At 30.5% G+C, this 57,671-nt stretch carries 51 protein-coding genes and 1 other RNA gene (1 of these 52 cut by a window edge); 32 read left to right on the forward strand and 20 right to left on the reverse strand.

What is annotated here, in order from left to right; all coding sequences use genetic code 11:
• The 8 genes from MPF19_RS10635 to MPF19_RS10670 all read left to right on the forward strand — a co-directional run.
• Window positions 1–1,609, forward strand: the 3' portion of a protein-coding gene (locus tag MPF19_RS10635; RefSeq protein ID WP_249988214.1) for an ATP-dependent helicase. It extends 713 nt beyond the left edge of the window; 1,609 of the gene's 2,322 nt are visible here — the last part of the coding sequence; its start codon lies beyond the left edge, outside the window; the stop codon is at window positions 1,607–1,609.
• Between the two features lie 129 nt (window positions 1,610–1,738).
• Window positions 1,739–2,395, forward strand: coding sequence for a DUF4290 domain-containing protein (locus MPF19_RS10640; protein ID WP_203392365.1), 657 nt, complete (start codon window positions 1,739–1,741; stop codon window positions 2,393–2,395).
• Window positions 2,396–2,398: 3 nt separating this feature from the next.
• Complete coding sequence (gene murA / locus MPF19_RS10645) at window positions 2,399–3,709, forward strand: UDP-N-acetylglucosamine 1-carboxyvinyltransferase (RefSeq protein WP_203392366.1); 1,311 nt, start codon at window positions 2,399–2,401, stop codon at window positions 3,707–3,709.
• A 37-nt stretch (window positions 3,710–3,746) separates the two neighbouring features.
• Window positions 3,747–4,295, forward strand: a complete 549-nt coding sequence (locus MPF19_RS10650) for an HNH endonuclease (RefSeq protein ID WP_249988215.1) — start codon at window positions 3,747–3,749, stop codon at window positions 4,293–4,295.
• Between the two features lie 91 nt (window positions 4,296–4,386).
• Window positions 4,387–4,935: a nucleotide exchange factor GrpE gene (locus MPF19_RS10655; RefSeq protein ID WP_203392368.1), complete on the forward strand. Its 549-nt coding sequence runs from the start codon at window positions 4,387–4,389 to the stop codon at window positions 4,933–4,935.
• Between the two features lie 66 nt (window positions 4,936–5,001).
• Complete coding sequence (gene dnaJ, locus MPF19_RS10660; protein WP_249988216.1) at window positions 5,002–6,144, forward strand: molecular chaperone DnaJ; 1,143 nt, start codon at window positions 5,002–5,004, stop codon at window positions 6,142–6,144.
• Between the two features lie 188 nt (window positions 6,145–6,332).
• Window positions 6,333–6,635: RNase P RNA component class A (rnpB, locus tag MPF19_RS10665), an RNA gene on the forward strand.
• Window positions 6,636–6,859: 224 nt separating this feature from the next.
• The gene (locus tag MPF19_RS10670) at window positions 6,860–9,637 is read left to right on the forward strand and encodes a bifunctional aconitate hydratase 2/2-methylisocitrate dehydratase (RefSeq protein WP_249988217.1); all 2,778 of its coding nucleotides are present in this window, start codon (window positions 6,860–6,862) and stop codon (window positions 9,635–9,637) included.
• Between the two features lie 648 nt (window positions 9,638–10,285).
• Here MPF19_RS10670 and MPF19_RS10675 read toward each other — a convergent pair.
• Window positions 10,286–11,983, reverse strand: a complete 1,698-nt coding sequence (locus tag MPF19_RS10675; RefSeq protein WP_203392371.1) for a sulfatase family protein — start codon at window positions 11,981–11,983, stop codon at window positions 10,286–10,288.
• Window positions 11,984–12,683: 700 nt separating this feature from the next.
• Between MPF19_RS10675 and MPF19_RS10680 the strand changes: the two genes are divergently transcribed.
• The 5 genes from MPF19_RS10680 (at window position 12,684) to MPF19_RS10700 (ending at window position 18,170) form a co-directional block, all read left to right on the forward strand.
• On the forward strand, window positions 12,684–14,954 hold the full coding sequence (locus MPF19_RS10680) for an aconitate hydratase (protein ID WP_249988218.1): 2,271 nt from the start codon (window positions 12,684–12,686) through the stop codon (window positions 14,952–14,954).
• Between the two features lie 70 nt (window positions 14,955–15,024).
• Window positions 15,025–15,585 (forward strand): TlpA family protein disulfide reductase, encoded by a 561-nt coding sequence (locus MPF19_RS10685; RefSeq protein WP_203392373.1) that lies wholly within the window; start codon window positions 15,025–15,027, stop codon window positions 15,583–15,585.
• Window positions 15,586–15,766: 181 nt separating this feature from the next.
• On the forward strand, window positions 15,767–16,462 hold the full coding sequence (locus tag MPF19_RS10690; protein WP_249988219.1) for a peptidoglycan DD-metalloendopeptidase family protein: 696 nt from the start codon (window positions 15,767–15,769) through the stop codon (window positions 16,460–16,462).
• 70 nt (window positions 16,463–16,532) lie between these two features.
• Entirely contained in the window at window positions 16,533–17,204 is a 672-nt protein-coding gene (locus tag MPF19_RS10695; protein WP_203392375.1) for a Crp/Fnr family transcriptional regulator, read from the forward strand.
• A gap of 75 nt (window positions 17,205–17,279) precedes the next feature.
• Window positions 17,280–18,170 (forward strand): anti-sigma factor, encoded by an 891-nt coding sequence (locus MPF19_RS10700; protein ID WP_249988220.1) that lies wholly within the window; start codon window positions 17,280–17,282, stop codon window positions 18,168–18,170.
• A gap of 249 nt (window positions 18,171–18,419) precedes the next feature.
• Here MPF19_RS10700 and MPF19_RS10705 read toward each other — a convergent pair whose 3' ends face one another.
• The 3 genes from MPF19_RS10705 to MPF19_RS10715 all read right to left on the reverse strand — a co-directional run bounded on the left by MPF19_RS10705 (window position 18,420) and on the right by MPF19_RS10715 (window position 22,030).
• Complete coding sequence (locus tag MPF19_RS10705) at window positions 18,420–19,601, reverse strand: aspartate aminotransferase family protein (RefSeq protein ID WP_249988221.1); 1,182 nt, start codon at window positions 19,599–19,601, stop codon at window positions 18,420–18,422.
• 2 nt (window positions 19,602–19,603) lie between these two features.
• Window positions 19,604–21,238, reverse strand: coding sequence for an OstA-like protein (locus MPF19_RS10710; RefSeq protein ID WP_249988222.1), 1,635 nt, complete (start codon window positions 21,236–21,238; stop codon window positions 19,604–19,606).
• A gap of 78 nt (window positions 21,239–21,316) precedes the next feature.
• Entirely contained in the window at window positions 21,317–22,030 is a 714-nt protein-coding gene (locus MPF19_RS10715) for a DUF542 domain-containing protein (RefSeq protein WP_203392378.1), read from the reverse strand.
• A 271-nt stretch (window positions 22,031–22,301) separates the two neighbouring features.
• On the opposite strand from MPF19_RS10715, the gene MPF19_RS10720 reads away from it, so the two are divergent.
• Complete coding sequence (locus MPF19_RS10720; protein WP_203392379.1) at window positions 22,302–23,738, forward strand: pyridoxal phosphate-dependent decarboxylase family protein; 1,437 nt, start codon at window positions 22,302–22,304, stop codon at window positions 23,736–23,738.
• Here the strand turns inward: MPF19_RS10720 and MPF19_RS10725 are convergent.
• Both MPF19_RS10725 and MPF19_RS10730 read right to left on the reverse strand, forming a co-directional pair.
• Window positions 23,707–24,927 (reverse strand): hypothetical protein, encoded by a 1,221-nt coding sequence (locus MPF19_RS10725; protein WP_249988223.1) that lies wholly within the window; start codon window positions 24,925–24,927, stop codon window positions 23,707–23,709. The two genes, MPF19_RS10720 and MPF19_RS10725, sit on opposite strands and share 32 nt — an antisense overlap.
• A 2-nt stretch (window positions 24,928–24,929) precedes the next feature.
• On the reverse strand, window positions 24,930–25,364 hold the full coding sequence (locus tag MPF19_RS10730; RefSeq protein ID WP_249988224.1) for an RrF2 family transcriptional regulator: 435 nt from the start codon (window positions 25,362–25,364) through the stop codon (window positions 24,930–24,932).
• A gap of 145 nt (window positions 25,365–25,509) precedes the next feature.
• Here MPF19_RS10730 and nirK point away from each other — a divergent pair, with 145 nt between their 5' ends.
• The 8 genes from nirK (at window position 25,510) to MPF19_RS10770 (ending at window position 34,475) form a co-directional block, all read left to right on the forward strand.
• Window positions 25,510–26,964, forward strand: a complete 1,455-nt coding sequence (gene nirK / locus MPF19_RS10735; RefSeq protein WP_249988225.1) for a copper-containing nitrite reductase — start codon at window positions 25,510–25,512, stop codon at window positions 26,962–26,964.
• Between the two features lie 19 nt (window positions 26,965–26,983).
• On the forward strand, window positions 26,984–27,754 hold the full coding sequence (locus tag MPF19_RS10740; protein ID WP_249988226.1) for a formylglycine-generating enzyme family protein: 771 nt from the start codon (window positions 26,984–26,986) through the stop codon (window positions 27,752–27,754).
• A gap of 4 nt (window positions 27,755–27,758) precedes the next feature.
• A complete protein-coding gene (locus MPF19_RS10745) occupies window positions 27,759–28,475 on the forward strand; it encodes an SCO family protein (RefSeq protein WP_249988227.1) in 717 nt (238 codons plus the stop codon).
• 1 nt (window position 28,476) lies between these two features.
• On the forward strand, window positions 28,477–29,196 hold the full coding sequence (gene ric / locus MPF19_RS10750) for an iron-sulfur cluster repair di-iron protein (protein ID WP_203392385.1): 720 nt from the start codon (window positions 28,477–28,479) through the stop codon (window positions 29,194–29,196).
• A gap of 173 nt (window positions 29,197–29,369) precedes the next feature.
• Window positions 29,370–31,166, forward strand: a complete 1,797-nt coding sequence (locus MPF19_RS10755; protein ID WP_249988228.1) for a hypothetical protein — start codon at window positions 29,370–29,372, stop codon at window positions 31,164–31,166.
• Window positions 31,167–31,488: 322 nt separating this feature from the next.
• Window positions 31,489–31,992, forward strand: coding sequence for a c-type cytochrome (locus tag MPF19_RS10760; protein WP_249988229.1), 504 nt, complete (start codon window positions 31,489–31,491; stop codon window positions 31,990–31,992).
• A 515-nt stretch (window positions 31,993–32,507) separates the two neighbouring features.
• Window positions 32,508–33,164, forward strand: coding sequence for a DUF5020 family protein (locus MPF19_RS10765; RefSeq protein WP_249988230.1), 657 nt, complete (start codon window positions 32,508–32,510; stop codon window positions 33,162–33,164).
• Between the two features lie 15 nt (window positions 33,165–33,179).
• Complete coding sequence (locus tag MPF19_RS10770; protein ID WP_203392388.1) at window positions 33,180–34,475, forward strand: NCS2 family permease; 1,296 nt, start codon at window positions 33,180–33,182, stop codon at window positions 34,473–34,475.
• 76 nt (window positions 34,476–34,551) lie between these two features.
• On the opposite strand, the gene MPF19_RS10775 is transcribed toward MPF19_RS10770, so the two are convergent.
• From MPF19_RS10775 to MPF19_RS10790, 4 genes are all read right to left on the reverse strand, one after another.
• Window positions 34,552–35,784, reverse strand: coding sequence for a uracil-xanthine permease family protein (locus MPF19_RS10775; RefSeq protein ID WP_203392389.1), 1,233 nt, complete (start codon window positions 35,782–35,784; stop codon window positions 34,552–34,554).
• Between the two features lie 285 nt (window positions 35,785–36,069).
• Window positions 36,070–37,341 carry an adenylosuccinate synthase gene (locus MPF19_RS10780; RefSeq protein WP_249988231.1) on the reverse strand — a complete coding sequence of 424 codons (1,272 nt, stop codon included), beginning with the start codon at window positions 37,339–37,341 and terminating at the stop codon, window positions 36,070–36,072.
• A gap of 38 nt (window positions 37,342–37,379) precedes the next feature.
• Entirely contained in the window at window positions 37,380–37,829 is a 450-nt protein-coding gene (locus MPF19_RS10785) for a Fur family transcriptional regulator (protein WP_203392391.1), read from the reverse strand.
• Between the two features lie 74 nt (window positions 37,830–37,903).
• The gene (locus MPF19_RS10790; RefSeq protein WP_249988232.1) at window positions 37,904–40,123 is read right to left on the reverse strand and encodes a RelA/SpoT family protein; all 2,220 of its coding nucleotides are present in this window, start codon (window positions 40,121–40,123) and stop codon (window positions 37,904–37,906) included.
• Between the two features lie 106 nt (window positions 40,124–40,229).
• Here MPF19_RS10790 and MPF19_RS10795 point away from each other — a divergent pair, with 106 nt between their 5' ends.
• Window positions 40,230–40,697, forward strand: a complete 468-nt coding sequence (locus MPF19_RS10795; RefSeq protein ID WP_249988233.1) for a hypothetical protein — start codon at window positions 40,230–40,232, stop codon at window positions 40,695–40,697.
• Here MPF19_RS10795 and MPF19_RS10800 read toward each other — a convergent pair.
• The 10 genes from MPF19_RS10800 to MPF19_RS10845 all read right to left on the reverse strand — a co-directional run bounded on the left by MPF19_RS10800 (window position 40,694) and on the right by MPF19_RS10845 (window position 49,222).
• Window positions 40,694–41,926, reverse strand: coding sequence for a M48 family metallopeptidase (locus MPF19_RS10800; RefSeq protein ID WP_249988234.1), 1,233 nt, complete (start codon window positions 41,924–41,926; stop codon window positions 40,694–40,696). The genes MPF19_RS10795 and MPF19_RS10800 overlap by 4 nt on opposite strands.
• A 60-nt stretch (window positions 41,927–41,986) precedes the next feature.
• The gene (locus MPF19_RS10805) at window positions 41,987–42,439 is read right to left on the reverse strand and encodes a GNAT family N-acetyltransferase (protein ID WP_203392395.1); all 453 of its coding nucleotides are present in this window, start codon (window positions 42,437–42,439) and stop codon (window positions 41,987–41,989) included.
• 95 nt (window positions 42,440–42,534) lie between these two features.
• On the reverse strand, window positions 42,535–43,284 hold the full coding sequence (gene ppgK, locus MPF19_RS10810) for a polyphosphate--glucose phosphotransferase (RefSeq protein ID WP_203392396.1): 750 nt from the start codon (window positions 43,282–43,284) through the stop codon (window positions 42,535–42,537).
• A 3-nt stretch (window positions 43,285–43,287) separates the two neighbouring features.
• Window positions 43,288–44,085: a TrmH family RNA methyltransferase gene (locus tag MPF19_RS10815; RefSeq protein ID WP_249988235.1), complete on the reverse strand. Its 798-nt coding sequence runs from the start codon at window positions 44,083–44,085 to the stop codon at window positions 43,288–43,290.
• A gap of 246 nt (window positions 44,086–44,331) precedes the next feature.
• Window positions 44,332–45,138: a type 1 glutamine amidotransferase domain-containing protein gene (locus MPF19_RS10820; RefSeq protein ID WP_203392398.1), complete on the reverse strand. Its 807-nt coding sequence runs from the start codon at window positions 45,136–45,138 to the stop codon at window positions 44,332–44,334.
• 8 nt (window positions 45,139–45,146) lie between these two features.
• Window positions 45,147–46,307 carry an iron-containing alcohol dehydrogenase gene (locus tag MPF19_RS10825; protein WP_249988236.1) on the reverse strand — a complete coding sequence of 387 codons (1,161 nt, stop codon included), beginning with the start codon at window positions 46,305–46,307 and terminating at the stop codon, window positions 45,147–45,149.
• 13 nt (window positions 46,308–46,320) lie between these two features.
• Window positions 46,321–47,316 (reverse strand): NADP-dependent oxidoreductase, encoded by a 996-nt coding sequence (locus MPF19_RS10830; protein WP_249988237.1) that lies wholly within the window; start codon window positions 47,314–47,316, stop codon window positions 46,321–46,323.
• An 11-nt stretch (window positions 47,317–47,327) separates the two neighbouring features.
• Window positions 47,328–47,960 carry a nitroreductase family protein gene (locus MPF19_RS10835; RefSeq protein ID WP_203392401.1) on the reverse strand — a complete coding sequence of 211 codons (633 nt, stop codon included), beginning with the start codon at window positions 47,958–47,960 and terminating at the stop codon, window positions 47,328–47,330.
• A gap of 13 nt (window positions 47,961–47,973) precedes the next feature.
• Complete coding sequence (locus MPF19_RS10840; protein WP_203392402.1) at window positions 47,974–48,636, reverse strand: NAD(P)H-binding protein; 663 nt, start codon at window positions 48,634–48,636, stop codon at window positions 47,974–47,976.
• A 1-nt stretch (window position 48,637) separates the two neighbouring features.
• The gene (locus MPF19_RS10845) at window positions 48,638–49,222 is read right to left on the reverse strand and encodes a TetR/AcrR family transcriptional regulator (RefSeq protein ID WP_249988238.1); all 585 of its coding nucleotides are present in this window, start codon (window positions 49,220–49,222) and stop codon (window positions 48,638–48,640) included.
• 208 nt (window positions 49,223–49,430) lie between these two features.
• On the opposite strand from MPF19_RS10845, the gene MPF19_RS10850 reads away from it, so the two are divergent.
• The 9 genes from MPF19_RS10850 to MPF19_RS10890 all read left to right on the forward strand — a co-directional run bounded on the left by MPF19_RS10850 (window position 49,431) and on the right by MPF19_RS10890 (window position 57,417).
• Window positions 49,431–50,330, forward strand: coding sequence for a helix-turn-helix domain-containing protein (locus MPF19_RS10850; protein ID WP_249988239.1), 900 nt, complete (start codon window positions 49,431–49,433; stop codon window positions 50,328–50,330).
• A 126-nt stretch (window positions 50,331–50,456) separates the two neighbouring features.
• Window positions 50,457–51,263 (forward strand): universal stress protein, encoded by an 807-nt coding sequence (locus MPF19_RS10855; RefSeq protein ID WP_203392405.1) that lies wholly within the window; start codon window positions 50,457–50,459, stop codon window positions 51,261–51,263.
• A 514-nt stretch (window positions 51,264–51,777) separates the two neighbouring features.
• Window positions 51,778–52,209, forward strand: coding sequence for an RrF2 family transcriptional regulator (locus tag MPF19_RS10860; protein ID WP_249988240.1), 432 nt, complete (start codon window positions 51,778–51,780; stop codon window positions 52,207–52,209).
• Between the two features lie 66 nt (window positions 52,210–52,275).
• Window positions 52,276–52,611 carry a cupin domain-containing protein gene (locus MPF19_RS10865; RefSeq protein ID WP_249988241.1) on the forward strand — a complete coding sequence of 112 codons (336 nt, stop codon included), beginning with the start codon at window positions 52,276–52,278 and terminating at the stop codon, window positions 52,609–52,611.
• A gap of 19 nt (window positions 52,612–52,630) precedes the next feature.
• A complete protein-coding gene (locus MPF19_RS10870) occupies window positions 52,631–54,850 on the forward strand; it encodes a nitric-oxide reductase large subunit (RefSeq protein ID WP_249988242.1) in 2,220 nt (739 codons plus the stop codon).
• A 66-nt stretch (window positions 54,851–54,916) separates the two neighbouring features.
• Window positions 54,917–55,306 carry a group III truncated hemoglobin gene (locus MPF19_RS10875; RefSeq protein ID WP_249988243.1) on the forward strand — a complete coding sequence of 130 codons (390 nt, stop codon included), beginning with the start codon at window positions 54,917–54,919 and terminating at the stop codon, window positions 55,304–55,306.
• A gap of 106 nt (window positions 55,307–55,412) precedes the next feature.
• Window positions 55,413–56,777: a porin gene (locus MPF19_RS10880; protein WP_249988244.1), complete on the forward strand. Its 1,365-nt coding sequence runs from the start codon at window positions 55,413–55,415 to the stop codon at window positions 56,775–56,777.
• 119 nt (window positions 56,778–56,896) lie between these two features.
• The gene (locus MPF19_RS10885) at window positions 56,897–57,130 is read left to right on the forward strand and encodes a ribbon-helix-helix domain-containing protein (protein ID WP_249988245.1); all 234 of its coding nucleotides are present in this window, start codon (window positions 56,897–56,899) and stop codon (window positions 57,128–57,130) included.
• The gene (locus MPF19_RS10890; RefSeq protein WP_249988246.1) at window positions 57,130–57,417 is read left to right on the forward strand and encodes a type II toxin-antitoxin system RelE/ParE family toxin; all 288 of its coding nucleotides are present in this window, start codon (window positions 57,130–57,132) and stop codon (window positions 57,415–57,417) included. The genes MPF19_RS10885 and MPF19_RS10890 overlap by 1 nt, the downstream gene beginning before the upstream one ends.
• Window positions 57,418–57,671: the final 254 nt, after the last annotated feature.

The raw sequence follows: 57,671 nt of genomic DNA on the forward strand, positions 1-57,671 counted from the left end.
GAGAGCTTTGGCAGACAAATTTGGAAACATTTGTGTGGTTGGAGACGATTCTCAGAGTATCTATAGTTTTAGGGGAGCAAATATTCAGAATATTTTAAATTTCCAGAAGGATTATCCAGAAGTAAAAACCTTTAAACTAGAGCAAAATTATCGTTCTACAAGTAATATTGTAAACGCTGCAAATTCTGTAATCGAAAAAAATAAAACAAAATTAGATAAAGAAGTTTGGACCTCTAATGATCCTGGAGATGCTATAAATGTAATGCGTACTATTTCCGATGGAGAAGAAGGACGTTTTGTGGCACAATCTATTTGGGAAAACCAAATGAACCATCAATTAACTCCAGATGATTTTTGTGTATTGTATAGAACAAACTCACAATCTAGAGCTATTGAAGATGCCTTACGTAAAAAAGGAATTGAGTATAAAATCTATGGAGGGATTTCCTTTTATCAAAGAAAAGAAATCAAAGATATTTTATCATATTTACGTATTTTAATCAACCCAAATGATGAAGAAGCGTTAAAAAGAATTATCAATTATCCTGCTAGAGGAATTGGTGCAACAACTATAGATAGGTTAACAATTGCTGCAAATCATTATAAAAAATCAATTTTCGATATTATTAAATATATTGATAAAATAGATTTAAAAATAAATGCAGGAACTAAAAATAAGCTCCGTAATTTTATGACGATGATGCAAAGTTTGCAAATAGAATCGCAAACTAAAAATGCGTTCGAAATTGCAGAAACGGTTGTAAAAAAGACCCTATTAATTAAAGATTTAGAAAAAGACGGAACACCAGAAGCTGTAAGTAAAGTAGAAAACGTTCAAGAGCTTTTAAACGGAATTAAAGACTTTATTACCGATAAAATTGAAGAAGGTGGAGATACTTCTTTAACTACTTTTTTAGAAGATGTGGCTTTGGCTACAGATTTTGATGCTAAAAAAGATGATGATAAACCCTCTGTTTCTTTAATGACCATTCACCAGTCTAAAGGATTGGAATATATGTACGTGTACATTGTTGGTTTAGAAGAAAACTTATTTCCTTCTGCAATGAGTATGAATACTAGAAGTGAGTTAGAAGAGGAGCGAAGATTGTTCTACGTGGCCATAACAAGGGCAGAAAAAGTGGCTTATTTAAGTTATGCGCAAACTCGTTATAGATGGGGGAAATTGGTAGATGCAGAACCAAGTAGGTTTTTAGAAGAAATAGATGATCAGTATCTAAATTACATTACACCAAAAAGTACAAATCCAGCAATTAATAATTTTGTTGATAAAAGTATTTTTGATGATGCTCCAAAAGGAATTCGTTTTCAAAAACCAATTCAACGTAAAAAAATGGAGCGTGATTTGGTGAAGAAAAAAGAGATTGTTATTCCTAAAAACTTAAAAAAAGTATCTCAAGCAACCTCAAAAGCAAATTTATTTGACGGCAATATTGTGGTTGGTAATTTTGTAGAGCACAATAGATTTGGAACGGGAGAAGTAATTGCTCTAGAAGGAAATGGACCAAATAAAAAGGCAGAAATTAAATTTGGTACGGTTGGTAAGAAGAAATTATTGCTACAATTTGCTAAATTAAAAGTGATTGGTTAAAAATCATCCATAAAACTAAAAATAAATTGTTATTTTGCAACGTTAAATAACTACAAACTATAATTTGTCAGTTCTACTATCATAATTTTTAAGTGTGATACATCGAGAACACTTCTCAAAAATAAATAAATGACATTCGATTTAGAATACAATTCAGAAAGACCGTTAATGATAATACCAGAATACGGCAGACATATACAAAAATTAGTAGACCATTGCTTAGCATTAGAAACTAAAGAAGAACGCGATAAAATGGCGAGAGCTATTGTAGATGTAATGGGTAATTTACAACCCCATTTACGCGATGTTCCAGATTTTAAACACAAACTTTGGGATCAACTATACATCATGGCAGATTTTAAATTAGATGTAGAATCTCCATATCCTCAACCGTCTAAAGAAGAATTACAAGAAAAGCCAGAAGGACTGCCTTATCCAAAATCTGCATCAAGATATCGTTACTATGGTAACAACATTCAAACAATGATAGATATTGCTTTAAGCTGGGAAGAAGGCGAGAAAAAAGAAGCTTTGGTATTTACCATTGCAAATCACATGAAAAAGTGTTACCTTAATTGGAATAAAGATACTGTGGATGACGCCGTAATTTTTAAACATTTATATGATTTATCTGATGGTAAATTAGATTTAAGAGAAACAGATGAGGCACTTGCTGAAAGTAAAAACCTATTAAGAAAACCACGTACACAAGGTCAGGGAGCTTCTAAAACTACTTACAAGAAACCACAACACAGTAATCAAAATAAAAATAGAAAAAGATATTAGTATATGGCATCATTTAAAATTGAAGGCGGTCATAAATTAAGCGGGACCATTACTCCGCAAGGAGCAAAAAACGAAGTTTTACAAATACTTTGTGCAGTGTTATTAACACCAGAACGAGTGCTTGTAAATAACGTTCCAGATATTATTGATGTCAACAAACTAATTTTTATTCTAGGAGAATTAGGTGTAAAAGTAGAAAAGTTAAGTAGAAATTCTTACGCTTTTCAAGCGGATGAAATCAATTTAAAATATCTAGAATCTGCAGAGTTTAAAAGAGACGGAAGTTCTTTACGCGGTTCTATTATGATAGTTGGACCGCTTTTAGCACGTTTTGGTAAAGGGTACATTCCAAGACCAGGAGGAGATAAAATTGGCCGTAGACGTTTAGATACCCATTTTGAGGGTTTTATAAGGTTAGGTGCAAAATTTAGATATAATAAAGAAGAGCATTTTTACGGAGTAGAAGCCAAAGAGTTATTTGGTGTAGAAATGTTATTAGATGAAGCTTCTGTAACAGGAACCGCGAATATATTAATGTCGGCTGTTTTAGCTACCGGAACCACAAAAATTTACAATGCAGCTTGTGAACCTTATATTCAACAATTATGTAAAATGTTGAATTTGATGGGAGCAAAAATCTCTGGAGTAGGCTCTAATTTATTAATCATAGAAGGAGTAAAAGCTCTTGGAGGTTGTGAACATACTGTTTTACCAGATATGATTGAAATTGGTTCTTGGATAGGTGTTGCTGTAATGACACGATCTGAATTAACCATAAAAGATGTAAGTTGGGAAAACTTAGGACAAATACCAAATGTATTTAGAAAATTAGGTGTTCAACTAGAAAAAAGAGGTGATGATATTTATATACCTGCACAAGAATCTTATAAAATACAAAATTTTATAGATGGTTCTGTCTTAACGGTTGCAGATGCTCCTTGGCCTGGGTTTACACCCGATTTATTGAGTATTGTTTTGGTAATCGCTACACAAGCAAAAGGAACTGTTTTAATACATCAAAAAATGTTTGAAAGCCGTTTGTTTTTTGTTGATAAATTGATAGATATGGGCGCAAAAGTAATTTTGTGTGATCCTCATAGGGCTACTGTAATAGGTATGAATTTTGAAAGCTCGTTAAAAGCTACCAAAATGACATCGCCAGATATTAGAGCAGGAATCTCCTTATTAATTGCAGCATTATCTGCAAAAGGAACAAGTATCATTAATAATATAGAACAGATAGATAGAGGGTACGAAAATATTGAAGCTCGTTTAAAATCTATTGGTGCTAAAATTGAAAGAATTGCTGATTAAGAAAAGTTTTTTATTCATTTAAAATTACTTTTATATTATGATAAGAAGTTTGTGGAAAGAAGAGTGGAAAGATGTTAAATTTGATGAGAAAATTTCTAATGTAAAAAAATTTAAGATTTCCAATTACGGAAGAGTACTTTATTGTAAAGACGATAAAGAGTTTTTAAGAAAAAAAAGTTTTATAAATGGTTATGAAACTATTTCTGTAAAACAAGCTCTAAATAATAAACATACTAGTAGGTATGTACATAAATTAGTTGCTCAACATTTTTTAGAAAAAGAAAATGAAGAGCAAGTTTTTGTCTTACATATAAATTATGATAAAACAGATAATACCATTCAAAATTTAAAATGGGCATCAAAAAGAGAAAAAGAGTTGCATCAATTTAAAAATCCTGTGTTTGTAGAATCTATAAAGAATAAAAAAACTAGTTATAAGCTTACAGAAGGAAAAGTGAAAATTATTAAAAGGCAACTTAAAAATAAAAGAACAAGAATAACCATGATTGCCAAACGATTTGGAGTCTCGGACATGCAAATTCACAGAATTAAAACGGGTGAAAATTGGGGACATGTTGAAATTTAAAAATATAAAAAATAGTGTCAATCTGACACTATTTTTTTGTTGGCAACGTTTTTGCGTTTTAATTGAAGATATTTTAACGAATACAAAGATAATGAGTAAGAAAGATAACATCCAAGAAGAAGAAATAAAAAACGAACAAGAAACTGTTCAAGTTGAAGAAAATCAAGAGGTTGAGGCTGAAGTTGTAAAAGAAGAGCCAACACCGGAAGAGTTACTTCAAGCTGAAAAAGAAAAGTTTTTACGTTTGTTTGCTGAGTTTGAAAACTATAAAAAAAGAACATCCAGAGAAAGAGTAGAATTATTTAAAACTGCTGGACAAGAATTAATGACATCTTTACTGCCAATTATTGATGATTTTGAGCGTGCACTGACACATATCGAAGATGATAAAGAAGCAGAGGAATTAAGAAAAGGTGTTTTATTAATTTATCAAAAATTCTACAATACTTTAGAGCTAAAAGGATTGTCTAAAGTAGAAACCAATGCTGGTGATACTTTTGATGCTGAAATTCATGAAGCAATTACACAAATCCCTGCTCCGACAGAAGATTTAAAAGGGAAAATAATTGATTGTGTAGAAAAAGGATACAAATTAGGTGATAAAATTATTCGTTATCCAAAAGTGGTAATCGGACAGTAAGTTACAATTAACAATGTACAATTACCATTGATCATTGATTACTGTTAATTGATAATTGAAATAAAAATGGCAAAACAAGATTTTTACGAAATATTAGGTCTTTCTAAATCTGCAACTCAGGCAGAAATTAAGAAAGGGTATAGAAAAATGGCTATTAAATATCATCCAGATAAAAACCCTGATGATAAGGCAGCTGAAGAAAATTTTAAAAAAGCTGCAGAAGCTTATGAAATTTTAAGTGACGAAAACAAAAAAGCACGTTATGATCAATACGGTCATGCTGGTTTCGAAGGTCCACAAGGTGGTGGCGGTTTTGGCGGCGGCGGTATGAATATGGATGACATATTCAGTCAGTTTGGAGATATCTTTGGCGGCGGAGGCGGCGGTTTCGGAGGAGGATTTGGTGGTTTTGGCGGTGGCGGAGGCCAACGACAAGCAAGAGTTAAAGGGAGTAATATGCGTATTCGTGTAAAACTTACTTTAGAAGAAATTGCCAAAGGAGTTGAAAAGAAAGTAAAAGTTAGACGTAAAGTACAAGCAGATGGTGTAACGTATAAAACGTGTACTACCTGTAATGGTTCTGGACAACAAATGCGAGTGACCAATACTATTTTAGGTAGAATGCAAACAGCTACTACTTGTGGTACTTGTTCTGGAGCTGGTGAAATTATTAATAGTAAACCAGCAGGTGCAGATGCACAAGGTTTAATTACTAAAGAAGAAACTGTTTCTATTAACATTCCGGCAGGAGTTACAGAAGGAGTTCAATTAAAAGTAGGAGGAAAGGGTAATGAAGCTCCTGGTAAGAATTCTATTGCTGGAGATTTATTAGTTTTAATAGAGGAAGTTCAGCATGAAACCTTAAAAAGAGAAGGAACAAATATTCATTATGATTTATATATTAATTTCTCTGAAGCTGTTTTAGGTACAAGTAAAGAAGTGGATACTGTTACAGGTAAAGTAAAGATTAAAATTGATGCTGGTACGCAATCTGGTAAAATTTTAAGATTAAAAGAAAAAGGTTTACCAAGTATTGAAAGATATGGAACGGGAGATTTTTTAATTCACATTAATGTATGGACTCCACAAGAATTAAATAAAGAACAAAAGCAATTCTTTGAAAAAATGTCTGATAATGATAATTTTAAACCAAGTCCTAATAAGTCAGACAAGTCTTTTTTTGAAAAAGTAAAAGACATGTTTTCTTAATAAAGTGTTAAAGTATTTTTAAAATAGTGACTTTTTTAAAATACGTTATTTTAATACATATATTTAATATATATTTGCAGTGTTGCTGATTTTATCGGCAACACTTTTTCTTTTTCATAGCAATTTTTCCCACTCATTTATGAGTGGGTTTTTTTTATGATGAAAGAAAATATTAATATAATATAGAAATTGCAGACTTATCTTATCGTCACGCTTCGGCGTGTAGGAAAGTCCGGACACCAAAGAGTATCATAGCGGATAACATCCGTCCAACGAGAGTTGAGGACCAGTGCAACAGAAAGAATGTACAGTTAGGCTGTAGTGAAACCAGGTAAACTCTATGAGGTGCAATGCCATGTATATTAGAGCTTGAGAGCTACTCGCTCGATTCTAAAGGGTAGGCAGATTGAAGTTACGAGTAATTGTAACTCTAGATAAATGATAAGAACCTTTTTAAGGGACAGGATTCGGCTTATTAGTCTGCATTTTCTATAATTTTATTAAAACTTCAGAATTAATCAATAAAAGCTACTTTTTATTGATTAATATTCAGTCTTTTACAGAATAACTTTTTTTTATTTAGTAATTGGAGCAATCTATTATTTATCTTTTAATTTTGATATAAAAAATGTAAGTTTGTCAGACTATAATTAACAAACAATTTTACGGTAGGTTTTTAAAATTAAAAGGCTTGCTGTAACTAAAGATTTCTTTCATGAGTATTTATAAAGATTACCTTAAGCAGATAGAAGAACGAAAAGATCAGGGACTTCATCCACAGCCAATTGATGGTGCAGAATTATTAAGCAAAATCATTGAGCAAATTAAAGATTTAGATAATGAGTACAGAGAAGATTCTTTGAACTTTTTTATCTATAATGTTTTACCAGGAACTACCAGTGCTGCTGGTGTGAAAGCTAAATTTTTAAAAGAAATTATTTTAGGTGAAGCAATCGTAAAAGAAATTACCACTTCTTCTGCTTTTGAACAATTATCTCACATGAAAGGTGGGCCTTCAGTAAAAGTTTTATTAGACTTAGCTTTAGGAACAGATATTACTATCGCAAAACAAGCTGCGGATGTTTTAAAAACACAAGTTTTCCTTTATGAAGCAGATACTGCTCGTTTAGAAGAAGCGTATAAAAACGGAAGTGAAATAGCTAAAGACATTATAGAAAGTTACGCGAAAGCAGAATTTTTCACAAAACTACCAGAAATAGATGAAAAAATAGATGTAGTAACATTTATCGCAGGAGTAGGTGATATTTCTACAGATTTATTATCTCCAGGTGGTGATGCACACTCTCGTTCAGATAGAGAATTACACGGTCAGTGTTTATTTGAACATAATAAAGAACAACAAGCCGAATTAAAAGCAGTACAAGCACAACATCCTGATAAAAGAGTGATGTTAATTGCAGAAAAAGGAACAATGGGAGTTGGATCATCAAGAATGTCTGGTGTAAACAACGTAGCATTATGGACAGGTATTAAATCGAGTCCTTATGTACCTTTTATTAATATTGCTCCGGTAATTGCTGGTACAAACGGAATTTCTCCTATTTTTTTAACAACTGTTGGTGTAACAGGTGGTATTGGTTTAGATCTTAAAAACTGGGTACAACAAAAAGATGCTGAAGGAAACACAATTCGTGATGAAAACGGAGATCCAGTATTAAAAGAAGAGTATTCTGTTGCAACAGGTACCGTTCTTACAATTAATACAAAAGAGAAAAAATTATACAACGGAGATAAAGAGTTAAAAGATATTTCTGCAGCATTTACACCACAAAAAATGGAGTTTATGAAAGCAGGTGGTTCTTATGCTGTTGTTTTCGGTAAAAAATTACAAACTTTTGCATCTAAAGTATTAGGTATTGATGTTGTGCCAGTATATGCAACATCAAAAGAAATTACTGTTGAAGGACAAGGATTAACTGCTGTTGAAAAAATATTCAATAAAAATGCGGTTGGTACCACTCTAGGAGCAGTTTTACACGCAGGTTCAGATGTTCGTGTAGAAGTAAATATTGTAGGTTCTCAAGATACTACAGGTTTAATGACTTCTCAAGAATTAGAGATGATGGCTGCTACAGTTATTTCTCCAATTGTAGATGGAGCTTATCAATCTGGTTGTCATACAGCTTCAGTTTGGGATGATAAATCAAAAGCAAATATTCCTAGGTTAATGAAGTTTATGAACGACTTTGGTTTAATTACTGGTCGTGATCCTAAAGGGAAATACTTTCCAATGACGGATGTTATACATAAAGTATTAAACGATCTTACAGTAGGAGATTGGGACATTATTATTGGTGGAGATTCTCACACACGTATGTCTAAAGGTGTTGCTTTTGGTGCAGATTCAGGAACCGTTGCTTTAGCACTTGCTACAGGTGAGGCTTCAATGCCAATTCCAGAATCAGTAAAAGTTACTTTTAAAGGAGAAATGAAATCTTATATGGATTTCCGTGATGTTGTTCACGCAACTCAACAACAAATGTTAAAACAATTTGGTGGAGAAAACGTATTCCAAGGAAGAATCATTGAGGTTCATATTGGTACATTAACTTCAGATGAAGCATTTACATTTACAGATTGGACTGCAGAGATGAAAGCAAAAGCTTCTATCTGTATTTCTGAAGATGATACTTTAATTGAATCTTTAGAGATTGCAAAAGGTCGTATCCAAATCATGATTGATAAAGGAATGGACAATGCAGGTAATGTTCTTAAAGGTTTAGTAGAAAAAGCAGAAACTAGAATTGTAGAGCTTAAAACGGGTATTAAACCATCTTTAAGACCAGATGCAAATGCGAAGTATCATGCAGAAGTTGTGATTGATTTAGATGAAATCTCAGAACCAATGATTGCAGATCCAGATGTAAATAACGATGACGTTTCTAAACGTTATACACATGATAACATCAGACCATTATCTTACTACGGAGGAACTAAAAAAGTAGATTTAGGATTCGTAGGATCTTGTATGGTTCACAAAGGAGATATGAAAATTTTAGCTCAAATGTTAAAGAACATAGAAGCACAACATGGTAAAGTAGAGTTTAAAGCACCTTTAGTTGTTGCGCCTCCAACATACAATATTGTAGATGAGTTAAAAGCAGAAGGAGATTGGGATGTTTTAGTAAAATATTCAGGTTTCGAATTCGATGATAGCGCACCAAAAGGATTAGCACGTACAAAGTATGAAAACATGTTGTATTTAGAGCGTCCAGGTTGTAACTTATGTATGGGTAACCAAGAAAAAGCAGAACCAGGAGATACAGTAATGGCAACATCTACACGTTTATTCCAAGGAAGAGTTGTAAAAGATGATGGAGAGAAAAAAGGAGAGTCTTTATTATCATCAACACCAGTTGTGGTGCTATCTACAATTTTAGGTAGAACACCAACATTGGCCGAATATGAAAAAGCAGTAGACGGTATTGTTTTAACGAAGTTTAAACCTTCAACAAAACAATTAGTTAGATAATCTAAAATCTATAAATTATATTAAAAAGTCTGAGTTTTATACTCAGACTTTTTTTTTGCTCTTATTTATTTAATATATTAATATACGTCTTTAATAAGGATAACCTATTTAAGGTTTTTGGGGGTTACCACGCCAAAAAAGGCGCGGTCGGGCTTTTTGTTACAATCTTTTTGTTCATGCTTCTCAAAAAGGATTTTCACTTCAATCCCTAACCCAAGCTATTAGCATTTATTGAAGTAATTGTTTATTCCGATTAACTATTTCCATCCAAATCGAGATTCGGTTAAATCCCAATGCTAAAGCATTTGTAAGTCTTCTAGTGTATTTGAGATACACCAAAATGCTTTTATCGTACCTTATAACAAAGACGAAAGTATTCTTCATTGGGCTATAAAACTCAGTATAAAGAAGAACAAGAATTTTATCAAACCAAAAATGTAGTATGGATCTTAAAAAATTTGTTCGCTTTTTTACTGCAAGCCCATCAAGGTAATTCACTAAAATGGATATCACTTCAAACTTTTTAACTTTTTTCTCTGGATTTCCATTTTGTTTTTACAACCACTAATGAAAATGGTTGTAAAACTAGGATAGAAACTAACTTAGTTCTATTCCTTTTTTATAATGGCATGGATTTTTTGATAAAATTTATTGGAAAAGCGTACTGTCTCGCAATTCTTCCCACTTTGATTTTTCCCAAGCTACTGGGGGTGGAAAACCGGAAGATTCCTTAAAATATTCCTTGGCCATAACTTTGACAGTATCTGGGAATCGTTCTGCAAGGTTGTGTGTTTCAGCGGGGTCATTTTTTATATTATATAGTTCCACAACAGGCCCTCGACCCTCCATATTGTCATAATAGATCCCTTTTTCCAAAATGCCGGTATATCTCAACAAATAATCACCTTTGATCACTACCCAGGCCGGAGGGGCAAATTTTTGTTCGGTCCCATGAGTCTTGGTGGATTTAGTGATTAAATATCCCCATCGATAAGAATGTATGCCAGCCCAAATCAAATGATCATGAATTGGTTTTTCTCCTTTTCCCATAAGGATGGGCAGAAGACTTTTCCCATCTATTTTATTTGGAACTTTTAAGCCAGCCGCATCAATGGCTGTAGGTAAAATATCCATTGTAGAAACCAGTTGTCCCGAACGCTTGGAATTGTGTATTCCACTTGGCCAATATATAAACATTGGAACCCTAAAACCTCCTTGGTAATAATTGCCTTTAGTTCCCGAGAAAGGCGTATTCCCAGGAAGAGGAGATCCCGATTTGAAACCATCATAAGAACCGCCCGCCATGGCTCCATTATCTGAAGTAAAAATGATGATCGTGTTATCAAGGGCGTTTTTGGACTTGAGAAAATCTACTATTCGTTTTACATTGGTGTCCACAGCATTTATATGGGCATAAAAATTATTCAGTGTATAGGAATCGGATTTAAACTTGTTAAAGTATTTGGCAGGAGCTTTGGGTTCGACCGAATCGTGAACAGCGTGGTAGTGCAAATCCACATAGAACGGTTTATTGCTCGCAACAGATTCTCTGATAAAGTTCAATGCCTTATCCGTAAAAACATCAGTGTTATAACCTTTCTGTTTTTCAGCATGTTTAAAATTTTCCCATACAAGATTGGAATTATAGTATTGGCTTGCCCAATAATTATAGCCGAAATAATAGTCAAAACCATTGTTCAGAGGGTTTTGCTCGTCCACCACAGATCCCATATAACCACTTTTATCAATTTGAGCATATACTTGCGGTTGTGATTGTTCCAAAACATAAGGATTTAGATTCTCCTCTAAACCATTTTTTCGAAGAATATCATTTAAAATTTTGTCGTTTCTTCTTCCTATATGCCATTTTCCAATATGCGCGGTTTTATAACCATTCTTTTGTAATATTCCTGGTAGAAGCGTGCCTGGTGTAAACCCTTTTTTATCAACATCTTCTATAATATACATACCGTATTTATTTTGATTGTTACCAGTCAATATACCCATACGTGATGGAGCACAAACATTACTAGATGTATAGGCTTTGGTGAAAATTACACCGTCTTTTGCCAAAGTGGACAATGTTGGAATTGCAGTTTTTGAGAATTCTAGGGATTTATCTACGGAATACCCTTGCAGGCTGTCTACTAAATGAACAAAATAAGGATCAAAATCTCCTGTCGTAATTGTATCGTTATTAACACCAAATTGTCCATAACCCAAATCATCCATCAAGATGAACAAGACGTTAGGCTTTTTTTCTATGGTTTCTGAGCAACCATAGATAAGAACAAGAACAAGTAGAGATATAAACTTAAAGATTTTTTTAAAATAGATAGCTTTCATGATTATATGATTTTTTACACAACAAGATACAAAATTTAGATAATATGATTGAGATATATTATAAAAAGTAAAAAATAGATGTGTGAATATATTTTCATAAAATTTTTAAAACAAGTAGGGTAAATGAAATCAAGTTTGTATTACAATTGATTTCTAAAAGAAAAACCTATTATGATAAGAAAAAAGTTTTTTTCAAGAGTTAGTTTTTGCCCTTTAGATTCTTTAATGGGAGCTTTTTATACTGGTTTAGATTCAAGTTTTAATACTTTTAAAACGAATGGCTTTTCCACTACAACACTTGTTTGTATATCTCCTTAGACAATTCTCAGAATTAATATTTCAATTTTCATTACATTGTTAGCAAAGGCTTAAATGTGATTTTATATTGATTCTGCCAATCAATTTTTAAAATCATATTAAACCAACAATTAGAATACTGGGTTTATTACATATTTATTTCAATAAGCTCGTTTAATGTTGATTTTAATGAGCATAAATTAAATACCTAAAAAATGAAAAAAATAGTAATCATAGGCGTTTTAGTGACTATTCTTTTGGGGGTTTCAAGTTTCCATCAAAATTCTTTATTTCACTATCAGTATTAAATCTTTTCTAAGTAGAATTCAGTTATAAAACTAGTAGATATTTTGTACCTTAGTCTACTCATAAATTATTAACAACTAAATTATATATAAATCTTATGGCATTTGATATTAATATGATTAAAAAAGTGTATTCAAACGTTGTAAAACGTGTAGATGCAGCTCGAGAACTTACAGGAAAACCTTTAACTTTAGCAGAAAAGATACTGTACTCACACTTGTGGGACGAAACTTCTAAAAAAGCATTTGTAAGAGGTAAAGACTATGTTAATTTTGCACCAGATAGAATTGCATTGCAAGATGCAACTGCACAAATGGCATTATTGCAATTTATGCAAGCAGGAAAAAGTAAAGTTGCAGTGCCAACAACAACGCATTGTGATCACTTAATTCAAGCTAAAAACGGTGCAAGTTCAGATTTACAAACGGCTTTAAATACTAGTAATGAAGTTTTTAACTTTTTAGAATCTGTTTCTAATAAATACGGTTTAGGATTTTGGAAACCAGGTGCAGGAATTATTCACCAAGTAGTTTTAGAAAATTATGCATTTCCTGGAGGAATGATGATTGGTACAGATTCTCACACTGTAAATGCAGGTGGTTTAGGAATGGTAGCAATTGGAGTTGGTGGTGCAGATGCCGTAGATGTAATGGCAGGTATGGCTTGGGAATTAAAGTTTCCTAAATTAATAGGAGTAAAGTTAACCGGAAAACTATCTGGTTGGACAGCACCAAAAGATGTAATTTTAAAAGTAGCAGGTATTGTTTCTGCAAAAGGAGGAACAGGTGCTATTGTAGAATATTTTGGAGAAGGAGCAACTTCTATGTCTTGTACAGGTAAAGGTACCATTTGTAACATGGGAGCCGAAATAGGTGCAACTACTTCTACTTTTGGTTATGATGATTCAATGGAGCGTTATTTACGTGCAACCGATAGAAGTGATGTTGCAGATGCGGCAAATAAAGTAAAAGAATATTTAACTGGTGATGCAGAAGTGTATGCTAACCCAGAAGAATATTTTGACCAAGTTATAGAAATTAATTTATCAGAATTAAGTCCTTTATTAAACGGACCTTTTACGCCAGATTTGTCTACAAAAGTAGGTGCAGATATGACAAAAGCTGCTAATGATAATGATTGGCCATTAAAAGTAGAATGGGGTTTAATAGGTTCTTGTACCAACTCTTCTTATGAAGATTTATCGAGAGCATCTTCTATTGCGCAACAAGCTCTTGATAAAGGTTTAAAAATAAAATCGGAATTAGGAATTAATCCAGGTTCTGAAAAAGTTAGATATACTGCAGATAGAGATGGTATTATTGGCATTTTCGAAAAATTAGATGCGAAGATATTCACCAATGCTTGTGGACCTTGTATTGGGCAATGGGCTCGTTATGATGATCCAAAAAATGCGCCAAAAAACTCTATAATTCATTCGTTTAATAGAAACTTTGCAAAACGTGCAGATGGTAATCCTAATACACATGCTTTTGTAGCATCACCAGAAATGGTTGCAGCTGTAGCAATTGCAGGTCGTTTAGATTTTAATCCAATGAAGGATACCTTAATAAACGAAAACGGGGAAGAAGTAATGCTAGATGAACCAACAGGATGGGAATTACCACCAAAAGGTTTTGAGGTAAAAGATGATGGATTTTTGGCACCAGAAGAAGATGGGAGTGGAGTGGAAATTAAAGTAAATCCAACTTCAGAAAGATTACAGTTATTAGAACCTTTTACACCTTTAGGAAATGATTTAACAGGGGTTAAATTACTAATAAAAGCATTCGGAAAATGTACTACAGACCATATTTCTATGGCCGGACCATGGTTGCGTTATAGAGGTCATTTAGATAATATTTCTAACAACTGTTTAATTGGGGCCGTAAATGCATATGGTAAAAAAACAAACTTTGTTAAGAACCAATTAACAGGTGAGTTTGGTGGTGTGCCAGATACTGCAAGAGCATATAAAGCTGCAGGAATTAAAACTATTGTGGTAGGAGATCATAATTATGGAGAAGGTTCTTCTAGAGAACATGCGGCAATGGAGCCAAGACATTTAGGTGTTGCTGCTGTTTTAGTAAAATCTTTTGCTCGTATTCATGAAACTAACTTAAAGAAACAAGGAATGTTAGGTTTAACATTTGCTAATGAAGCAGATTACGATTTAATTCAAGAAGATGATACGTTTAACTTTTTAGATTTAAATAAATTTGCTCCAGGTAAACCTTTAACTATAGAGGTTGTGCATGCAGATGGATCTAAAGAGACTATTATTGCAAATCATACCTATAACCAAGGACAGATTGAATGGTATAATGAAGGTTCTGCTTTAAACTTAATTAAAAAGGAGAACGCAGAATAAAGTTTATAAATCTTAATTTTAAAAAGCGTTAATTGAAAAATTAGCGCTTTTTAATTTTATAACAAAAAGTATGATAAAAAATAAAAGTACAATAAAGAATATCGTTTATGTAATAATAATTGGATTGTTAATTATACCAAAAACAAGACAACAAATTCAAATAGGTTTGCAAACAGTTATTGCAAAATTAAGTCCAAGTATAGAAAAAGCAGATGAAGCAAAATTAGTAAGTGGTTATAATTGGAAGTTGATAGATTTAGAAGGCAATACCTATAATTTTAATGAAGCAAAAGGCAAAGTTATATTGGTGAATTTTTGGGCAACTTGGTGCCCTCCTTGTATTGCAGAAATGCCTTCAATTCAAGAATTGTACACAGATTATAGTGATAAAATTGAATTTGTTTTGGTGTCTAATGAAACACAAGAAGTTATAAATTCTTTTTTGAAAAAGAAAAATTACAATTTTAAAACCTATAGACCTTTAACAGCACCTCCAACAACCTTTAATGTAAAAAGTATTCCAAGAACTTTTTTATTAAATAAAGAAGGTCAAATTATTATAGATGAATCTGGTGCTGCAAATTGGAATAGTGAAAAGGTTAGGGCTACTATAGATGAATTGTTAAAATGATGGAGTTTACTCTTTATTTAAATCAGAATTTATTAAAAAAGTAGTTATTCGGAATGTATAAAAACTTCGTCAAACGTTTTTAAATCATATTGAAACCTTTAAGAAAATGCATTATATTTTAAGTCTTTAAATATAAAACTTTTGATGTATTTCAAGAGTTTTTTTGATCTCTACACAAACTATGAATATAGAAAAATTCAATCATTTATTAAATCAAATATCAAAAGAACCAATACAAGTTATTGATTCAAATATTGCTATTGAAAGTTATGTGCCAATAGCTATTTCATCAAAAAATAATGATTTGTTAAGTTTTGATATTTCGTCTTCCACTGCGTGGGAAAAATATTTAGAAACCTTTCTAGCTAAAAATAATGCTAAAGTAGCTTTTGGAGGCTATTTAGAAAAAAGAAATATTTATGACAGAAGCGATTATTTTAAAAATCAATCTAAAGAAAAACAAAGAAATATTCATTTAGGAATTGATTTATGGTGTAAAGAAAACACCAAAGTATTAGCGGCTTTAGATGGTAAAATTCATAGTTTTAATTTTAATAATAATTACGGAGATTATGGTCCAACTATTATTTTAAAGCATCAATTAGAAAATGAAATTTTCTATACTTTATATGGACATTTATCTTTAGCTTCTATAGAAAATATAATGATTGGCGATACTGTTTTACAAGGAAATTGTATAGGATATTTAGGAGATTCATCTGTAAATGGAGAGTATGCACCGCATTTACATTTTCAAATTATTAGAAATTTAGAAGATAATTATGGAGATTATCCTGGAGTATCATCCGAAGAAAATATTGAGTTTTATATAAACAATTGTCCGAACCCTAATTTATTATTAAAATTGAAGGCATAATTTCTTGTTTTATGTAAGTAATGCCTTAATTTATAGACTTATTGAATAACCAAAACTAAAATATTTTATTATGAATAACTTATGGTTTTTTGATAACGTAAACCTGTTCAACTTACTTTGTCCACATAAATTTAAAGAATATAAAAAGGGGCATTCTTTTGATGCTTATAAAAAAAGTGATTACATCTATTTTGAAGAAGACGCAGCAAGTAAAATTTACCTAATAGAAAAAGGAAAAGTTAAGTTAGGGTACTATAATGAAGATGGTACGGAGGTAGTGAAAGCTATTTTAACCAAAGGAGAGTTGTTTGGAGAAAAAGCCATTTTAGGTGAAGAAACAAGAAATGAATTCGCTCAATCGGTGGATGCTTCTACTTCAATCTGTCCGATAGGAGTAGACACTATGCACGATTTAATGCGTGATAATAAAACTTTTAGTTTAAAAATTTATAAGTTTTTAGGACTTCGTTTTAAAAAGCTAGAAAGACGATTACAATTAATTTTATTTAAAGATTCTAAAACTAGGTTTTTAGAATTTATGAAAGAATTATGTGAAGAGTTTGGCCATGATTGTGAAAAAACAGGAGATAAAATAATAGAACATCCTTATACACAAAAAGATATAGCTTCATTAATTGGCACTTCTAGATCTAACTTAAATGTATTAATGAATGAATTAAAGGAGGAAAATATTATCACTTTTAATAGAAAAGAGATAAGATTACTTCAAAAAATAGCATAAGTGTTAGCTAGCTAACATTTCAGTACTTATTAAACTTATAATTTTGTCATCAACATTAACATAAATATTAATAAGATGAAAAAAATTTTAAATTTAGCAATCGCAATTGCAATCGCAACAACATTTGTAGCTTGTAGCGATGATGACAACAACAGTACTTTACCAACAACAGGAGATTTAACAGTAGATTTTACAGGTTTAGAAGCATTAGGTGCAGATTATGTGTATGAAGGATGGTTAATTGTAAATGGAAGCCCAGTAAGTACTGGTACTTTTACAAGTGTTACTTTTCCACAAACATATACTGTTGCAATAGATGATTTACAAGCGGCAACAACATTTGTTTTATCTATTGAGCCAGCTGGCGAAACGGGAGCAGATGCATTAGCACCAGCAGCAACTAAGATTTTAGCAGGAGATTTTTCTGGAAGTTCTGCAAGTGTAACTTCAGCAGGTATTGTTGGAGATTTTAGTACTTCTTGGGGTAAATATATTTTAGCAACACCAACAGATACTGATAGTACAAATGAAGCAAGTGGAATTTGGTTTTTAGATAACACGAACCCTCCAGCAATTGCAGGTTTAGGTTTACCAACTTTGCCTGATGGATGGAAATATGAAGGATGGGTGGTTTTAAACGGAACACCAGTTAGTACAGGTACATTTACAGATGTAAATGCTGCAGATGAGAATGCTGCAACTTCACCTTATAAAGGATCTGCAGGTAATGGACCAGGTTATCCTGGAGAAGATTTTGTTACAGGATCTGCTGCAGGAGTAGATTTTCCAACAGATTTAAAAGGAGTTACTGTAGTTATTTCTGTAGAGCCTAGTCCAGACAATAGCCCAGCACCTTTTACTTTAAAACCTTTAGCACATGAAGTTCCTGCGGATGCAATGAACGGTACGGTAATAAATATGGGATCAGGACCACAAGTATCTTTAACGGGAAGTGTAATAAGATAACAGAAAAAAATACAATCTACTATTATGTTAATGGTTGATTTATTTAAAGGGTAATTATTTTTTAATAATTGCCCTTTTCTGTATAAAAAGGACTAAATATTATTATAAGGAATGAACTTTTATTGTTGTCTAACTTATTGAAATTCGTTCTTCATAAGAATCTAAAATAACTTAAGATTGACAAAAAAAATCATTTTATATAACCTCTTTTCTGTTTTTATTTTCGGTTAAAATTTATGGTAAATTGCTTTATTTTAGAACTTCATCAATAGTTTTTAAAATGATATTACAGCCTTTTATAATTTCTTCATCAGAAATATTCAAAGGAGGCGTAATTCTCATGGCTCTAGTTTCAAATAATAAAAAGAATAGAATTAAACCGTTCTCTAAACATTTTAAAACTACCTTTTCATTTAATTCCGCAGTTTCTAAAATAGCAGCTAACATGAGTCCTCTTCCTCTAATTTCTATAATGGAAGGATGTACCAAATGTTTTCTAATAAGCGCTTCTTTTCGTAAAGATTCTTTAATAAAGTTATTTTCAGTAATTTCTTTTACAGTGGCAACACCTGCGGCAGCAATTACCGGGTGACCTGCAAATGTAGAAATATGTCCTAATTTAGGATTGTCTTTTAATAAGCTCATTTTTTCAAAATCAGCAATAAATGCGCCAATTGGCATTCCGCCCCCTAAACCTTTGCCTGTAATTACAATATCTGGAATTACATTATAGTTTTCGAATCCCCAGAACATACCTGTTCTACCAATTCCTGTTTGTATTTCATCTAAAATTAATAACGCTCCAACCTCTAAACAACGTTGTTTTACTTTTGATAAAAAACCATTTTTAGGCTCAATAAAGCCAGCTCCACCTTGTATGGTTTCTAAAATAACAGCAGCAGTTTTAGTGGTAATTTTATCAATTTCATCGTCATTATTGAATTCAATAAACCTTGTTCCGGGAATTAAAGGTCTAAACGCTTGGTTTTGTTTTTCGACTCCAGAAACGCTCATAGAACCCATTGTGTTTCCATGATAAGAATTTTTGGCAGCAATTATTTCGGCTCTATTGGTAACTCTTTTTGCTAATTTTAAAGCGCCTTCTGTAGCTTCTGTTCCAGAATTTGTAATGTAAACTGCGTTTAGATTCTCAGGAGAATTTTGTGCTAATAACTTACATAATTCTACTTGTGGTTGCTGAATAAATTCGCCGTAAACCATAACATGTGCATACGCATCTAATTGGTTTTTAATAGCGTCTGTAACTTTTGGATGATTATGACCTAAGCTATTTGCAGATACACCTGCCACGAAATCTAAATATTTTTTACCAGAAGTGTTGTAAATATAACTTCCTTTTGCTTTGGCAATTTCTATAGCAAATGGGTGAGGTGAAGTTTGTGCTTGGTACTTAAAAAAATCTGTTTTCAAGATTATTGTTTTTTAGGAGATCTATTAGGTTTTGGTTTTCCTTTTGTTTTTACTTTCTTTTTTTTATCAAGATTAACAGAAGGTTTTTTGCTTTTTACTTTCTCTTTAAGAGGTTTTTTACTTTTATCATCATGTATAAAAATATCTTCCATTTTTTTTGGTTGTTCATCTTCGCGCCAAATAAAACCTTTTAGCTTTCTAACATCATCTGGTAGTTTAGATGGAGGATAGGTGTTACCATCAGATTTTTTTAAATATTTGATAGTTTCAATCTGTCCTTGTTCTAAAGTGAATTCTATATTACTAGATATTTCTTTAGTAATCGTTTCTAAAACTTGAGTATCTTCATTTCTGTTGAAATAAACAGATTCGGCATTTCCTTTAACCAAAAGTAAGTGCAATTTATTCTCTCTAAACTTCCCAAACATATTTCTACCTTTAATTTGGTTGAAATCTTCTTTAGAAATAGAATCTTTAGAAACGATAAAAGAGTTATTTAATACTTTTAAAGAATCTAATTTTTCTGTTTCTACATTAGAAAGTAAATGAATGGTATCTCCTGTAATTTGATTTTGATCAGACCAAATTACTGGATTTTTAAACATTCTGGTTAATCCATTTGCTTGATTTGTATGTATAGAATCGCACTTTCCTTGTAAATCAGATTTAAAAATTTTTACATTATGATAGATTCGTACAATTCTTTTATCAGGTTTGCCTGTAACTAAAATAGTATCTCCATGAATAAACATAGAATCTTTGTCTATAATAGAAATAGCTAAGGCTTTTTTAATAATATACAATGAATCTTTCAATTCAAATATTTCTGCGTAATTTCCTCTAGTTATAAAATTTTGTACGGTATCTATAACTTGAATATTATTGGTTGCAGAAGCAAAACCTTTTCTCTTGTCATAATACAAACTATCACCTTCTACAGTTCTTTCTTTTAAATAGAGCTTTGCATTTTTTACAAAATGAGAAACATCTGTTTTTGTATTATAAAACCCTTTTTCACAATAAATTCTATTGTCATTTTGAGTATTTGTTATCGTAGACGGACCGTATAAATATGCAATTCCAGAGTTGGTATAATAGTCTAAATGATCAGATTCTAAGTGATGTTCTGGGTTTACAACAGTAACCCTTGTGGTTGCAGTGAATTTTTTATCGGCTAAATAAAAATTTCCATTTTTACTTTTTAAAGTATTTGTTTGGTCTTTTATGGTAGCGTAACTTCTGTAATATAATTTTTGGTTTAGTCTGTCAAAATGCAACGTATCTGTTGTTAAGGTCATTGTTGGATCTTTTAAAACCACATTTCCCCAAGAAAGAGCCTGCATAGAATTGGCATCGTAATCTGTATAATTACTAGTCTGTGTTATGGTATCTCCTTGTTTAATCAACACATTTCCAATGGCTTTAAAGAAGTTTTTATCTTTATAGTATAATGCTTGTTGACTGGTTAAAATAATTCCATCGTGAATCATTTTAACGTTTCCAATTAACAATGTTGCTCCAGGATATTTTTCTTCATCAGCTTCTTGCTGTTCGGCATAATATTCAATTTTTCTTTTTTCTTGCGAAAAAGAAACGAAGGATGAAATAACAAGCAATAAAAAAAGGATTCTTTTCAAAATAATGAATTTATCGCAAAAATAATGAAAAGAAAATGGCTACCTATTAAAGAAAAGTGAAAATTAGTTGAAATAAATCTAGGAAAGGAAAAGTAAAGATTGTTCTAACTTTTTTGCTTTCGGAAATAATATATTATTTTCTATATGAATATGATTATTTAATAATTCTTCAAACTGTTGTAGCTTAAGATACAGTACTTTAAAAGAGATGCAAGCATTTTCTGGTATTTTGTAATTATTAGTTAATTCAGCAATTTTCTTAAAAGTTTTACTTACTTTTTCGTGATCATCTTCTATAACTTCAATAGGTTCATTTAAAGGTGAATTACTAGTATTAATTACAATCTTTTTATTTTTAGCATTTATAAGTTTCTTAATATATGGAAAAATAGTGCTTTCTTCATTTTTCATGTGCTCAAGAATACCATCTGCTATTCCTTGTATTAAAAGATTAATTTCTATGAGTTCTTTATATTCTTGCCCATAAATATTAGCTACTTTTTTACCATATTCTTTTAAGAATAGTGTATTTTCTTCTTTGTATTCGTGTTGTATTTTTATTAAAAAATCTATTAAGAAATCTAATTTCCAAGAATTATAATCTTTTAAATAATAAACCTTATTATTCACCGCTTTTAAATCTCTAATAATATGTTTTAAATTGGTGTTTTTTTCTTCACAAGCTTTATACAAAAGCATGTTTCCATGAATACTAAAATCTATTTTATATTTTTTTAAAACAGCTGCAGTATTAATGTTTTCTATAACAATAGTAGCAACACTTTTATTCATTAGAGTTATCACAATAAGAGACTTAGAATTTATTACAAAATTGATGTAGTTTTTAAGAATAAAAAATGACTTTTGTCACTAATTTAAATAATTATAATTTTTTTTGTAAAAATGATATGATTTTCGGAAAAGTAAGCGTTAAATGATGAATAAATTACATTTTAATAAAGTTTAAGACCGGAAGAAATATATTTATTATTATAGATATAATTTGGTTTCTATGATTAATATAATTTTAAGTTAATGTAATTTGCAGCAAAATTAAAATTTAATGAAATCACCTTTTTATTTAACAAAAGAAGAAATGCAGTCTTATGGCTATAAAATAGTAGATATTATTGTAGACCATTATATAGAAGAAGAAAGTAAAAAACCAGTAATTAAAGCTTCTAGAAAAGAAATGGATACAATGTTTTTAAGCGAAGCTCCAGATAATGCAACTCCTGCTGATGAAGTTTTAGATTTTGTGTCTAAAAATGTATTACCAAATAGTAATATATCTACGCATCCTAAATCTTTTTCTTTTGTGCCAGGCCCAAGTAACTTTATAAGCACTATGGCAGACTCTTTAGCAACTGGATTTAATATTTTTTCTGGTGGATGGATTGTTTCTCCGGCTGCAGCAGAGCTAGAAATTGTTACTTTAAATTGGTTGTTAAAAATGTTTGATTTTCCTGTTACAAAAGGAGGAGGGATTTTTACAAGTGGTGGTTCTATGGCTAATTTAACAGCTTTAACTACGGCTAGAAGAATAAAATGTGGTGATGATTTTTCTAAATCCATTATTTATTTATCAGACCAAGCACATTCTTCAAATATTAAAGCAATTGGGGTTTTAGGTTTTAAAAAGGAACAAATAAAAATAATTCCTACAGATTTAGAATTTAAGTTTAGTATGAATAAACTTAAAAATGAAATAGCGAAAGATAAGCTAGAAGGGAAAAAACCATTCTGTATTATCGCTTCTGCAGGTACTACAAATACCGGTACTGTAGACCCTTTAGATGATTTAGCAGATATTTGTGAAAAAGAAAATCTGTGGTTTCATATAGATGGTGCTTACGGTGCTGCCGCAATTTTATCTAAAAAAGGTAGTAGAGTTTTACGCGGAATAGAACGTGCAGATTCTTTAACAGTAGATCCTCACAAATGGTTTTTTCAACCTTATGAAATTGGTTGTTTATTAGTAAAAGATGCCTCTTGGTTAAGTAATACATTTAGTGAAAAACCAGAGTATTTAAGAGATATTGAAGGAAATGAGTCTGAAATTAATTTTTATGATTACGGAATTCAATTAACAAGAAGGTTTAGAGCTTTAAAATTTTATATGTCTATAAAAACATATGGTTTAAATGCTTTTAAGAAAGCAATTTCTTACAACATAGATTTAGCAGATCAAACAGAAGATATTCTTAGAAGAAGTAAAAATTGGGAAATTGTTTCTCCTGCTACTTTAGCAATTATTAATTTTAGATATAATCCGTTAAATAAAGACTTAACAGAAGAAGAATTAGATCTTTTAAATCAAGAAATTTCTACGAGAGTAGTAGATTCTAGAGAAGCATTTTTAGTAACTACAGTTTTACAGAACCAGATTGTAATTAGAATGTGTTTAATCAATCCTAAAACTACTTTAAAACATGTTACAGATACTTTAGATCAATGTGAAGAATTTGCTAGACAGGTTCTTTTAGAGTGGAAAAAGTAGGTTTTATATTAGAAATAAATATTCCTAAAACTCCAATTGGCATAAATGCAGAAATGAGTACTAAAACAGTATAATAATTATTGATAATTGAAAACTGTTGCCAATTGCAAAAACCTTTGTAGAAGATTAATATTTCAGAAAAAATAAAACCAAATAAGTACAGATACATCCAAACTTTTGGTAATTTTAAAAGTTTGTTTTGAGGTAAAAAAAAGAAGATACTTAAACTAATAATTCCTAAAAAGACAAGGTGTAAATATCCTATAACAAAATCTCTTATTTGATAGGATAAGGCTGCAAAATAAGGAATTACTGTAAGAGTTTGCATCAGAATTTTTAAAGAAAATAACACGAAAATAAAGCTGATTAATCGGTAGAAAAAAGGTGTTATTTTCTCTTTTAAAAATGTTTTTTGAAGCTTAATTATTTGATAAAACTGCATTAAAGTAATTAGTTGAGTAATTGTACCTAATGCTGCTAATATATAAATAGTTAAAGGTGGTTTTATCCAAAGAAAAGATAAGGCTAAAGTAAAGATGCAACTGAATACCATCCATCTAAAAAAAACAATCATTTTATTCTTTAAAATTATTCTATTATTTTTTTCTAGAAAAGAGAAAAAAAGTCCTAGTAAACAAAAAATAAACCATCCATTATATTGAAAATGTAAATAGAAATAAATAGCATTTTTATACCAATGAGAAGTGCTTCCTAAGGTGTTCATAATAATTCCTAAAGCCCAAGGGCCAATGCTAGAAATAATCATAAAAATAAGAGCAGCATTTATAAATTTGAAAGCATAACTATCTTTATTAAAATTATTGTTTTTTCTAAAGAAAACATAAAACCAATAAGAGCAAAGTATAAATAGTGTAGAAAAAATGATGGAAAACAGCGCATAACCCGTTATCGGGAAACTGAATAGCATTCCTAAAATAGTAACTTGAGTAATTAAAAATAATTTTGTGTATTTTTTTTTGGATTCCTCTTTAATAAATAAATGAAAAATTAATGTGGTTAATCCTATATATACCCAACCTAAAAGAGCCACGTGAGAGTGTGTATGTACAAAAAATTTATAATCAATATTTATATCAATAATAGGAAAAAGACGTAATAAGAGTCCCAAAGAGGAGGCTATTAAAAAATATATAAGTGCCACAAAACTTTGTGTTTTGGCTTTTACCATTATTATAAAGTATTTATAATATTCTTATTTTCAGCATATTCAATAGACATTTCTAAAATAGTTTTCTTTTTTAACTTAGAAATTAACTTATTTTTAAAGGGAACGTATAAATGATGAACAACACAAGGATTGGTATCACTGCACTCTAATTGACCTAAATAACAGTCATTAAATTTATCTGCCCCATCTATACATTCTATAATATCAAATAGTGAGTTTTTTTCATCTGTTTCTGATAGATAAAATCCACCATGTGGTCCTTTTACAGAACTTATGATGTTCTTTTTAGTTAATTCTTGTAGTGTTTTAGCTAAAAATGGAGCTGGCATCATTAGGTCATTTGCAATTTTTTTTGAACCAATTTTAAGATCTTTAGATGCTTTTTCAGTAAGGTAAAGTACAGCTCTAATTGCGTATTTACTAGAATTTGATAACATTTTATTTTTTAAGCAAAAATATAAAGATAAAATTATCTTTTAGTATGATATATGTCATATTTTTAATTAACAATCATTAATATTTTTGCTATATAAAAAGATGAATAGGTCTTTTATTATCAATTAAAAACAAAAACCCGAAAAAATGAAATTATTAAAACCAGTATTCTTATTAATTGTTGCAAGCTTATTGCTGACGAGCTGCAAAGAAGAATCTAAAAAAGAATTAGCAAAGGCAGATAGCTCTACTATTTATATTAAAGGAACTATGGATGCGGAATTAACTTCGCCACCTTTTGTACCAGCTCCTGTAGGAGATAGAACAGCTAAAAAGCTGTTAGTAAATATGGAAATTCTTGAAAAAGAAGGTGAAATGACAGATGGTGTTAAATATGTTTATTGGACTTTTGGTGGTTCGGTTCCTGGTAGTTTTATTAGAACTAGAGTAGGAGATGAAATAGAATTTACATTATCTAATCATCCAGATAATAAATTACCACATAATATAGATATGCATGCTGTAACAGGTCCTGGAGGAGGAGCAACATCTTCTTTTGTAGCGCCAGGTCATAGTAAAACGTTTTCTTTTAAAGCATTAAACCCTGGTTTGTTTGTGTACCATTGTGCTACTGCACCTGTTGGAATGCATATTGCAAACGGAATGTATGGTTTAATTTTAGTGGAACCAGAAGGGGGACTGCCAAAAGTAGATAAAGAATATTACATTATGCAAGGAGATTTTTACACAAAAGGAGCTACGGATGAAAAAGGATTACAAGCTTTTGATATGACAAAGGCGATAAAAGAAGATGCGGATTATGTGGTTTTTAACGGTAAAGTAGGTGCTTTAACAGGTGATAATGCAATTACTGCAAATGTAGGAGAAACGGTTCGTTTATTTGTTGGTAACGGTGGTCCAAACTTAACATCATCTTTCCATGTTATCGGAGAAATTTTTGATAAAGTACATGTAGAAGGTGGAGATTTAATCAATACAAACGTACAAACTACATCAATTCCTTCTGGTGGTGCAGCAATTGTAGAATTTAAAGTAGAAGTTCCTGGAACATTTATTATTGTAGATCATGCTATTTTTAGAGCTTTTAATAAAGGTGCTTTAGGAATGCTTAAAGTAACAGGAGAAGAGAATAAAAAATTATATTCTGGTATTAAACAAGAAGGAATTTATCATCCAGAAGGAGGTACAATTCAAACAATGCCAGATGATAATAAGAAAAAAGTGGTGGTAAATGCAATAGAAAAACCACTATCTAAAAAAATAGCAGATGGAAAACAATTATATATGACTACTTGTTTTGCTTGTCATCAGGCAGAAGGACAAGGAATTCCAAATGCATTTCCTCCTTTAGCAAAATCAGATTATTTAAATGCAGATGTTAAAAGAGCTGTTGGTATTGTATTACATGGTAAAACAGGAGAAATTACTGTAAATGGTAATAAATATAATAGTGTAATGACCAAACAAACACTTACAGAAGTGGAAATTGCAGATGTGCTTACTTATGTTTACAATTCTTGGGGAAATAATAAAACCAATGTTACCGTAAATACTGTAAAAGAAGTAAAAAGCAGTCACTAATAATTTTAATTCAAATTCAATGAAAACTATTTTAAGATTGACAATTTTTTTAATCCTCCTAAATGTAACTTATACAAGTTGTCAATCTAAAATGGTATCAATTAAAGGAGGAGAATATATTCCTTTATATGGCAGAGATTCTATGAAAGTTAAAATAAATGATTTTTTAATGGACGTGTATCCTGTAACCAATAAAGAGTATATAGATTTTGTAAAGAAATATCCAAAATGGCAAAAAAGTAAAGTCATAAAATTATTTGCTGATGAAAGCTATTTACGAGCATGGAAATCGGATACTATTTTAGGTGAAAATCAAAAAGAGCAATCTCCAATAACCCAAGTATCTTGGTTTGCTGCTAAAGAATATTGTGAATGTCAAGGAAAAAGGTTGCCAACTGTAGATGAATGGGAATATGTAGCGATGGCTAATAAAACAATACCAGATGCTAGAAAAGAAAAAGAGTACAATGCTTTTATTTTGGGATGGTATGAAAAACCTAAAACCTTTAATCAAACGATAGGTTCTACGTTTAAAAATTATTGGAACGTGTATGATTTACATGGCTTGGTTTGGGAATGGACTTCCGATTTTAATTCGGTTTTAATTTCTGGAGAGTCTAGAAAAGATGTAGATACAGATAATAATCTATTCTGTGGAAGTGCTGCGGTAAATGCAACGGATTTAATGAATTACGCTGCCTTTATGAGATATGCCATTAGAGGGAGTTTAAAAGCAAAATATACCATGAAAAACCTAGGTTTTAGATGTGTAAAAGATAATAAAAAATAGAAAAATGAAAATATTTAAATACATATTGGTATTGATGGTTACAATTACTACGTTAAGTTCGTGTAATAAAGCAACCTCTAAAGAAAGTAGTACAGTAGCTTATCAATGTCCCATGAAATGTGAAGGAGATAAAGTATATGCAGCAGAAGGTTCTTGTCCGGTTTGTGAAATGAAATTAAGACCAACTTCAAAAATTGTAAAAAAGGTTTTGTCTACCATGATTTCTGATGAATCTATTTTCAACCTAACTTCAAAATGGAATACGCAAGATGATAAGGAAATTGAGTTAAAAGAACTAAAAGGTAAAACTTTAGTAATGGTAATGATTTATACTACGTGTAAAGCAGCTTGCCCAAGGTTAACAGCAGATATGAGAAATATTGAAGAAAAAATTCCTACGGATTTAAAAAATGACGTTGAATTTGTTTTGGTAAGTATAGATCCTATAAATGATACGCCAAAAAGGTTGAAAGAGTTTGCTAAAGAAAATTTTCTTGCCGGTAACCAATGGACCTTATTACAGGGTACAGAAAGTGGTGTTAGAGAGTTTGCAAATGTTTTAGCAGTAAAATACAAACAGATTTCACCTTTAGATTTTTCGCACTCTAATATTATCAGTGTTTTTAATCCAGAAGGAGAATTAGTACATCAACAAGAAGGTTTAGGTGTTGATAATAAAGAGACAATTAAAAAGATTATAGAAACAATTAAAGCATATTAAAATGAAAATCACAAAAGACAATACAGTCGCAGAAGTAGTAACTTACAATATTAAAACAGCAGATGTGTTTAAAAAGCATGGAATAGATTTTTGTTGTGGTGGAGGAATTTCTATAGAAAAAGCATGTAAAAAACACAATGTTTCTTTTGAAGAAATGGAACAAGAACTATTAAACATAAATAACCCAACCTCTAATGCTTATAATTATGATGGTTGGAAACTGGAATTTTTAGTAGATCATATTATAAACATTCACCATGCTTATGTACAAGAAAGTACACCTATAATATTGCAATATGCGGCTAAAGTGGCAAAAGTACATGGACATCATTATACAGAAGTTATAGAAATTAATAAACTTTTTATTGAGGTAGCAAATGAATTAGCAGCGCATCTTAAAAAAGAAGAAAACGTATTATTTCCGTTTATTAAGCAATTAGTAAAGGCAGAGAAAGAAGGAGTAAAAACACCAAAACAACACTTTGGTACGGTAAATAACCCTATTAGAATGATGGAAGAAGAACATGAAAGTGCAGGGGATATTTTAAAAGAAATAAAACGACTTTCTAATAATTATACACCACCAGAAGGAGCGTGTAATACGTTTAAAGCTTTGTATGCTAAGTTAGATGAGTTTGAGCAAGATTTACATCAACATATACATTTAGAGAACAATATTTTATTCCCTAAAGCCATTCTCTTAGAAAAGAAAATTAATTAATAAAATTATCTTATTACCCCTAAAACGTACCGAAAACTGATTGTTAATTTATTGATAATCAGTTTTTTTTTATAGTATTTATTTCTTTAAAATGATAATAGTCATATTTTTAAAATGCAAATAATTATAAATTGCGAGCTTAATTAAATTTAGTTAAACATTTAAATTAAACAATGAAAAACGCACATTCATTTCATATCCCAGTAATGGGAATTGGGTTTACGATAGATTCACCTTTAAAAGTAGCGCAATTTGGTATAGATTCTGTTATTTCTTTAGTTGATGATATTCTTGTAGAAAAAATGCGAAAAATTTACAGCGAAAAATTTGAACTTCCTTATAAAGAAATTTCAGATAAAGTAGATGATTTTAGAGCAAAGAGAATTACATCTTATTTAGATTTATTACATGATCAAACAGAAATTAAATTTAACCAACTTAAAAATATCACTTCAGAAAAAAGTAAAGCATTAAAGGATTATATTCATATGTTACCAGAATATTCTTCATTAAAAAAAGAGTTTTTAAAACTGACTGAAGATGGGGTAGATTTTTCTAAGGTTAAAGATTGGGCAAATAAAAATTTATCAATGGGTAGTATTGATGTTAATATTATGACCAAAATTGATAAAGGAAATTATGTAGACCAAGAGTTACTACCTATAGAATACAATGATGCACATGCGGCATTAAGAGGGTATTCTAATAGTAAATTATCTTCGTCTTTAATTCTTTCTGCAGGTATGAATCCTAGATTATATACTTACATGAGTAATTTTGATGATTTTTATCCTGATACAAACGGAAACATCAAAAAGAAGATTATTTTAAAAGTAAGTGATTACAGATCTGCTTTTATTCAAGGAAAATTTTTGGCTAAAAAAGGATTATGGGTCTCTGAATATAGGGTAGAATCTGGTTTAAATTGTGGAGGACATGCTTTTGCAACAGAAGGTTTTTTAATGGGCCCTGTTTTAAAAGAATTTAAAGAAAACAAGGAAACTTTAATAAGTCAAACAAAAGAATTAATGCTGCAAGCTTTAAAAGATGCAGATAGAATAATACCTACAAAAGATTTAGAATTAAAAATTACCACCCAAGGTGGTGTTGGTACAGGTGAAGAACATTCTTTTTTATTAGAAGAATACCAATTAGATTCTGTAGGGTGGGGAAGTCCGTTTTTACTGGTTCCAGAAGCAACGAGTGTAGATAAAAAAACAGTAGCACAATTAGCCGAAGCAAAAGAACAAGATCTATATTTAAGTAACAGTTCTCCTTTAGGAGTTCCTTTTAATACCTTAAAAGGAAATACAAAAGATGTTCAAAGACAAATGCTTATAGATAAAGGAAGACCAGGTACTTCTTGTCCTAATAAATTTATCGCCTTAAATCATGAGTTTAAAGAAACGGGTTTATGTACTGCTTCTAGAGAGTATCAGCATTTAAAATTAAAAGAAATAGATGCTTTAGAAATTTCTTCAGAAGAAAAAGAGAAAAAAATAAATCAGGTTACAGAAAAGTCTTGTATTTGTGTTGGTTTAGGTACATCAACACTAATTTTGAATAATGTAAGCACAAAAAAAACTGGAGATGGAGTTTCTATTTGCCCGGGACCTAATATGGCATATTATGATCAGATAATGAGTTTAAGTGATATTACAGACCATATTTATGGTAGAAAAAATATGATAACTAGAACCGATAGACCTAATGTTTTTGTAAAAGAATTATCTCTTTATATAACACATCTACAAGATAAAGTAGATGAAGCTAGAGGAATAATTGATAAAAAGCAACTTAGATCTTTAACAAAGTTTAAAAAGAATTTAGAAGCAGGAATTACTTATTATAATGAGTTGTTTTTATCGAAGAAAGAAGCTTTTATTGATAGTAAAGAAGCATTGCTAAATTCACTTAAAATAGAGGAACAAAAATTAGAGTTAATAGGTTTAGAAATAGAGAATCTATAAGGAAGTATATTTATCATGAAAAAGTCTCTTTTAATATTAAAAGAGACTTTTTTTATGTTTATAAACGAAGTTGTTTTCTTTATCTATAATTGAATAATTTACATATGAATCTTGTTATTAATGGATTATATTGGGTTTATTTTAAAGGAATAGTTGGTTTTATAAAAGAGAAAAAAGTCTTTTAAATGTGATAATAGTCATGTTTTTTAGCTGTTTACTTTTTTAAATTTGTTAGGAATAAGACAAATGAACTAGCAACGAAAAGTTTTCTAAAAACTAGTAACTATATAAAAATAACAATTAACCCTTAAATAAATAAAAAATGAAATTAAGAAGTTTAGTAGCAGTGCTTTCCGTATTACTATTTGTTGGTTGTGGAGGCAATGAAAAAAAGAAATCTACAAATGACATGCCTGTTAAAAAAGCTGCTGTTAAAAAAGCACCTGTAAAAGCAGAAAAAACGAAAGTTGTAAAAGAAGATGCAATTGCAGTAGATTTAAGTAATAAAGGAATTGGTCCTGTAAAATCTTTAACTTTAGGAGCAGTAGATCAAAAAATGGCAGGAGAAGGAAAATTATTATTTAAAAATAAATGTTCTTCTTGTCATAAGGCTAATAGAAAATTTATAGGACCTAGTCCTGAAGGAATTTTAGATAGACGTTCTCCAGAATGGGTAATGAATATGATTTTAAATCCTGAAGAAATGGTTAAAAGTGACCCAATTGCAAAAGCATTGTTAATTCAATTTAAGGGTGTACCAATGGCTAATCAACATTTAACTGAAAAAGAAAGTAGATTAATTTTAGAATATTTTAGAACTTTATAATATAAATCTTAATTAATAGGTTCTCCTAATATAGTCTAAATAGAACTATTTTAATTTAGGTTAATATACTTTTATAAAAAAGCATCTTTCAAAAGAATGAAAGATGCTTTTTTATTTATTAATTTGTCTCATCAAGAAATAGTGCTACAACTTAAGCTATTTATTTATGGAGCTACAAGAAAGAGTCTTGATTGTTTTCTAAAATAGGTATTTGTAATTTACAGTATAAAATATTGAAGTTTAACGATTTAATTCTTGAATTAAGTGTTGAAAATCTCTTTTATAAAAAGAGGTCTATTTAGCTTTTATTAAGAGATGTTTAGCGTATTAATGAGTAAAACTTATTAACATTTTTTTATTTCACTTCTTAATTTTATATTAAAGCTATTTAGTAATTGATTTACAGGTAATTAACCTTGAGTCTGTAAAAGTATATTGTTGATAATTGAACTATTTATAAAAGGCTGTTTTCTATGTTTTAAGGTAAGTTTGAGGCTTAATTTCAACTTATTATAATGAAAAAAATTACTACTCTTTTTGCTTTTTTTACAGTTGTCACTTTAAGTGCTCAAAATTTTCAAGGTCACTATGATTTAGCACGTGAACATGTTACTTTAACCTTTGAAATGTTTAAACCCGATAACTACGGAAACACATACACTTTTACCGATTTTGATTTTAATGCCAATAATGGAATTAGTCAAGCGTATTTTGAAATTGCACGTGTTTTAAAAACTAAAAAAATGCCTGTTGGTTTGCATGTGGAATATAATGGTGGATTAGGAACTTTTGAAGTTGGAGAAAATTTAAATGGTTATACCATAAATAATGCTTGGATTTTTGGAGCTAACTACAGTAAGTCAAATGCCGTTTGGGGATTTTCTACATATGCTGGTTACAAAACATTTAAAGGTACTAGTAAAGGAAACTACCAAGTAACAGGAACTTGGTATTGGAATATCATTAATAACAAATTAACTTTTTCTGGATTTGCAGATTTATGGTCTGAAAATGGATTAAGTGATAAAACGGTATTCTTATCAGAGCCTCAATTATGGTATCACTTAAATAAAACTTTTTCTGTAGGAGGTGAACTTGAACTATCAAATAACTTTGCTAGTACTTATGCTTTTAAAGGAAGACCTACTTTAGCTGTTAAATGGAATTTATAATAAAATAACGAAAAGATGTTAGATAAATATTTTAAAATTACCGAAAATAAATCAACTTTAAGAACTGAGATTATTGCAGGTATCACCACGTTTATGACAATGGTTTACATTTTAGCTGTAAATCCAAGTATTTTAAGTGCGGCAGGTATGGATAAGGATGCTGTTTTTACAGCAACTGCCTTGTCTGCAGTAATTGCAACATTAGTAATGGCATTAGTGGCTAAATTACCTTTTGCATTAGCTCCCGGAATGGGGCTAAACGCATTTTTTGCATTCACTGTAGTTTTGGGAATGGGGTATACATGGGAATTTGCTTTAACGGCAGTGTTTTTAGAGGGAATTGTATTCTTATTATTAACAGCATTTAATATTCGTGAACTGATTGTAAATTCAATACCATTAAATTTAAAGCACGCCGTATCTGTTGGTATTGGGTTATTTATTGCTTTTATAGGTTTAAAAGGAACTGGTGTAGTTGTAGATAATTCTGCAACATTAGTAACTTTAGGAAATATGAAAAACCCAGCAGTTTGGGTGGGATTAGCAGGTGTATTAATTATTGGTGTTTTATTGGTAAAAAAAGTGAAAGGAGCCATTTTAATCGGAATTCTATCCTCTACACTTATAGGCTTAATTGTTGGAGTTACTGTTATTCCAGAAAATTTCACATTCGTTAGCTTACCTCCATCAATTGAACCTATCTTTTTTAAGTTTGATTTTTCTCAAGTATTTACAATAGATATGCTAATAGTATTATTTACATTCTTATTTGTGGATATGTTTGATACCGTTGGAACCTTAGTAGGTGTATCTTCAAAATCTGGAATGTTAGATGAACAAGGAAGAGTGCCAAGAGTAAAACAAGCATTATTTGCAGATTCTATAGGTACATTTGTAGGTGCAATTTTAGGAACTTCTACTGTAACAACCTATGTGGAAAGTGCTGCAGGTGTTGCTGAAGGAGGAAAAACAGGTATGACCGCTTTAACGGTTGCTATTATGTTTGCGCTTTCATTATTTTTTGCACCAATATTTATGATTATTCCTGCTGCAGCAACAGCTCCAGCTTTAATAATTGTTGGTTTAATGATGATAACTCCTATTACAAAAATTGATTTAGAGGATTTTACGGAAGCAATTCCTGCTTTTTTTACTATTATTATGATGCCCTTAACGTATAGTATTGCGGAAGGAATTGTATTTGGTATGTTGTCTTTTGTACTGTTAAAATTATTTACAGGAAAATATAAAGAAATAAAGCCTATAATGTACGTGATTTCAGTGTTATTTATAATTAAGTTTATGATGTAATTCTAAAAATTTAGTATAAAAAAAGCCTTTTAGAAATATTTCTAAAAGGCTTTTTTTATACTAAATTATATTTCATTTATTCTTCGTGACTTCCTTTTATAGGTGTTGATTTATTTGGTAAAATTAGGTTTAATAGTACACCTACAATCGAAGCTAACCCAATTCCTGCCAATGAAAAATTACCATAAGAAATTTCAGCTCCTCCAATACCAATCGTTAAAATAATAGAAACAATCACTTGATTTCTAGTTTTACCAAAATCGGTTTTAGCATCTACTAATGTTTTAATTCCAATACTGGCAATCATCCCAAATAAAAGTAGCATAATTCCTCCTAAAACAGCTTCTGGTATGGTTTTTAGTACTGCGCTTATTTTTCCAACTAATGAAAAAACGATTGCTGTTACAGCAGAAATTCGTAACACACGAGGATCCACTATTTTAGTTAAAGCAACAGCTCCAGTAACTTCAGAATAAGTAGTGTTTGGAGGTCCTCCTAAAAAACCAGCAAAAGCAGTGGCAACACCATCGCCTAATAATGTTCTATGCAATCCTGGATCTTTTACAAATTTTTTGTTTGCAACACCACCAATAGCGTACATATCGCCAATATGTTCAATAATAGGAGCAATGGCAACAGGAATCATATAAATGATGGCTCCCCAATTAAATTCTGGTCTTGTAAATTTAGGTAACACAAACCAAGCTGCTTCATTAACTGATGAAAAGTCAACCAATCCAGAAATTATAGAGATAAGGTATCCTACAACAATTCCAATAAAAATAGGAATCAATTTTACAAGTCCTTTAGAATAGATAACAATAACAATAGCTGTAACTAATACAGAAAGAGCAATAAGCCAGTTTGTTTTAGCCATATTAACTCCAACAGGAGCAAGAGATAATCCAATAATCATAATTACAGGACCAACAACAATGGAAGGGAATATTCTTTCAATAACTCGTAATCCCCAAAGTTTGATGATTGCGGATACAATTCCGTATACCAAACCTACAGCAATTAAACCTCCTAAGGTTCCGGCGTAACCATATAATTTAGTAGCCGCTATAATTGGAGCAATAAATGCAAAACTACTTCCTAAAAACACCGGGACTTTTCCTTTTGTAATTAAATGAAAAATTAGTGTTCCAACACCTGCAGTAAATAAAGCAACAGATGGGTCAATATCTATTAAAAGTGGTACTAATACAGTTGCTCCAAAGGCAACAAATAAAAATTGAATTCCAACAAGGGTTCTCTTGATAGGGTTGTCTAGATTAATAGTTTCTAGTTCTTCGGTATTTTGCATTACGAGGGTTTAATTTTTTTTAAAAGTAATCATAAAAATTAAATTAAAGAAACTTACTGTTAGAGAATTGTAGGTAGTAATGTTAGTGATAATTTGAAGGTAAAAAGGGGGAATTGTGAGCTGAATGGCTGTAAAAGGTAGCGTTCATAATTCTGGTATTGAACTAGATTATTTTTCTAATAGTATTGGATAAAAGTAGAATTAACCGAGTACTATGACCTTAATAAAAATAAAAAAGCATCTTTCATTTCTGAAAGATGCTTTTCATTTATTAATTATAGATTATTATCTATTAATTGTTTGCTTTCTATCTGGACCAACAGAAACGATAGATACAGGAACTCCAGTTTCTTTTTCAATAAAAGCAACATAGTCTAGTAAATTCTTTGGTAATTGATCTGCAGAAGTCATTTTAGTTAAATCTTCATCCCAACCTTTAAATTCAGAATAGTTAACAGAAACGTTTTCTGGTTCAATATTATAAGGTAAATGGTTAATTTCTTCTCCTTTATAATTGTAAGAAGTACATACTTTTAAAGTATCGAATCCAGATAAAACATCACCTTTCATCATCATTAATTTAGTAACACCGTTTACGTCTACTGCATATTTTAAAGCCACTAAGTCTAACCAACCACAACGTCTTGGTCTACCTGTTGTTGCTCCAAATTCATGACCAATTCTAGCCATATCTTCACCATCCTTATCAAATAATTCTGTAGGGAAAGGTCCAGAACCAACACGAGTAGTATACGCTTTAAAGATTCCAAATACTTCACCAATTTTATTTGGTGCAACTCCTAAACCAGTACAAGCACCTGCTGCAGTAGTATTAGAAGATGTTACAAAAGGATAGGTACCAAAGTCTATATCTAATAATGAACCTTGTGCTCCTTCTGCTAAAATTGTTTTTTTATCTTTTATAGCTTGGTTTAAAAACTCTTCACTATCAATAAATGCTAATGTTCTTAATTTATCAATTCCTCTAATAAATTCTGCTTCTAATTCTTTTAAATCATATTCAACCTGAACATCAAAGAATTCTAACATTTTAATGTGCTTTTCTGTTAAAGCATCATATTTTTCTTTCCAGTTGTCTAATTCTAAATCACCAACTCTCATTCCGTTTCTACCGGTTTTGTCCATATATGTTGGGCCAATTCCTTTTAATGTAGAACCAATTTTAGCTTTTCCTTTAGAAGTTTCTGATGCTGCATCTAATAATCTATGCGTTGGTAAGATTAAGTGTGCTTTTCTAGAAATTAACAATTTAGATGTATAATCTATTTTGTGTACGTCTAGATTTTCTAATTCTTTTTTAAAGATTACAGGGTCTATTACAACTCCATTACCTACTACATTTAAAGCAGTTTTATGAAAAATTCCAGAAGGAATTGTATGTAAGACATGTTTATGTCCATCAAAAATTAAAGTGTGTCCCGCATTTGGACCTCCTTGAAAACGTGCAATGATATCATAGTTTCTTGTAAGTACGTCTACAATTTTACCTTTTCCTTCATCTCCCCATTGTAATCCTAGTAATAAATCTACAGCCATTATAGTTGTGTTAATTGTTGTTTATGTTGTGTTGTTAATTAAGATTTGTTCTTTTTTGTTCCGTAAAAATACAGTGAATGATTCTGAATGTCAATATCAAAAACGTCTTCTATGGTTTTCTTTATAATTTGAATTCGTGGATCACAAAATTCTTTTACTTCTCCAGAATCTGTAAAAATAACGTGGTCATGATTTTTATCAAAATAACTTTTTTCATAACGCGCCATAGATTGTCCATCAAACTGATGTTTTCTAACCAAACCGCAATCTAAAAGTAGGTCTATGGTATTATAAAGTGTAGCTCTACTAACTCTATAATTTTTATTTTTCATTTTAATATAGAGAGATTCTATATCAAAATGCTCATCAGCAACGTATATTTCTTGAAGAATAGCATAGCGTTCTGGAGTTTTTCTATGCTTATGTTCCCCTAAATACGTAGTGAAAACTTTTTTTACGATTTCTTGATTTTCAAGAGAATTACTCATTTGTGAATGATTTTTTACAAAAAACAAATTTACAGTTAATTCTTAATAAAATAGGACTTTTAATGAAAGGATATTTACAAAGTATTAACACGATCTACTTTTTTAACTCCTTCTATTTTAAGAAGGTTTTTTATTAATTTATCTAATTGTGAACTATTTTTAACGTTTATAGCGAGTTTTCCTTCAAATACACCTTCATCTCCTTTAATATTTATGCTATTAATAAAAACACCCATGTTATTAGAAATAGTACGGGTTACATCATTTGCCATCCCTTGATTGTCAACGCCTGATATTTCTAATATAACTTTAAAATCTTTTTGTGAAGAATCTATCCATTTTGCCTGCATAATTCTATAGGCATAATTAGATTGTAAGGAAATAGCATTCGGGCAGTTCATTTTATGAACCTTTATGCCTTCATTAATTGTTAAAAATCCAAAAACTTTATCTCCCGGAATAGGATTACAACATTTAGAGAGTTTATAGTCTAGTTTTTGCTCTTCTTTACCAAAAACTAAGGCATCATACTTATTGGTAACAGTGTCTGAATCTACGTATTCTTTTTCTGAAGTATTTCTACTTAACTTAGATTTAAAGAAATTTAAAATTTTACTGTTTCGTTGAGAAACAAAAGCTTTTAATTGTGTATTATCAATAGTACCACTTCCAACTCTAAAAAATAAGTCGAAACTTGTTTTTAGCTTAAAATAGTTAACAAGTTCATTTATGGTTTTATCATTAAAAGTAATTTTTAAATGGCGTAACTTACGGGTTAAGATGGCTTTTCCTTCTTCTGCAATTAATTTTTCTTCTTCATTTAAAGCCGCTCTAATTCTTGCTTTTGCTCTTGCGGTAATTACAAAATCTAACCATCTAGCATTTGGTTTGTTAGAAGCAGTAGTAATTACTTCTATTTGGTCACCACTTTTTAATTGATGACTTAAAGGCATTAACTTTCCGTTTACTTTAGCACCTCTACATTTTAAACCTACATCTGTGTGTATTGAAAAAGCGAAGTCTAAAGCGGTTGCGTTTTTTGGAAGTGATTTTAAATCGCCTTTAGGTGTAAAAACATAAATTTCTTTTGAATATAAATTCAGTTTAAAATTTTCTACAAAATCTACCGCATTTAAACTCTGTGTTTCTAAGGTTTCTTTTAATTTATTTAACCAATCTTCTAATCCGTTGTCTTTAGTTACACCTTGTTTGTATTTAAAATGTGCGGCATATCCTTTTTCTGCAATTTCATTCATTCTACTAGAACGAATTTGTACTTCTACCCATTGAGAATCAGGACCAACTACCGTAATATGTAAGGCCTCATAACCTGTAGATTTTGGTTGAGAAATCCAATCTCTTAAACGCGTAGGATTTGGTTTAAAGTAGTCTGTTACAATGGTATATATTTTCCAAGCATCAAATTTATCATCATTTGTGTTGGGTTTATATATAATTCTAATAGCGTATTTGTCATAAACTTCATCAAAAGTTACATTTTGATTGATCATTTTTCTACGAATAGAATAAATAGATTTAAACCTCCCTTTTATTTCATATTCGAAGTTTTCTTTATCTAAACCCGCTTTTAAGGTATCTTCAAATTGTTGTAAATATTTTTGCTGATCTTCTTTACTTTCTTTTATCTTACCTAAAATACCATAGTAGGCTTCTGGTTCTGTGTATTTTAAGCCTAAATCTTCTAGCTCGGTTTTAATATTATACAACCCTAATCTATGCGCCAAAGGAGCATAAATATATAATGTTTCCGATGCTATTTTAACCTGTTTGTGGGCAGGCATTGCATCCATTGTTTGCATATTGTGCAGTCTGTCTGCAATTTTTATCAAAATAACTCTAACATCATCATTTAATGTTAAGAGCATTTTTCTAAAATTCTCTGCTTGTATAGAAGCGTCTTGTTCTTTGTTTAAACGAGATATTTTGGTAAGTCCGTTTACTATTTTTGCAATGGTTTCACCAAAAAGATGTTCCATGTCTTCTATAGTGTATTCTGTATCTTCCACAACATCATGCAGTAGGGCAGATGCTATAGAAACTGCATCTAAACCAATTTCATAAGCAACAATTTTTGCAACGGCAATTGGGTGATAAATATAAGGTTCGCCTGTTTTTCTACGTTGTTCAGAATGTGCATCTACGGCAATATCAAAGGCTTTTCTAATGAGTTCTTTATCTTCTTTAGATAAAATTTCATAAGTACCTTTAAGCAAATCTTTGTATCGTTTTGCTATTTCTTTATTTTCCTCGTCTATGGTTGCTGTATATTCCAAAAAAATGATTTTAATATAGGGGTTAACTTAAAGTGAATTTAGCAATAAGAATTTTAACATACAAATATTTTGTTTTCTAAATGTAATTATTTCTTATTTTCGCCAAATGAAGAAAATTGGAATCGTTTTAGTGGTTTTATTTTTAAGTTTTAATCATTATTCTCAAAACACAAACTCTCTTTTTGAACTTCAAAAAAGGAAAGTAGAAATTGATATAGATAGGAGTTTTTTTACAAATGTTACTACAAATATGTATGTGTCAAAAAATCCGGATGCTTTAATTATAGCTTTATTTTTACCTATTTCTTATAAGGATCAAAAAGCAAAAATAAATAGAAAACCGATTGTAAAAGGATTGGAATTTAAAGGAGAAAAAAAGTTAAATAACAAAAATATTTTATTGTTATCTGGTACAGTTATTAAAAAAGGAACTGAATTTACAAAACAAAAATATTACATAAAACAAGATAAAAACACCTGTATAGAGTTAACTACCATGCTTGCTGTTAACGCAGATGCTAAAGATAAAATGATGCTAACAGAAATAGTGAATTCTGTTATAGAAAAAAATTAGTTTTCTAAATTAGTAATTCTTTCCAACAAAGTTGGATGTGAGTAATGTACAAAAACATACGCCGGATGTGGCGTTAAATTACTCAAACTATTTTTTGATAATTTTTTAAGTGATGTAATTAGTGCATTTCCGTCAAAAGTTTCTTTGGCAAAATTATCTGCCTGATATTCAAATTTTCGAGACATATAATTCATGAACAGTCCTGTTATTTCAGATATGGGCGAATATAAAATTCCGAATGCAATTAAACCAATATGAAAACTGGGTATGGAAACGCCTAATGCTTCTGATAAAAGAGGTGTATTAATAAATAAGGATAATATAAACAAAGTAAATCCGGTTAATAAAATCGATGAAATTAAATTAAAAATAATATGTTTTCTTTTATAATGGCCAACTTCATGCGCTAAAACAGCTACAATTTCATCTGTATTTAAATCGTTAATTAACGTATCGTATAATGTAATTCTTTTTTGAGAACCAAATCCAGAAAAATAGGCATTTGCTTTTGTAGAACGTTTAGAACCATCTATCACAAAAATATTATTGATCGTAAAACCAACACTTTTAGCATACTTTTCTATAGCCGTTTTTAATTCTCCATTTTCTAACGGACTTTGTTTGTTGAATAAAGGAACAATTAATTTTGCGTAAAACATGTTCATAAACAAAGAGAAAACAGCCACTAAAGCCCAAGCATAAATCCAGAAGTTTTCTCCGGTTAATTGATAAAACCAAATAATTAAAGCTAAAATTCCACCACCTAATAAAACACTCATGAGTGCACCTTTTAGTTTATCTAACCAGAAAGTTTTCTTAGTTGATTTGTTAAAACCAAACTTTTCTTCGATAACAAAAGTACTATAATAGGAGAGGGGTGTGGTCAATATTCCTGATCCCAACATAATAACTCCAAAGAAAATTAAAGCTACTAAAATTGGGTTATCTGTATAAGTTCTTGCAAAATCATCTACATATTTAAATCCGTCTGCAAAAAAGAATACTAAGGTTAATAATGTAGAAAACAATGAAGTGATGTTCGAAAATTTAGCACTTGTCTTTTTATAAGCTTGCGATTTTTTGTATTCATCTTCTTCATAAACATCTTTTAGTTTCTCCGGAATTTCAGCATCAAAACGTTTCTCATTTAAGTAGTCTAATATTTTATCAATAATAAAACTGATAATTAATATGGAGATAATGATGTAAAATAAGGTGGTTGGTTGCATAAATATGTTGAAAAATTTCTTAATCTATTTGATTCTAATTATTGTCTAGGAAATTACTTTTTAAAAGTGCATTTTCATTCCTTCATGAGTCGCTTTAAATCCTAAATCTTCATAAAATTTAATGGCTCTAGGTCTTTTTTTATCCGAAGTTAATTGTACTACATGTACCTTTTTTTCTTTGGCTCTGTTTATTGCCCATTCAAAGACTTTTTTTCCAATTCCGAGTCCTCTTTGATCACTTCTAATAAATACATTTTCTATTTGTGCTCTAGTTCCGCCACAATAACTTAGGTATTGAATATAAGTAATTTGTAAAGTTCCGATAACTTCTAAGTTATTATTTTCTACAACAATAAGTTCTTGATTTTCATCAGCATCTATCTTTTTAAATGCTTCTAAATAGGAGTTAGGTAAAGGATTCTGAAAGCTTTCTCTTTTTTTTCCTAATATATCATCAGCCATCATTTCAACGATGATTGAAATGTCGTTTTTGGTTGCTTTTCTAAAGTTCATTCTAAATTAAATTATGCGCTTTTGTCTAATTCTAAATCTGTAAGTAGGTATTGTGGATTGAATAACGAGAAATATTTGGTCTACTATAACTTTTTTTATTTCTTATGTTTTTTATGAGCAAACATTGCTGCGCCAATAATACCTGCATTATTTTTAAATTCAGCAACTTCTATAGGTACATCTACCGTTAAGTGTTTTTTAAATTCATCATATCTTTTACTAATTCCTCCACCTAAAATAAATAAAGTAGGAGTGTGCAAGGTTTTTACATGATTTAAAAAAATATCAAATCTTTTAGCCCATTCTGTTAAAGTTAATTCTTCTCTCTTTCTCGCAGAATCTGCGGCAAATCTTTCTATAATTTCCCCGTTAGTATGATAAATTCTACCCAATTCTACATTCGGTATCAATTTACCATCATAAAATAGACCAGAGCCAAGTCCTGTACCAATTGTAATTACAAAAACTTTTCCTTTTACATCTTTTCCTGCACCTAAACTCATTTCAGCAACTCCAGCTAAATCAGCATCATTACTTACGTAGAACTTAACTCCGTCGCATGCTTTTTTAAAGAGTTTATTTACTTTAACATCTACCCATTCTTCACTTAAATTTCCATGATGTTTGCATTGTCCATCAACAATAATAGTAGGAAAACAACAACCAACCGGACCTTTCCAATCAAAATGTTTTACCATTTCTTTAATAACCTTTGCAACCGCTTTAGGTTCTGCAGGTTTTGGCGTATCAATTCTATGTCTTTCAGAAAGTAATTCTCCGTTTTTTGTGTTTACAATTGCGGCTTTAATTCCAGATCCTCCAATGTCAATTCCTAATACTTTCATTCTTTATTTTTTAAATTTTCTTTGTCTTTTTGCTTCAAACAAAATAATAGCAGCAGAAACAGAAACATTCATAGAATCTATTTGTCCTTGCATAGGTATGTTTACGTTTTGTGTAGCAGCTTCTCTCCAAACATCTGTTAAACCTGTTGCTTCTGTACCTACAACAATTGCGGAGCTTTCTGTATAATTTTCTTGGTGATATTCATTTGAATTTTGTAAGGTAGCAGCGTATATATTGATATTTTTTTCTTTTAGAAAAGCAATTATTTCTTCGGATGTTCCTGTGGCAATTTGATTGGTAAAAACACAACCAACACTAGATCTAATAATATTAGCGTTGTACAAATCGCTTTTAGGATTTGCTATTAATACAGCGTCTATATTTGCTGCATCGGCTGTTCTTAATAAGGCTCCAATATTTCCTGGTTTCTCAACACCTTCTGCAACCAAGATTAAAGGGTTTTTATTTTCAAAAAGAATATTATTTAAAGAGAAATCTTTTGCTTTTGTAACCGCAATAATACCTTCTGTAGAATCTCTATAAGCTAATTTTTGATACACTTCTTTTGAGATTACTATTCTATTTACATTTGAATTAAAAAGGTGTAAAATTTCATTTTCTGAAATTAAATCAGGATAAAATAGAATGGTATCAAATTGATAATTAGCCGTAATTGCTAAAGATATTTCTCGTTTTCCTTCAATAATAAATAACGCTTGTTTTCTTCGTTCCCTTGCTTTTTCTTGAAGTTTTAGCAGGTTTTTTATATACGAGTTGTGAATACTACTTATTTCTTTCATTAGTACAAATATACCTATTTATGGGTATTGACTAAGAAGGAAATAATAACAATATTTGTATTTATAAACCAAACTATTTATTTTTTACGATTAAATGCGCTTTAATTTAAGTTTCTACGAAAAGGATAACCGAAATTTGGTTTATTGTTAACTATTATAATAAAAAAGGCTCGCAAATAGCGAGCCTTTTTTATTATCGTAAAGTTTTTCTTATTTACGACTGTTTAAAATCTAATTTAAAACTAACTATTTTAAACTAGCTAATAATTTTTCTGCAACTAATTCTGATGATGCAGGGTTTTGACCAGTAATTAAATTACCATCTTGCACGGCATAAGGTGCCCAGTTTTCTCCATTAGAATAAAATGCGCCACTTTCTATTAGCATATCTTCTAATAATAAAGGTACAATTTCTGTTAAACCAACAGCTGCTTCTTCTTTATTAGAAAAACCAGTTACTTTTTTACCTTTAACCAATGCTTTTCCTTCTGCATTTTTAACATCTTTTAATACAGCTGGTGCATGGCATACAAATGCAATTGGTTTGGCTTGATTATTAAATTTCTCTATCAATGCAACAGACACTTTATCGTTGGTTAAATCCCATAAAGGTCCGTGACCACCAGGATAGAAAACAGCATCAAAATCGTCTGCATTCATATCTGCTAATACTTTTGTATTGGCAATTTTAGATTTAGCATCTGCATCATTATTATAACGATCTGTATCTGCTGTTGCTGCATCTGGAGCATCACTACTTGGATCTATTGGGGCAGCACCACCTTTTGGAGTTGCAATGGTAATCGTTGCACCTTTATCTAACAATGTGTAATATGGGTTTGCAAATTCTTCTACCCAAAATCCTGTTTTTTTTCCTGTATCACCTAATTTATCGTGTGATGTTAATACAAATAATATATTCATTTTTTTATCTTTTTTAATGGTTGTTTTTACTTCTGAAACTTTTTTAGAAGTTGCTTCTTTTTCTGCATTTTTACAACTAGAAGCTGTAATAATTGTAAGCGTTAAAGCTATAATTTTTGTAATCTTCATATATAAAATTAGTACGCCATTTTTACAATTTTTTCTACTTTATCTGGCGATAAGTTTTTGTGCTCACCTAAACCTAACCAACCTCTATCTGTAAAACGTTTTGCTATTTCTTCGGCAGTTCCTTTATAATCTTCGGTGTAATCAGATAATTTTGTATCGATACCTAATTTATGGAAAAAGGCTTCTGTTTTCTCAATGGCAGCTTGCGCTCTATCGTCTTTGCTTCCTTCTTTTATTTTCCAAACACGTTCTCCGTACTGTGCTAATTTTTCTTTTTTAGCTTCAAAATTAAATCTGTAGTGACTTGGTGCTATTACAGCTAAAGTACGAGCGTGATCGATACCAAATAAAGCGGTTAACTCATGGCCCATTGCATGAACAGCCCAATCTCCAGGAACTCCTTTTTGAATTAATCCATTTAAAGCCATGGTACAACTCCACATATAATTAGCCGCTGCATTATAATCTGTTGGATCTTTTAATATTTTTGGAGCCACCTCTATAATGGTTTGTAAAATACTTTCGGCAAAACGATCTTGCAATAATCCATCAACAGGATACGTCATATATTGCTCTAAAACGTGTGTAAAAGAATCCATTAATCCGTTTGCCAATTGGCGTTGTGGAATAGAACTAATTACCTGTGGATCTAATATTGAAAATACAGGAAATAAACCAGGACCTCCCATAGCTAATTTTTCTTTGGTTTCTCTTCTGGTAATTACTGCTCCAGAATTCATTTCAGAACCTGTAGCTGGCATTGTTAAAACAGTTCCAAAAGGCATTCCAATTTCTGTTCTTATATTTTTTGTTAAAATATCCCAAGGAGTTTCACCTTCAAATACAGCAGCTGCAGATAAAAATTTAGTTCCATCTATTACAGAACCACCACCAACAGCTAATAAAAAAGTAATACTTTCTTCTTTTATTACTTGTAAAGCTTCTATTAAGGTTGCGTACTCAGGGTTTGCAGGTATACCGCCAAACTCAACAATATCAAATTTTGATAAAGCCGTTTTTACTTGGTCGTAAATACCATTTTTCTTGATGCTTCCTCCACCGTAGAGTAATAATATTTTAGCGTTTTTAGGAATTTCGGTTTCTAATTGTTTAATAGTATCCTTTCCAAAAATGATTTTGGTTGGGTTTTTAAATTCAAAATTTTCCATTTTTTTATTTTATTTAAATTTTAACGATCATTTTTCCTTTGTTTTTACCTTCAAATAAGTCGATAAAAGCATTTGGTATATTATCGAAACCATCTACGATAGTTTCTGTGTAAGTAAGTTTTTCTTCTGATAACCAACTTGATAATTGTTTTATAGCTTCTGGGAATTTATCTGCATAATTAGAAACAATAAAGCCTTGCATTAAGGCACTATTTTTAACTAAAAATGGTTGTACACTTACCCCTTTTGGAGTTTCTGTATTGTTGTAAACAGAAATTGCACCACAAATAATCATTCTAGCAAAACGGTTAATATTAAATAATACTGCATCAGATATTGGTCCGCCTACGTTATCAAAATAAATATCTACTCCGTTTGGCGCCAATGTTTTAATATCAGCACTAATATCTTTACTTGTGTAGTAATTAATACCAGCGTCAAAACCAAACTTGGTTTTAAGCATTGCTATTTTTTCATCAGTACCAGCAATTCCAATAACTCTTAGTCCTAATATTTTAGCAATTTGTCCAACTACAGAACCTACAGCTCCAGCAGCACCAGAAACCACTATGGTTTCTCCTGCAACAGGTTTCCCTATTTGGTGTAAACCTAAATACGCAGTTAAACCAGTCATTCCTAAAATGCCTAAATAGGCACTTAATGGTACTTTAGAACCATCGACTTTTAAAAGACCTTCTCCATTAGAAACTTGTTGTGTTTGCCAATTTAACATCCCAGAAACATAATCACCCTCTTTAAAGTTTTCGTTTTTAGAAGCTATTACTTTAGCAATTACTCCAGAATGTACTGGTTTGTTTAATTCAAAAGAAGGAACGTATGACTTTGCAGCACTCATTCTTCCTCTTAAATAAGGGTCTACGGAAACGTAAGTAGCTTCTAAAAGAATTTCTCCATCTTTTATTACCAATTGCGTGTCTTCTGTAACAAATTCAAAATTAGAAGTTGTTGGTTTTCCTACGGGTCTATTATTTAATAAAATCGTTTTCATTTTACTTTTTTTTATTCAATTACAGTAACTAAATCTTTCATAGGTTTTCTAACTTTTACCAAGTTTACCAACCAATCTTTATCTTCTGCTCTATAACCTAATGGTAATAAAACAGCGCTACGCAAACCTTTTTCTCTCAAGCCTAGAATTTCATCTACCGCATTAGGGTCAAAACCTTCTAAAGGAGTAGCATCTACGCCTTCATAAGCAGCCGCTGTAATTGCGTTGGCAAAAGCAATATATGCTTGTTTTGCAGCATGATTAAAGTTTTCTTCTGCATCTCTTTGAGGATACATGCCTAATAACATTTGACGATAATCTTCCCAACCTTCGTTTTTAAAACCACGAATTTCATTGGTTAAATCGAACATATAATTAATACGCTCTACTGTATAGGTGTCCCAAGCAGCAAAAACGAGTAGGTGAGAACAGTCTGTAATTACAGATTGATTCCAAGCTATAGGTTTAATTTTTTCTTTAATTTCTTGATTTTTAATTACAAAAATCTCAAAAGGTTGTAATCCACTAGACGTTGGTGATAAACGTGCAGCTTCTAAAATACGTTCTATTTTATCTTCAGAAACTTTTTCTCCATTCATTGCTTTTGCAGCGTATCTCCAGTTTAATTTATCTAATAATTCCATATTTAATCTTTATTTATTTTAATGAAAGTGTTTTTATTTGGTTTGAAGTAATTATGACTTCGGCATTATTTGTATTATTTGCTAAGTTGATCATTGCTTGCGCAATACTTTCTGCATTTATTATTTTATATTCTTTTAATTTTCCTATAAACAAGGGTTGAATTATTTTAAACACAACCAACCCAATTTTTTCTAAAAATCTACGTTCTTTTCTTTCCCCACCAATTAATGAGGGTCTTAAAATGAAGGTGTTCTTAATGTTTTGATTTAAAACATCGCGTTCCATTTCACCTTTTGTTTTATTATAAAAAACAGTACTTTTTGCATTCGCTCCCATGGCAGAAATCACCAAAAAAGTATCAATATTATTTTCTTTTGATAGTTTTGCAGCAGCAACCGGAATACCATAATCTATTTTTTTATAGAGTGATTTGTCTGGTGTTTTTTTTGCGGTAGTACCAATGCAGCAATACACTTCATCTGCCGTAAAATCTGCTTTAAAATTTTCTAGATTTAAAATATCACCTATATACTGTGTAACTTTTTTAGGTAGACCTTCAATTTTAGAACGAGAAAATAATTTAATAACTTCATAGTTTTCGTCTTCAATTAATTTATGAAGAATACTATTTCCAGTTAAACCAGTTGATCCTAATATGATAGCCGTTTTTTTCATGTTATTTACAAAGTTTTATACTATTCCAAGCGGCTTGAAACGCCTCTTCTATATTTTCTTTAGTTAATTTAAAAGACCCACGATTTTGTGTCATCATTAAAAAGGATAACGGGTTTATAGCATAAGCATAAAGCAAATAATCTGATATTGGTTTTATAATTCCTTCTTTTTTACCGCGTTCCCAAAGGTCGAGTAGGGGTTGTAAATGTTTAATGCCTTCTTGTCTAATTGCTTCATCAATAATTGGTGTATTATCACATTGGGCCAAAAACATGGCTTCTTCACATTCATTTAGTTTAAAGTTAGAAATTCGTTTCCAAATAATTTCAAAACCGTAGGCTACAGACATTGAACTATCATAAGTTTCAAATGCATATTTTGTGTATTCTGCTTTTACATCAATATATGTTTGGTTTAATAAATCTTGTTTATTTTCAAAATATAAATAGATAGTAGCAGGAGAAACCTTTGCCATTTTAGCAATTTTACTCATAGGTGTTGCATGAAACCCATTGTTATTAACAAGTTCTATAGTCGCCTTTACAAGGTCATTACGTTTGTCTATACTTTTCTGAAGCTTTGCCATAATCTTTTTAATTCTGATGCAAATATATGTAAAAATGAACGTTCATTCTTTTTTTAACAAAGTTTTATATTTATACTCTTATAGAAATAATTGATACCACAAAAAATGAATAATTATTCTTGGATAGGGGAGATATGCCAGATGTTTTAGAATTAATTACATTTAGAAATTGGTATCTTTGAAATCTTAATCTTTAGAAATAAACCCATTGCAAACACCTTTTATTAAAAACTTTACTATTAACGACGTTGTTAAGATTATTGGTGATAAACCACAAATAAATACAGATTTACACATTCATTTATCTAAAAATAATTTCAACGAAACTCCTTTTTTAGAACCATTTAGAGCGGGTAATTACACGTTTTTATTGATTCTTAAAGGTACCCTAAAAGTGCAATTAAATTTAATTACGCATCTTTTAGAAAGTAGTGAAATGATTGTTGTAAAACCCCAAACGGTTTCTCAAATTATAGCAACTAGTAGCGATCTAGAAATTATTGGCGTTAGTTTTACGGTAGATTTTATTTTTAAAATACTTTTAAAAAAAACAGAATTTGATGCCATCGATTTTTTAACAGCAAATAGTTTTCCGAAGTTAAAATTATTAGAAGAAGAAAAGGAAACTTCTATAATTCTTTCTAAATTATTAGCAAAAAACAATAATGCAGAAGCTCTTTTTTTACCTTTTAGAAATGAAATTATTATGCATTCTTTTGGATTGCTATTATATCATTATGGATCTATTTTTAAAAGAGAGCACCCTGATTTAGATGCACATTTAAATAGGCAACAGCAACTAACGCTTAAATTTTTAACCATATTAAATGATCATTTTAAAAAAGAACGTTCTGTAAACTTTTATGCAGATCGTATGCATTTAACCTCAGCCCATTTATCTAAAGTATTAAAAGAAATATCGGGTAAAACGGCTGGTCAATTAATTGATGCTACTGTAATTATGGAGGCTAAATTATTATTAAGCAATCCTTTGCTAAGTGTTTCTGAAGTTGCTAATGAATTAAATTTTAGCAATCTCTCTTTTTTTGGTAAATACTTTAAGAAGAATACAGGTGTATCACCTTCCTACTTTAGAAAAAATATATAACACGAGATCTATAATTAATTGTTAAACTTTTATAAAAACGTATTATAGACCAATACATCCCATTTTTCGACTACATAATTCTGCTAACTATTTTTTATCTTTGGATATAAACCAACTATTTAAATTATGAGTATTATAGTAGCCACAAATTTTTCTAAGTTATCTGAAAACGCTGTTTTATACGCTGCGGCATTAGCCCAATATAGTAAAGTAGAACTTATACTTTTTCATGCTTATAAACTGCCTGTTCATGCCGCAAATAGTAGATTATCTGCAGCATCAATAGATAAGTTATTTGAAAAAACCAAAAACAAATTAAAAGATAAAGCTTCTAAATTAAGTGAAAAATTCAAGATTAAAGTAACTTATAAAGTTAGTTATTCTAGTTTAGGCGATGAAGTAGATTTTTTAATGAAAGAACATAAATCTCGTTTTTTAGTGATTGGGATGTCACCAAAATCTATGGAACAAAATTTATTAGGGAATCCTACAACAAGCGTTATTAGTATGAAAGAATTTCCGGTGTTGGCAATTCCCATCAACGCTAAATTTAAGGAGGTAAAACAAATTCTTTTTGCTTGTGATGTATTACAAGATATTCCTTTAAAAACATTAGCAAAACTTCGTCAAGTTGCTTTAAGTTTAAAAGCAGCCGTTACTGTTTTTTATGTAGATGAAAAAATTGAAGAGTTAAAAAGTGAGATAACAAGCAATCTAGATAAAAATCTAGAAGATGTTACGTTGTTTTATAAAAATGTAAAATCGAATTCAGTAATAGAAGCGATTGAAAATGAAATCAAAAAATCAAACTCAGAACTTTTGGTTATGATGCCTAAAAAATATGGATTTTGGGAATCTATTGTACACAAAAGTAAAACTAGGGTGATGGCTTCTGGGCAAAATATTCCGTTGTTATCAATACCTATTGAGTAAAATATAGCAGCATTAGTGTCCACTAAAAATATCATTTTCCTCAATCAACTTTATGAAATTCAATTTTTTTAGATAGAAATTATTATGTGAAGAGTTGAATTGGAATATTGCATTTCGAATGAAAATATTTTTTTTAAATGACCTTATAATATACAAAACAGATAAAAATAGTAAATTGAGAAAGTCTTGTTTCTTGTGTCTTTTAGCAGAGCGGTCTTAAGTCTTTTTAGTGGACACTAGTGATATAACAGATTTTTTAAAAGGTTGTCTTAAAAGTATAAATCTTGTCCATCTCAATTTGTTTCAGTTTCTCAACTTATGGAAGTTTAATCTTCATAATAATCTGAAATTATTTCAGATTGAATAAAAAAACTTTCTTTTTAGAAAGTTTTTTTATTTTACACCTATTTAGTTATCTAAATAAGGCATTAAAAATTGCACGATTTTTTATAACGGATAAATTTGTCCTTTATAAAATAAAATATATATTTGCGCCATCAAATAAAGAAAGAGGATGTTTTCTAAAACTTGCGAATACGGATTAAGAGCAGTGCTATTTATAGCACAAGAAAGTGCGAATGGTCATAAAGTAAGTATGAGTACTATATCTCAAGAAATAAACTCACCACAAGCTTTTACTGCCAAAATTTTACAACAACTTAAAAGAAATAATATTGTTAAATCTTTAAAAGGACCTTATGGAGGTTTTACGATAGAGGAGGAGAAGATGGATACTAAATTAAGTGAAATTGTAAGTATTTTAGACGGTGATGCTATTTACAAAGGTTGTGGGTTAGGACTAAAACAATGTGACGCAACATCTCCTTGTCCGTTGCATTTTAAATTTGTTGATATCCGTGAGAGTCTAAAAAATATGTTAGAAAATACTTCTATAAAATCCATCATAGATGATATGTCATTAGGAGGCTTCATATTAAAGCGCTAAAAATTTAACCATATAAAAGATATTAAGATCTTTTACTAATTTATAAGATAATCAAAACCAAAAATAATGAAAACAGTATCTATCACAGAAAACCTAATCTACGGAGAAGACAAACCAGCAGTAACCGTATTAATTAAAACAGTAACCACAAAAGAGTTAAGAATCCTTATGAAAAAAGGGCAACAAATGAAAGAACACAAAGCACCGTATCCTATTGTAATAGAATTATTTGAAGGAGCGATAGATTTTGGAGTAGAAGGAGAAATACAACCATTAAAAAAAGGAGATTTAATTGCGTTAGACGCAAATGTTCCTCACGATTTACATTGTACTGAAGATTGTATCATAAGACTTACAATTTCGGTTTTAGACAGTGAACAAAGAGTAAAAGACGTAGTATAATTTATTAAAGAACAAGAACATGAAAAAAGTTTGGATCGCATTTTCCAGCGTAGTAATACTTTCCTTTATAGCACTTATTTGGGTAGGTACAGAAGTATATCAAACACAACCACCTATACCAGAAACCGTAATCATACAAGAAACAGGAGAAACCTTCTTAACAAAAGCAGATATACAAATCGGACAAAATGTTTGGGAATCTATTGGAGGAATGGAAGTAGGTTCTATTTGGGGACATGGTAGTTATGTAGCGCCAGATTGGTCTGCAGATTGGATACATAAAGAAGCCGTATTTATGCTAAATGCTTGGGCTAAAAAAGATTTTAATTCAACCTATGAAGATCTAGATGTAGAAAATAAAGCAGCCTTAAAAGCACGTTTAATTCAACAGATTAAAACAAATACCTATAATGCTAAAACCGGTAGTATTACCATTTCTAAAGATCGTTATACAGCAATTGTAGAAAACTCTAAACATTATGCAGATATTTTTTCTAATGGTTATGAAAAATACGCAATTCCAAAGGGAGCTTTAGTAGACACTGAAAAATTAGCGCAATTAAATGCTTTTTTATTCTGGACTTCTTGGGCAGCAAGTACCAACAGACCAGAAAAGGATTATACATACACCTCTAACTGGCCACATGAGCCTTTAATAGACAATACCATTACTCCAGATTCTCAAATTTGGTCGGGATTTTCTATTGTACTTTTATTATTATTTATTGGCGGATTAAGCTATTATTATATACGTAATCACGAAAAAGGAGAAGCTGTAATTCAACCAGACAAAGACCCTTTGGATACTTTGGTACTTACAAAATCTCAGAGATCTGTCTTAAAATACTTTATTGTAATCTCATTATTAATAGCACTACAAGTTGTTTTAGGTGCTTTAACGGTACATTATACCGTAGAAGGACAAGCATTTTTTGGTCTCGATTTATCTAGTGTTCTTCCGTATTCTATTACGAGAACATGGCACACACAATTGGCTGTATTTTGGATTGCTGCAACATGGTTGGCAACAGGTTTATTTTTAGCACCCATGATTAGTGGTAAAGAAATGAAATTTCAAGTATTCGGAATTAATTTTCTCTTCGTTTCACTATTACTTATCGTATTGGGTTCTATGTTGGGCGAATGGTTAGGTGTACATCAATTTTTAGATTTAACAACTAACTTTTTCTTTGGGCATCAAGGATATGAGTATATGGATCTAGGTAGATTCTGGCAAATATATTTAGGTATCGGTTTGGTATTATGGGTATTCATGGTAGGTAGACATGTAGTGTTTGCCATCAAAAAAAATGACGATTCTAAACACCTATTAATCATATTACTAATTTCTGTAATTGCTATTGGAATGTTTTTCTTCTCTGGGTTAATGTATGGAGAAAACAGTAGTTTACCGGTAATTAATTATTGGAGATGGTGGCTAGTGCACCTTTGGGTAGAAGGTTTCTTTGAAGTTTTTGCAACCGTTATTATTGCTTTTATTTTCTTAAGAATGAAAATTTTATCAGCAAAAACAGCAGGAAAAGCTTCTATAGCATCAGCAACCATATTTTTAGCAGGTGGAATTATTGGAACTTTACACCATTTATATTATTCGGGAACACCTGTACAAGCAATCGCATTAGGAGCAACATTTAGTGCTTTAGAAGTGGTGCCGTTAACTTTAATGGGCTTTGAGATTCGTGAAAACTGGAATCTTTTAAAATCGAATGATTGGATACAAAAATACAAATGGCCTATATTTTTCTTTATTGCCGTGGCATTTTGGAACATGGTAGGAGCAGGTGTATTTGGTTTCTTAATTAACCCTCCAATTGCCTTATATTATATTCAAGGTTTAAATACTACGGCAGTGCATGCACATACTGCGTTGTTTGGTGTGTATGGTTTATTAGGAATGGGATTCATTATTATATGTTTGCGTTTTTATTCAGACAGAGTCTGGAGTTCTGTAAAACTAAAAAGAGCTTTCTGGTTGTTAAACATTGGTTTAGTTGCTATGGTGTTTTTAAGCATGTTGCCTGTAGGGATTATACAAGCATATACTTCAATTACAAAAGGATACTCTTTTGCTAGAGATGCAGAATTATTATATTCCCCAACCGTACAAACCTTAAAATGGATGCGTGTTGTTGGTGATGTTATTTTCTCTGGAGGTATTTTTTACTTCTGTTGGTTTACCATACAAGAAACAGTGTATTGTATCAAAAAGAAAAATTAAGTTTAAATTTATAAATAATCAGCACAAGCCTATTTTAGGTTTGTGCTGATTTTATTTTTGTGTAAAATGAAAGAAATAGAAAACAGAGAAGATATTAATTTATTGGTGATTACTTTTTATAATGAAGTTAGAAAAAACGAGCTCTTAGGGCCTATTTTTAATGCACATTTAACTAAAGAACAATGGCCACCACATTTAGAAAAACTAACTGATTTTTGGGTTACCGCCTTATTAGGCGATGTTTGTTTTAAAGGAAGTCCGAGTAAAGCGCATTTAAAAGTAGATAAACATTTAAACCATACCATGAGTCAAGTTCATTTTGGAAAATGGATAGAAATATGGTTTGCTACAATAGATTCTTTATTTGTGGGTGATTTAGCACAAAGAGCCAAAGATGCTTCTAGAAGAATGGCAACGGGGCAATATTTATATGTTTTTAATCATAGAGAAGTATAAATTTTTTAAGACTTAAATAATTGTGATTAAATTGATTAGATTTACAAAGAATGGTCTTAATTAAGAAAACATAATGGATCTTTTGATAAAAAAAAATAAGTGACAAATGTCAGTTAGTCTATTTTATAATTTTTCTAGTTTTGCCGTTTATAAAATGTTTTTTTTTACTAAATCGAACGAATTATTTGTAACAATTATGAAAGCAACAAGATTTCTTTTTATCTTCACATTCTTATCTAGTTTCACATTTGCACAAAGCAATAAACTTAAGCTAAATTTAGACGAAACCGGAAAAACCTACATAAAAGCATCTCTTAGAATGCAATTATGGGCAAGGTATTTTGACACGAATCCAGGTACCACTATTAATAATGAAATTGCAAATAATGTTTTTGATGTTTCTTTAAGAAGAGTAAGAATGGGGCTTTCAGCACAATTAACACCTAAATTATATGTGTACTCTTTATTTGGTGGTAATAATTTAAACAGTAAAACAGAAAAAAACTTTCAGTTTGGAGTGTTAGATTTATATGCAGAATATGAGTTTGCTAAAGAATTTTCTTTAGGTTTTGGAGAATCTGGATGGGAAGGTTTAAACCGTTGGAATGTAAGAAGTAGTGTAACTTTAATGTCTTTAGATACTCCGTTATTTTCATTATTAACTGTTAATAAAAATGATGACGTTGCCCGTAGTTTAGGTATTTGGGCAAAAGGTCAAATACATAAGTTTGATTATATTTTATCTTTAAAAAACCCAACGCAATATGGAGTTGCCGCAACGGAAGGCAAAGTAGATTATGCTATAAATAACCCAAGAAAAAGAATTTCTGGTTATGTAAAATATGAGTTTTTAGATAATGAGAGTAACAAATCTGCTTATAGTGGAGGTGCAGGAACCTATATTGGTACTAAGAATATTTTAAACTTAGGCGCAGGTTTTATGAATCAACCTAAAATGACTTCGCAATTGGTAAATGGTGTAGAAAAATATTACGATTTTAAAAATTGGGCCATAGATGTATTTTATGACGCTCCTTTAAATAAAGAAAAAGGAACGGCTATTACAACTTACTTAGGTTATAATCATAACGATTTTGGCCCTAATTATGTTAGAAATGTGGGAGCAAATGATATTACGTCTGGAGGAACTTCTTTTAATGGTAGCGGTAATGATTTCCCGATGATGGGAACCGGAAACACCACCTTTTTCCAATTAGGTTACGCACTTGCTAAAGGAAAAAAAAGTTATCAATTACAACCTAATATTGCTGTTCAATATTCAGATTTTGACGCTTTAGATGATGCCATGATTGTGTATGATTTAGGTGTAAACTGTTTCTTTAAAGGACACGCCAACAAACTAACTTTAAGTTACCAAAACAGACCTGTTTATCAAAATATAAATAATCAATTAAAAGTTGATGAACGCAAAGGAATGGCTGTGTTACAATACCAAATTATAATCAACTAAACGTAATTGAATATTTAGATATTAATAGGTGGTAACTATAAAACCGACAAAACTCAAATTGAACATAAAATTCGCTGAATTAACTTTTTTGGTGTAAATTAGCACCAAAATAAGATATTATGGGAAGACAAAGTATTTCATTCACTCAACCGAATGATGAGTGGTTAAAAAGTCAAGTTGATAAAAAAGAATATTCTACTAAAAGTGAACTTGTAAACGATTTAATAAGACAAGCTCGAAAACAACAAAGACAAGTTGACTGGATTAGCGCAAAATTAGAGAAAGCTGAAAATAGTGGATTTACGAATTTAAGTAAAGAACAAATATTAGCGGAATCGAAATCGTCGATTTAATGCCTAATTATAGAATAAGTAATTTAGCGAAGGAAGACTTAATAAGAATCTATAAATACGGTATTGAAAAATTCGGAATGATTCTAGCCGATAAATACTTTGATTCTTTCTTTAAAAACTTTGATATCATAGCTGAAAATCCATTTTATTTTGAATCAGTTGATTATATAAAAAAAGGATATAGTCGTTGTGTTTCTGGTTCAGATAGTATTTATTATAAAGTAAATAATGACACAGTGGAAATTATGGCAATAATTGGAAAACAAGATTTGAAAAATATTCTCTGAATTGAAAATTACAGTTGGCAACACTTTGTATTAAAAATTGCTTAATTAGTGCTTTACAAAAAAGCAACTTTCATTACACAACAACGTTGGTATTCATTGATAACCAAAATTCATAAATCATTTAAAAGTTATTTAGCAAAACAATATAAATTAAGATTTATGAAAAATGAAAAAAAGATTAATATGAATTCAAAAAAATCAAAAATAGTTCTAATTTTAAGTATCATAACATCTGTTTTTTGTTACATAGGACA

The organism is Polaribacter sp. Z014 (assembly GCF_023555435.1).
Taxonomy (GTDB): Bacteria; Bacteroidota; Bacteroidia; order Flavobacteriales; family Flavobacteriaceae; genus Polaribacter.

What these genes read in the sequence shown, in the direction of transcription:
- MPF19_RS10640 (WP_203392365.1), top strand. Translation starts at nt 1,739, where the DNA reads ATGACATTCGATTTAGAATACAATTCAGAAAGACCGTTAATGATAATA.
- murA (WP_203392366.1), top strand. Translation starts at nt 2,399, where the DNA reads ATGGCATCATTTAAAATTGAAGGCGGTCATAAATTAAGCGGGACCATT.
- MPF19_RS10650 (WP_249988215.1), top strand. Translation starts at nt 3,747, where the DNA reads ATGATAAGAAGTTTGTGGAAAGAAGAGTGGAAAGATGTTAAATTTGAT.
- MPF19_RS10655 (WP_203392368.1), top strand. Translation starts at nt 4,387, where the DNA reads ATGAGTAAGAAAGATAACATCCAAGAAGAAGAAATAAAAAACGAACAA.
- dnaJ (WP_249988216.1), top strand. Translation starts at nt 5,002, where the DNA reads ATGGCAAAACAAGATTTTTACGAAATATTAGGTCTTTCTAAATCTGCA.
- MPF19_RS10670 (WP_249988217.1), top strand. Translation starts at nt 6,860, where the DNA reads ATGAGTATTTATAAAGATTACCTTAAGCAGATAGAAGAACGAAAAGAT.
- MPF19_RS10675 (WP_203392371.1), bottom strand. Translation starts at nt 11,983, where the DNA reads ATGAAAGCTATCTATTTTAAAAAAATCTTTAAGTTTATATCTCTACTT.
- MPF19_RS10680 (WP_249988218.1), top strand. Translation starts at nt 12,684, where the DNA reads ATGGCATTTGATATTAATATGATTAAAAAAGTGTATTCAAACGTTGTA.
- MPF19_RS10685 (WP_203392373.1), top strand. Translation starts at nt 15,025, where the DNA reads ATGATAAAAAATAAAAGTACAATAAAGAATATCGTTTATGTAATAATA.
- MPF19_RS10690 (WP_249988219.1), top strand. Translation starts at nt 15,767, where the DNA reads ATGAATATAGAAAAATTCAATCATTTATTAAATCAAATATCAAAAGAA.
- MPF19_RS10695 (WP_203392375.1), top strand. Translation starts at nt 16,533, where the DNA reads ATGAATAACTTATGGTTTTTTGATAACGTAAACCTGTTCAACTTACTT.
- MPF19_RS10700 (WP_249988220.1), top strand. Translation starts at nt 17,280, where the DNA reads ATGAAAAAAATTTTAAATTTAGCAATCGCAATTGCAATCGCAACAACA.
- MPF19_RS10715 (WP_203392378.1), bottom strand. Translation starts at nt 22,030, where the DNA reads ATGAATAAAAGTGTTGCTACTATTGTTATAGAAAACATTAATACTGCA.
- MPF19_RS10720 (WP_203392379.1), top strand. Translation starts at nt 22,302, where the DNA reads ATGAAATCACCTTTTTATTTAACAAAAGAAGAAATGCAGTCTTATGGC.
- MPF19_RS10725 (WP_249988223.1), bottom strand. Translation starts at nt 24,927, where the DNA reads ATGGTAAAAGCCAAAACACAAAGTTTTGTGGCACTTATATATTTTTTA.
- MPF19_RS10730 (WP_249988224.1), bottom strand. Translation starts at nt 25,364, where the DNA reads ATGTTATCAAATTCTAGTAAATACGCAATTAGAGCTGTACTTTACCTT.
- nirK (WP_249988225.1), top strand. Translation starts at nt 25,510, where the DNA reads ATGAAATTATTAAAACCAGTATTCTTATTAATTGTTGCAAGCTTATTG.
- MPF19_RS10740 (WP_249988226.1), top strand. Translation starts at nt 26,984, where the DNA reads ATGAAAACTATTTTAAGATTGACAATTTTTTTAATCCTCCTAAATGTA.
- MPF19_RS10745 (WP_249988227.1), top strand. Translation starts at nt 27,759, where the DNA reads ATGAAAATATTTAAATACATATTGGTATTGATGGTTACAATTACTACG.
- ric (WP_203392385.1), top strand. Translation starts at nt 28,477, where the DNA reads ATGAAAATCACAAAAGACAATACAGTCGCAGAAGTAGTAACTTACAAT.
- MPF19_RS10755 (WP_249988228.1), top strand. Translation starts at nt 29,370, where the DNA reads ATGAAAAACGCACATTCATTTCATATCCCAGTAATGGGAATTGGGTTT.
- MPF19_RS10760 (WP_249988229.1), top strand. Translation starts at nt 31,489, where the DNA reads ATGAAATTAAGAAGTTTAGTAGCAGTGCTTTCCGTATTACTATTTGTT.
- MPF19_RS10765 (WP_249988230.1), top strand. Translation starts at nt 32,508, where the DNA reads ATGAAAAAAATTACTACTCTTTTTGCTTTTTTTACAGTTGTCACTTTA.
- MPF19_RS10770 (WP_203392388.1), top strand. Translation starts at nt 33,180, where the DNA reads ATGTTAGATAAATATTTTAAAATTACCGAAAATAAATCAACTTTAAGA.
- MPF19_RS10775 (WP_203392389.1), bottom strand. Translation starts at nt 35,784, where the DNA reads ATGCAAAATACCGAAGAACTAGAAACTATTAATCTAGACAACCCTATC.
- MPF19_RS10780 (WP_249988231.1), bottom strand. Translation starts at nt 37,341, where the DNA reads ATGGCTGTAGATTTATTACTAGGATTACAATGGGGAGATGAAGGAAAA.
- MPF19_RS10785 (WP_203392391.1), bottom strand. Translation starts at nt 37,829, where the DNA reads ATGAGTAATTCTCTTGAAAATCAAGAAATCGTAAAAAAAGTTTTCACT.
- MPF19_RS10795 (WP_249988233.1), top strand. Translation starts at nt 40,230, where the DNA reads ATGAAGAAAATTGGAATCGTTTTAGTGGTTTTATTTTTAAGTTTTAAT.
- MPF19_RS10800 (WP_249988234.1), bottom strand. Translation starts at nt 41,926, where the DNA reads ATGCAACCAACCACCTTATTTTACATCATTATCTCCATATTAATTATC.
- MPF19_RS10805 (WP_203392395.1), bottom strand. Translation starts at nt 42,439, where the DNA reads ATGAACTTTAGAAAAGCAACCAAAAACGACATTTCAATCATCGTTGAA.
- ppgK (WP_203392396.1), bottom strand. Translation starts at nt 43,284, where the DNA reads ATGAAAGTATTAGGAATTGACATTGGAGGATCTGGAATTAAAGCCGCA.
- MPF19_RS10815 (WP_249988235.1), bottom strand. Translation starts at nt 44,085, where the DNA reads ATGAAAGAAATAAGTAGTATTCACAACTCGTATATAAAAAACCTGCTA.
- MPF19_RS10820 (WP_203392398.1), bottom strand. Translation starts at nt 45,138, where the DNA reads ATGAAGATTACAAAAATTATAGCTTTAACGCTTACAATTATTACAGCT.
- MPF19_RS10825 (WP_249988236.1), bottom strand. Translation starts at nt 46,307, where the DNA reads ATGGAAAATTTTGAATTTAAAAACCCAACCAAAATCATTTTTGGAAAG.
- MPF19_RS10830 (WP_249988237.1), bottom strand. Translation starts at nt 47,316, where the DNA reads ATGAAAACGATTTTATTAAATAATAGACCCGTAGGAAAACCAACAACT.
- MPF19_RS10835 (WP_203392401.1), bottom strand. Translation starts at nt 47,960, where the DNA reads ATGGAATTATTAGATAAATTAAACTGGAGATACGCTGCAAAAGCAATG.
- MPF19_RS10840 (WP_203392402.1), bottom strand. Translation starts at nt 48,636, where the DNA reads ATGAAAAAAACGGCTATCATATTAGGATCAACTGGTTTAACTGGAAAT.
- MPF19_RS10845 (WP_249988238.1), bottom strand. Translation starts at nt 49,222, where the DNA reads ATGGCAAAGCTTCAGAAAAGTATAGACAAACGTAATGACCTTGTAAAG.
- MPF19_RS10855 (WP_203392405.1), top strand. Translation starts at nt 50,457, where the DNA reads ATGAGTATTATAGTAGCCACAAATTTTTCTAAGTTATCTGAAAACGCT.
- MPF19_RS10860 (WP_249988240.1), top strand. Translation starts at nt 51,778, where the DNA reads ATGTTTTCTAAAACTTGCGAATACGGATTAAGAGCAGTGCTATTTATA.
- MPF19_RS10865 (WP_249988241.1), top strand. Translation starts at nt 52,276, where the DNA reads ATGAAAACAGTATCTATCACAGAAAACCTAATCTACGGAGAAGACAAA.
- MPF19_RS10870 (WP_249988242.1), top strand. Translation starts at nt 52,631, where the DNA reads ATGAAAAAAGTTTGGATCGCATTTTCCAGCGTAGTAATACTTTCCTTT.
- MPF19_RS10875 (WP_249988243.1), top strand. Translation starts at nt 54,917, where the DNA reads ATGAAAGAAATAGAAAACAGAGAAGATATTAATTTATTGGTGATTACT.
- MPF19_RS10880 (WP_249988244.1), top strand. Translation starts at nt 55,413, where the DNA reads ATGTCAGTTAGTCTATTTTATAATTTTTCTAGTTTTGCCGTTTATAAA.
- MPF19_RS10885 (WP_249988245.1), top strand. Translation starts at nt 56,897, where the DNA reads ATGGGAAGACAAAGTATTTCATTCACTCAACCGAATGATGAGTGGTTA.
- MPF19_RS10890 (WP_249988246.1), top strand. Translation starts at nt 57,130, where the DNA reads ATGCCTAATTATAGAATAAGTAATTTAGCGAAGGAAGACTTAATAAGA.